Source organism: Pseudomonas glycinis (assembly GCF_054871425.1).
On sequence record NZ_JBTYHF010000002.1, the window covers coordinates 57,672 to 115,342 of the forward strand.

Genomic DNA, 57,671 nt, shown 5'->3' on the forward strand with positions numbered 1-57,671 from the left:
GGCCACGAACCGGTGATGCGCGGGTTGATGATCGATATCAGCGAAATCAAACGCACCGAAGAAGCGCTGCGGCTGTCCGAGCAGAAGTTCGCGTCAGTGTTCGAGCAATGCCCGGACATTCTGGTGATTGCACGCCTGTCCGACGGCTGCCTGCTGGAGGTCAACGAGGCCTTCGAGGAGCAGATCGGCCTCAGGGCCGAGGACGTGATCGGGCAGACCGCCACCAACCTCAATATCTGGGGCATTCCCGGCGTCGGGCCGGGCCTTTTGCAGCGTTTGCAGGCCGGCAGTATCCGTAATCTGGAAATGCCCTTTCGCCGCAACAACGGCCAATTGTTCACCGGGCTGATTTCCGCCGAACCCTTCGACCTCGATACCACGCCGGCGCTGGTAGTCGTGGTGCGCGACATCAGCCAGCTCAAGGAAACCCAACAGCAACTGCAAACCTCTGAAGAGAAGTTCGCCAAGGCTTTCCATGCGTCGCCGGATGGCCTGTTGCTGTCGCGCCAGAGCGACGGCCTGCTGCTGGAGGTCAACGAAGGTTTCAGCCGCATCACCGGTTTCAACAGCGCCATGTCAGTGGATCGTTCGACGCTGGATCTGGGTATATGGGTCAACCTCAACGAACGCAAACAGATGCTCGACCTGCTGCAACGCGACGGTTTCGTCCGCGACTTCACATGCCACATCCGTCGCAGCGACGGGCAGATTCGCCTGTGCGAAGTGTCCAGTCGACCGCTGCCGATTGGCGACGAGGATTGCATGCTGACCATCGCCCGCGACATCACCGAACGCCATCTCATGCAGGAAAAACTGCAGCAGGCCGCGACCGTTTTCGAGAGCACCGCCGAGGGCGTATTGATCACCGATACTCAACAACACATCAGCGCCGTCAATCGTGCTTTCACCGAAATCACCGGTTACAGCGAAAGTGAAGCGCTGGGCCACACCCCACGCTTGCTGGCCTCAGGGCTGCATGACAGCGCTTTCTACGCTGCGATGTGGCATCAATTGACCGACGAGGGACACTGGCAAGGCGAGATTTCCAACCGGCGCAAGAACGGCGAGCTGTACCCGAGCTGGCTGACCATCAGCGCGGTGCGCAATCGCGACAAGTTCATCACTCACTTCGTCGCGGTGTTCGCCGATATTTCCAGCCTCAAGCACGCCCAGGCCAAACTCGATTATCAGGCCCACCACGACCCGCTCACCGGTTTGCCCAACCGCACCTTGTTCGAGAGCCGCCTGCAAATGGCCCTGACCAGCCAGCAGGAAAATGGCGGCCAGGGCGCGGTGCTGTTTCTCGATCTCGACCGTTTCAAACACATCAACGACAGCCTCGGCCACCCGGTCGGCGACCTGTTGCTCAAGGGCATCGCCGTGCGCTTGAAAGAACAACTGCGCGATATCGACACGGTCGCGCGATTGGGCGGTGACGAATTCATCATCCTGTTGCCAGGCTTGCAGCAAGCCAGCGACGCCGACAACATCGCGACGAAACTGCTCAACTGCTTCGGTGCGCCGTTCCAGGCCGGCGAACACGAGTTCTTTATCAGCGCCAGCATCGGCACCAGCCTCTATCCCCGCGACGGTTGCGATGTGGCCACGCTGGTGAAAAACGCCGACGCGGCGATGTACCGCTCCAAAGCCAAAGGACGCAACCGCGTTGAAAGCTACACCCGCGACCTCACTGCCCAAGCCAGCGAGCGCATAGCGCTGGAACACGAACTGCGCCGCGCCATCGAGCGCGATGAGCTGTTTCTCTATTACCAACCGAAAATCAGCCTGGTCGATCACAGTCTGGTCGGCGCAGAGGCGCTGATTCGCTGGCGCCACCCGACCTTCGGCGACGTGCCGCCCGAGCATTTCATTCCGCTCGCGGAAGAAAACGGCATGATCCTGCAGATCGGTGACTGGGTGCTGGAGACCGCTTGCCGGCAGATGTTCGAGTGGAACGAGATCTACCAACCGTTGGGGCCGCTTTCGGTAAACCTCGCCGGTGCGCAATTGCGTCAGCCCAACCTCTTGGTGCGCATCGAACAACTGCTCAAGGACAACCACCTCAGGCCGGATTTACTGCAACTGGAAATTACCGAGAATTTCATCATGAGTCAGGCCGAAGAGGCGCTGGCGGTGCTGCACCAACTCAAACACCTCGGTGTGCAACTGGCGATCGACGACTTCGGCACCGGCTACTCCTCGCTCAGCTACCTCAAACGCCTGCCGCTGGACATCCTCAAGATCGACCAGTCCTTCGTCCGCGGACTGCCTGACGACCCCCACGACGCAGCCATTGTGCGCGCCATCATCGCGCTCGGTCGCAGCATGCAATTCACCGTGATTGCCGAAGGCGTGGAAACCCAGGCGCAACAACAATTCCTCGCTGCTGAAGGGTGCGAACAGATACAGGGCTACATCGTCAGCCTGCCGCTGCCACCGGAGGAATTCGCCGCGACGTTTCTGCATATAACCGTATCGGATTTTTCGGATAGCACAGCCGCGAAACCGTCGCTATAATCCGCGGCCTACTGAGGGCCTATAGCTCAGTTGGTTAGAGCAGAGGACTCATAATCCTTTGGTCCACGGTTCGAGTCCGTGTGGGCCCACCAAATTGAAAAGCCGCGCTGAATGCGCGGCTTTTTTGTGGGCGAGTGGTTGGGTTTCGTCTTGGCGGGCGCAACGTTCTGGAACTGCGCAAGAAAATCCGTTTGAGAGAACGCTGAGAGCCCCAACGCGATTGTCCCTGTAACATCCTTAACCTGATTGTCCCATGCCTCCGGAGTCCCCCTTGCCAGACACCCGCCAACCCATCCTCGACGAAATCGACCGCCAGCTGATCGCCGCGCTGCAGATCAACGCCCGTGAAAGCGTGGCCATGCTCGCCCGTCAGCTAGGCATTGCTCGCACGACGGTGACGTCGCGTCTGGCCCGCCTGGAAAAGGCCAAAGTGATCACCGGTTACGGTGTGCGCCTCGGTCAGCGTGTGGTCGATGGTGGTTTGCAAGCCTACGTCGGAATCAAGGTGCAGCCGCGTTCCGGCAAGGACGTGCTGCGACGTTTGAGTGCGATGGCGCAGGTGCAGCAGCTGTGTGCGGTGAGTGGCGAGTTTGATTACGTGGCGTGGTTGCGCACCGATTCGCCGGAGCAGTTGGATCAGTTGCTGGATCAGATCGGCAGCGTCGATGGGGTGGAGAAAACCACGACTTCGATCATTCTGAGTAGCAAGATTGATCGCGGGCAGCCGGTCTGAGCATTGGCCGGGCATTCTGGCTGAGCCGCTTCGCAAGCAGGCCCGCTCCCACTTCTTTGGTCGGTATGCAGCCCGCAATCGTCATTCTGCACAACAATCAGGCAAAACGACGACAAATTGCGTCTTATTAACGCGCTCCACGCTCCCTAGAATGGCTGGCATCTTTTCCTATACTCAGACGCGAATCCTGCGTCGGGTCGCCAATAAGGTCAGCCATGAACAAGAACAATCGCCATCCTGCAGACGGAAAAAAACCAGTCACCATTTTCGGTCCGGACTTTCCGTTCGCGTTTGACGACTGGATCGAGCATCCCGCCGGCCTGGGGAGCATTCCCGAGCAGCACCATGGCGCTGAGGTGGCGATTGTCGGCGCGGGTATTGCCGGTCTGGTGGCTGCGTATGAACTGATGAAACTCGGTCTGAAGCCGGTGGTGTACGAGGCGTCGAAACTCGGCGGTCGTCTGCGCTCGCAAGCCTTCAACGGCACCGACGCCATCGTCGCCGAGCTTGGCGGCATGCGCTTTCCAGTGTCCTCCACCGCGTTCTATCACTACGTCGACAAGCTCGGCCTCGAAACCAAGCCTTTTCCCAACCCGTTGACCGGCGCTTCTGGTAGCACCGTGATCGATCTGGAAGGCGAAACCTATTACGCCGAAAGCCTCAAGGATCTTCCTGCATTGTTTCAGGAAGTGGCTGACGCCTGGGCAGATGCGCTGGAAGCCGGTTCGCAGTTCTCCGACATCCAGCAAGCCATCCGTGATCGCGATGTGCCGCGCCTGAAAGAGCTGTGGAACAAGCTGGTGCCGCTGTGGGACGACCGGACCTTTTACGACTTCGTCGCCACCTCGAAAGCCTTCGCCAAATTGTCGTTCCAGCACCGCGAAGTGTTCGGTCAGGTCGGTTTCGGCACCGGCGGCTGGGATTCAGACTTTCCCAATTCGATGCTGGAAATCTTCCGCGTGGTAATGACCAATTGCGACGATCACCAGCACCTGGTGGTCGGTGGCGTCGAGCAGGTGCCGCAGGGCATCTGGCGCCATGTGCCGGAGCGCTGCGTGCACTGGCCGGCGGGCACCAGCCTGAAATCACTGCACCGTGGCGCACCGCGTTCCGGTGTGAAGAAAATCGCTCACGCACCGCAAGGCCGTTTCGCCGTAACCGACAACAACGGTGACACCCGCGAATACGCCGCCGTCCTGACAACCTGCCAGAGCTGGCTGCTGACCACTCAGATCGAATGCGACGAAACCCTGTTCTCGCAGAAGATGTGGATGGCCCTCGACCGCACACGCTACATGCAGTCGTCGAAAACCTTCGTGATGGTCGACCGGCCATTCTGGAAGGACAAAGATCCAGAAACCGGCCGCGATGTGATGAGCATGACCCTCACCGATCGCCTGACCCGCGGCACCTATCTGTTCGACAATGGTGACGACAAGCCGGGGGTGATCTGCCTGTCGTACTCGTGGATGAGCGACGCGCTGAAAATGCTCCCGCATCCGGTAGAAAAACGCGTTGAGCTGGCATTGAACGCGCTGAAAAAGATCTACCCGAAAGTCGACATCGCCGCGCGGATCATCGGCGATCCGATCACCGTGTCGTGGGAAGCCGATCCGTACTTCCTCGGCGCCTTCAAGGGCGCCCTGCCCGGCCATTACCGCTACAACCAGCGCATGTACGCGCACTTCATGCAGGACGACATGCCGGCCGAGCAGCGCGGGATCTTCATCGCTGGCGACGATGTGTCATGGACGCCCGCGTGGGTTGAAGGCGCGGTGCAGACCTCGCTCAACGCGGTGTGGGGCATCATGAAACATTTCGGCGGTTCGACACATAAAGAGAACCCGGGCCCGGGTGATGTGTTCAAAGACATCGGCCCTATCGCCCTGCCCGAGTAAGAGGATTCCCCGATGCGCGTAGCCGTTTACCAATGTCCACCGCTGCCACTGGACCCCGCCGCCAACCTGCAGCGCCTGCATCAGGTAGCGATGGAGGCCAAGGGCGCCGACCTGCTGGTGCTGCCGGAGATGTTCATGACCGGCTACAACATCGGCGCCGAAGCGGTGAGCACGCTGGCCGAGGTCTACAACGGTGAATGGGCGCAGCAGATCGGCCGGATTGCCAAGGCTGCGGGTCTGGCGATCGTTTACGGTTATCCGGAGCGCACCGCCGACGGGCAGATCTACAACGCCGTGCAACTGATCGACGCCCACGGCGAGCGCCTGTGCAACTATCGAAAGTCGCATCTGTTTGGCGATCTCGACCGGTCGATGTTCAGCCCCGGTGACTCCGACTTGCCGGTGGTTGAATTGAACGGCTGGAAGCTCGGCTTCCTGATCTGCTACGACCTGGAGTTTCCGGAAAACGCGCGGCGCCTGGCCTTGGCCGGCGCCGAGCTGATCGTGGTGCCGACGGCGAACATGATTCCGTTCGACTTCGTCGCCGATGTCACCGTGCGTGCCCGCGCCTTCGAAAACCAGTGCTACGTGGCTTATGCCAATTACTGCGGGCATGAAGGCGATATTCAGTATTGTGGGCAAAGCAGCGTTGCCGCACCGGACGGCAGCCGCATCGCCCTGGCAGGTCTGGACGAGGCACTGATCGTCGGTGAACTGGACCGCCAATTGATGAACGACTCACGCCAGGCCAATCGCTATCTCAGCGATCGCCGCCCGGAGCTTTACGGCGCGCTCAACCGCCGCTAATCCGCTAGCATGGGCACTTCACTGTTCTGGAAGTGCCCATGCCCGCGCCGACTCATCCCCGCCCCCACTCTGAAACCCTGGCCAACGGCCTGCGCGTGACCCTGCGCCACGTGCCCGGTCTCAAGCGCAGCGCTGCGGCGTTGCGCGTGGCGGCCGGCAGCCATGACGTGCCGGTGGCATGGCCGGGGCTGGCGCATTTTCTCGAGCACTTGCTGTTCCTCGGCACCGAGCGTTTTCCCACAGACGAAGGGCTGATGGCCTACGTGCAACGTCACGGCGGGCAGGTGAATGCCAGCACCCGCGAGCGCACCACGGACTTTTTCTTCGAGTTGCCTGTGTCGTCCTTCAGCGCGGGGCTCGAGCGTTTGTCAGACATGCTCGCCCGGCCACGTATGAATCTGGACGATCAACTGCGTGAACGAGAAGTGCTGCAGGCCGAATTCGTCGCCTGGTCGCAGGATCCGACAGCGCAGCAGCAGTTTGCCTTGTATGAAGGTTTGCCAACGGAGCATCCGTTGCGTGGGTTTCATGCGGGCAATCGGGACAGCTTGCAGGTCGAATCGCCTGGGTTTCAGTCGGCGCTGCAAGACTTCCATCAGCGCTTTTATCGAACCGGGCAAATGAGCCTGAGTCTGGTCGGGCCACAAAGTATCGATGAGCTTCGGGAGCTGGCGCAGCAATTCGCAGCGGTGTTGCCGGTTGGGGATAAAGTTGCCCAGGCCGCACCGCCACCGTTGGCAGTGAAAAGTTATCAACAGGTCGGCGCTCACACGAACCTGTTATTTGCTTTCGACGCGTTGCCCGAGTCATCCGCCGAGGCGATGGCTTTTCTCTGTCATTGGTTGAATAGCGCAAAACCTGGTGGATTGCTCGCATACCTGCATCAACAGAATCTGGCTGACAGCCTGAAAGCCACGCCGCTTTACCAGTTCGCCGGCCAAGCGCTGCTGCATCTTCAATTCCATGCTGGCGGCGACCGCCTGGATACCATTCGCGAACGCCTGCTGGATTGGCTGAGCTTCTTCGCCCGTCAGGACTGGACACCGATGCGCGAGGAATACGCCGCCCTGCTTCAGCGCCAGCAGCAAGTCAGCGGCGCATTGCAACTGGCGCGAACCGACATCGAGCAGCAAGCATTCGGCCTGTCCGAATCCGGCGCTACCGCACTTGAGCACATCCTTCGCGAGATCGGCGTTGTGGATAACTTCAGCGATCATTGGCATCTGCCCGCCGCCAATCCTTTCTTGCGCGCCAGTGAACCGCTGGCCAACGCCGGGCTGATTCGCGGCCAGACCAGCGCCCACCGTGGCCTGCGCACGTTCGCCCAGGATCGCTCGCGCAGCCGTCGTGAACGGTCGCCTATGCAGTTCAGCCAGACGCTGCCGGACAACAGCGATGAAGGCGCGATTTACCTGCGTTGGCAGGTCGAGGCGGCAGCCAGCGTCGATCTGCGTTCAAGATTACAGCGCAGTCTGCAGCAAACCCGGCAAGACGCGTCCGAAGCCGGCGTGGAGTTGTCTATCGGCGCCGCAGGTAACCAATGGCTGCTGAAAATGACCGGACTTCAGGAACCGATGCCCAGTGTCCTCGAGCATGCGCTGAAATGTCTGACGATGATCGACGTCGATTCGCCGCGCGACGAGGTGCAGATACCGTCGATGCCGATCCGCCAACTACTCGAAGCGTTGCCAGAGAAATCCCTGCCCACAATTGGAACCAGCGAGGACGCCAATCAGCTGTGGACAACGTCGCGCTGGGACGGCCTCGCTCTAGGCCTCAACCAACAAACCCAATCAGCCTTGGGCCTGGCGCTGAGCCGCATTCCCGGCACACCGGACAACCAGCTAGCGGTGACACCGATCGCCCAAGCCCAGTACCACTGGTGCCAGATCAACACGGCCTCCAGCGAACACGCCTTGCTGCTGATCTGCCCAACTGCCAGCCGCGACATCGCTGATGAAGCTGCATGGCGCCTTCTGGCTCAGCTGTGCCAGACGCCTTTTTACCAGCGCCTGCGCGTCGAATTGCAATTGGGGTACGCCGTGTTCAGCGCGCTGCGTCAACTGCACGGCAGGACCGCGATTGTCTTTGGCGTGCAATCGCCGACGACTTCGGCCGCCGAGTTGCTCGAATACATTCAAGAGTTCCTAAAAAACATCTCCGCGTTGATCGAAACGCTCGATGACGCAAGCCTCAAGCAGCAGCGCCAAAGCCTCGCCGATCAGTTCGACGATGCCACGCTGTCCACCAAGGATGCCGCCGAGCTGCTGTGGCAGGGCAAACTCGCTGGCCATTCGTCGGATTACCGTGAGCAGTTGGTCGCGGCGATCCAGCAGCTGAATCGTCAGGCTTTGCTCGATGCTGCGCAGCGTCTGATCAATGCCGAGGGCGGCTGGCATTGCCTGGCCAATGAACCAATGCCGGGCACACCGTGGCAAGCGACAAACTGATCATTACCGAGGCTGCAAGGAGCTTTCTCAAAGATTCACGGGTCACGGCGTTGAAATTTTGAGTAACATAGCCGCCTAACTATTTGGAACATCACCGCGCTGCCGTGGACTATAACTATGGATAGCGCTATCCCAACCCTCAGAAGGAGACATCTCATGGCCTGGACCAAACCTGCTTACACCGACCTGCGTATCGGCTTCGAAGTCACCATGTACTTCGCCAGCCGCTGAGTTCTGCTTACGCAGATTCGCAGTGCAACGCCTCGGCTCGCCGAGGCGTTTTATTTTCCGCGTTGAAATGATGGAGCGTTCATGTTCGTCCAGATTCTGGGTTCGGCCGCCGGTGGCGGTTTTCCGCAGTGGAACTGCAACTGCGTCAACTGCGCAGGCTTTCGCGACGGCAGCCTGAAGGCCAAGGCCCGCACCCAATCGTCCATCGCCATTTCCGATGACGGCGTGAACTGGGTGCTGTGCAATGCCTCGCCGGACATCCGCGCGCAACTGCAAAGCTTCGCCCCGATGCAACCGGGCCGCGCCCTGCGCGACACCGGCATCAGCGCGATCATCCTGATGGACAGCCAGATCGACCACACCACCGGCCTGCTCAGCCTGCGCGAAGGCTGCCCGCATCAGGTCTGGTGCACGGACATGGTTCACGAAGACCTGAGCACCGGTTTTCCCCTGTTCAAGATGCTCACCCACTGGAACGGCGGGCTGGACTGGAACCGTATCGAGCTCGACCAGAGCTTCACCGTAGCGGCCTGCCCGAACCTGCGTTTCACCCCGCTGCCATTGCGCAGCGCCGCGCCGCCGTATTCGCCGCACCGTTTCGATCCGCATCCGGGCGACAACATCGGTTTGATCGTTGAAGACCTCAACACCGGCGGCAAGCTGTTCTACGCGCCTGGGCTGGGCAAGGTCGATGCGCCGCTGCTGGAAATCATGGCGGGCAGCGATTGCCTGCTGGTCGACGGCACGCTGTGGGATGACGATGAAATGCAGCGCCGTGGCGTCGGCACGCGCACCGGTCGCGAGATGGGCCACCTGGCACAGAACGGCCCCGGCGGCATGCTCGAAGTGCTGGAGCAGTTGCCCGAGCAGCGCAAGGTACTTATCCACATCAACAACACCAACCCGATCCTCGACGAGGATTCCCCGGAGCGCGCCGAGCTGGTGCGGCGTAATGTTGAAGTGGCGTTTGATGGCATGAGTATCGTGCTTTAAGCAATCGAGACCGCTGCGCGGTCTATCGCGAGCAGGCTCGCTCCCACATTGGAATGCGATCAACTGTGGGAGCGAGCCTGCTCGCGAAGAGGCCAGCACAGACACCAGAGATTTCCAGGGTTGTTCCCGGAGAACAGACATGAACGACACCCCGCTGTCCCCCACCGAATTCGAAGCGGCCCTGCGCGCCAAAGGCGCCTATTACCACATCTACCACCCGTACCACTTGGCGATGTACGAAGGCCGCGCGACCCGCGAGCAGATTCAGGGCTGGGTCGCCAACCGCTTCTACTATCAGGTGAACATTCCCCTGAAAGACGCGGCGATCCTTGCCAATTGCCCGGATCGGGAAATCCGCCGCGAGTGGATTCAGCGCTTGCTCGACCACGACGGCGCACCCGGTGAAGATGGCGGCATCGAAGCCTGGCTGCGTCTGGGCCAGGCTGTTGGCCTCGACCCAGACCAATTGCGTTCTCAGGAGCTGGTGCTGCCCGGCGTGCGTTTCGCTGTCGATGCCTACGTCAACTTCGCCCGTCGCGCCAGTTGGCAGGAGGCGGCAAGCAGCTCGCTGACCGAACTGTTCGCGCCGCAGATCCACCAGTCGCGCCTCGACAGCTGGCCGCAGCATTATCCGTGGATCGACCCGGCCGGTTACGAATACTTCCGCACCCGTCTCGGTCAGGCGCGGCGTGACGTCGAGCATGGGCTGGCGATCACGCTTGAGCATTACAAGACCCGCGAAGGCCAGGAGCGCATGCTGGAAATTCTCCAGTTCAAACTGGACATTCTTTGGAGCATGCTCGATGCCATGAGCATGGCCTATGAACTGAACCGTCCGCCGTATCACAGCGTGACCGAACAACGGGTCTGGCATAAAGGAATCATCTTATGAGTTTCGACCGCAGCAAAGTGCCGAGCTGGCGCCCGGGCTATCGCTTCCAGTACGAACCGGCGCAGAAGGGCCATGTGTTGCTGTACCCGGAAGGCATGATCAAGCTCAACGAAACGGCCGCGCTGATTGGCGGCCTGATTGACGGTGAGCGCGATGTCGCGGCAATCATTGCCGAACTCGACAAGCAGTTCCCCGGCGTGCCCGAGCTCGGTGACGACGTCGAGCAATTCATGGAGGTTGCCCGTGAGCAACACTGGCTCACCCTTGGCTGATCTGCCGGCCAAACCGCAAGTCGGCCTGCCGCTGTGGCTGCTCGCCGAGCTGACCTACCGCTGCCCGCTGCAATGCCCGTACTGCTCCAATCCGCTGGATTTCGCCGAGCAGGGCAAAGAGCTGACCACCGAGCAATGGATCAAGGTGTTCCGCGAAGCGCGGGAGATGGGCGCGGCGCAATTGGGCTTTTCCGGCGGCGAACCGCTGGTGCGTCAGGACTTGGCCGAACTTATCCGTGAAGCGCGGCAGTTGGGTTTCTACACCAACCTGATCACCTCCGGCATTGGCCTGACCGAGCAGAAAATCAGCGACTTCAAAAAGGCCGGGCTTGATCACATCCAGATCAGTTTTCAGGCCAGCGACGAGCAAGTGAACAACCTGCTCGCGGGCTCGAAAAAGGCCTTTGCGCAAAAGCTGGAAATGGCTCGCGCAGTGAAGGCCCACGGCTATCCGATGGTGCTGAACTTCGTCACCCATCGGCACAACATCGACAAGATCGACCGCATTATCGAACTGTGCATTGCGCTGGAGGCTGACTTCGTCGAACTCGCCACTTGCCAGTTCTATGGCTGGGCGCAGCTCAACCGTGTCGGTCTTTTGCCGACCAGGGAGCAACTGGTGCGCGCCGAACGCATCACCAACGAATACCGGGCCAAGCTGGAAGCCGAAGGGCATCCGTGCAAGCTGATTTTCGTCACTCCGGACTATTACGAAGAACGCCCGAAAGCCTGCATGAACGGCTGGGGCAGCATCTTCCTGACCGTCACCCCGGACGGCACCGCCCTGCCCTGCCATGGTGCCCGCCAGATGCCTGTGCAGTTTCCCAACGTGCGCGAGCACAGCATGCAGCACATCTGGTATGACTCGTTCGGCTTCAACCGTTTTCGCGGTTACGACTGGATGCCCGAGCCGTGCCGCTCTTGCGACGAGAAAGAAAAAGACTTCGGCGGCTGCCGCTGCCAGGCGTTCATGCTCACCGGTGATGCCAGTAATGCCGACCCGGTGTGCAGCAAGTCCGAACATCATGGCGTGATCCTCAAGGCCCGCGAAGAAGCCGAGAGCGCCACTCAAACCATCGAACAATTGGCCTTTCGCAATGAACGAAACTCACGCCTCATCGCCAAGGGCTGAGCCTTTCAGCGCCGCCCAGGCCGTCGCCGCCGGAACCGACTTCGCCGAACTGCAGCTCGGCGCCCATGGCGTGTTGTGGAATGAATATCGCCCCGAGGACGCCGCGTGCAGAATCTGGCATTGGCGCGATGGCATGGCGAAACGTCTGACGCCGGACGGTTTCAGCGTGCGTAGCCGCGTGTACGAATATGGCGGTGGTGCGTTTTGTCTGACGCCTGACGGGGTGGTTTTCGTCAATGAAGCGGATCAGCAGATGTATCAGCAGGCGCTGGATGGCGAGCCGGTCGCGCTGACGTCGACTGACTGCCGCTACGGCGATCTGCAATTCGCCGCTGGCCGGGTGTTGGCGGTCGAAGAGCAGCAGGATCGACATCGCCTGGTGGCGATTGATCTGGCGACCGGCACGCGCAAGGTGCTGGCCGAAGGTGCTGATTTCTACGCGTCGCCAACGCTGAGCCCCGACGGCCAGCGGTTGGCATGGATCGAGTGGAGCCGACCGCATCAGCCGTGGACCTCGACGCGGTTGATGATTGCGGAAGGTGATTTTTCTGCGCCTCGTTGTATTGCCGGCGAGCAGATCGAGGAGTCGATCCAGCAGCCGCGTTTCGACGCCGACGGCCGGCTCTACTGCCTGACAGATCGTGGCGGCTACTGGCAGCCATGGGTCGAAACGTCCGATGGCTTGCACGCGCTACCGAGTGCCGAGGCCGATCACGCGCCTGCGCCCTGGCAACTGGGCGGCTGCACGTGGCTGCCTGTCGGTGATCAATTCTTAGCCAGCTGGAGCGAGGATGGTTTCGGTCGCCTGGCCCTTGGCGATGAAGATTTCAGCGGCGACTACAGCCGCTTCCGCCACCTGGCGATGGATCAACAGTTCATCTATTGCATTGCCGCAACGCCGGTGAGCCCGTCAGCAGTGATTGCCATTGATCGTGTCTCGCATGCCGTGAAAATCCTCGCTGGCGGCGTGGCTCCATTGCCCGCCGAACGCATCAGCCGTCCGCAGACCTTGCGTTATCCGAGCGGCTCCGGCGAGGCGCACGGTTTCTTTTACCCGGCCATGAGCGGTGAAGCGAAACCGCCGCTGGTGGTGTTCATCCACGGCGGCCCGACGTCGGCGTGCTATCCGATCCTCGATCCGCGCATCCAGTACTGGACGCAGCGCGGCTTTGCCGTCGCCGACCTCAACTATCGCGGCAGCAGTGGCTATGGTCGCGAATATCGGCAAGCGCTGCATCTGCGCTGGGGCGAGGTGGATGTCGAGGATGCCTGCGCGGTGGTGAGTTATCTCGCTGACCAAGGTCTGATCGATGGTGACCGCGCGTTCATTCGCGGTGGCAGTGCAGGTGGTTACACCACATTGTGCGCACTGGCGTTCAGGCAGGTTTTCCGCGCAGGCGCCAGCCTCTATGGCGTCAGCGATCCGGTGGCTTTGGCACGGGCCACGCACAAGTTCGAGGGCGATTATCTGGACTGGCTGATCGGCGATCCCGAGGGAGATGCCGAACGCTATGCCGCCCGCACGCCATTGCTGCACGCAGACAATATTCGCGTGCCGGTGATTTTCTTCCAGGGTGAACTGGACGCGGTGGTCGTGCCGCAACAGACCCGCGACATGGTCGCGGCGCTGGAGCACAACGGCATCCCGGTCGAAGCGCATTACTACCCTGACGAACGTCACGGCTTTCGTCGCGCGGCCAACCAGGCGCATGCACTGGAGCAGGAGTGGACGTTTTATCGGCGGGTGATGGGACTGGTTGACTGAGCCCTCACTTTGAGACTGCGTCGCTCCAATCGCGGGCAAGCCCGCTCCCACAGGTTATTTGGTGTACACAAAAATTGTGATCACTCATAACACTGTGGGAGCGGGCTTTTTGCCCGCGATAGCTATTGATCAGACGCCGCCGTACTCAACGCTTGGCGATGATATACACCGCATGCACGATCCCCGGAATGTAGCCGCACAACGTCAGCAGAATGTTCAGCCAGAACGCCCCGCCAAACCCGACCTGCAGAAACACGCCCAGTGGCGGCAACAGAATAGCGATGATGATACGAATGAAATCCATGGGGCAGCTCCTCAATGGGGGTTGGCTCACTTGAGCCATACAAGCTAATCGACCTGCGCCGTTCGTCAGGGTTCATTACGCTTGCTATTTGATCGCCAGCATCACAAAAAAACGCCCCACGCCAAAAGAATCAGGCGTGGGGCGTGCGTTATACCGCGAGACGGTTCGGGTAATCGGTTGGGGCACCTCAGCTCAGACGGCAATGCCCTTGCGGCATTGCAATTGGGCGGTGCGCACTCGCGAGAAGGCGCGGCCCAGGCGCAGGAGCATTTCGTCGATGTTCGCTTTGCTGACAGTGAGGGCGGGGGTGAAGCGCAGGCAGTCAGGCTGCGCGGCGTTCAATATCAGGCCTTCGTGAAGTGCAGCGTGAACGACGGCGTCGGCGCATTCGTCGGACAGCGTCAGCCCATGGAACAGGCCTTGGCCGCGCAACTCGCCGTGACCGTAGCGGTGCGCCAGTCGCGCCAGGCCTTCGCGCAGGTGCTGGCCGTTGTCGTTGACCTGCTGAAGGAAGCTTCGGTCATGGATGCTGTCGAGCACCACCAGACCGGCCGCCGTGATCAAGGCGTTGCCGTGATGGGTGCCGCTCAGCTCGCCGGTGGCAAAGCAGCAGGCCTTGCCTCGCGCCAGCAAGGCCGCCAGCGGCAAGCCGCCGCCGAGGCCTTTGCCGAGCACGACGATATCGGCGCGAATCCCGTAGGACTGTTCGGCAAGCAAGCTGCCGCAGCGGCCCAGACCAGTTTGCACTTCGTCGAGAATCAGCAGAATGCCCAGGTCACGACACAGTCGCTCGACCCCTTTGAGGTAGTGCTCGGTCGCGGGAATAACCCCGGCATCGCTCTGGATCGGCTCCAGCATGATTGCCACGGTCTGCGCATCAACCGCCGCATGCAGCGCCGGCAGGTCGTTGAATGGCACTCGATCGACCGTCGCCAGACTGCGGCCATGGCAACCCTGCTGCGCCACGATGATCCGCGAAGCGCCACCGCGATGCAGTTGGCCCCATTTGCGCGCCAGTTTGATCGCCGCCTCACAAGCCTCGCTGCCACTGTTGAGCAGGTATGCCTGATCGCTGGACGTGCTGGCGCACAGACGTTCGGCGAGGCTGAACATGCCGCGACTATGCAGATTGCAGCCTGGATTGATCAGCGCCTGAGCCTGATTGGCGATGGCTTTGACCAGCGCTGTGGGGCTGTGGCCAAGGCTGTTGGCGCCGCCGGCCTGGGAAAAGTCGAGGTAGGCGCGATCATTGCTGTCCCACAGCCAGGAACCCTGGCCGCGAACGAACACTTGATGCGGCCGCTCGACACTGGGCATCAGGCGTTGGGCATTGAGCTGGTCGGTCATAGCGGATGGCCCCGCCTCGAAGCAGAGGTCATCCAGACTCGGCGTCTGGCGCCGCAAACTGAACAGATTCATGCGGAAAAACCTCGCTTGAGGTTTTTTGAACTGCCTATGTAAGCACTAACGTAGCAAATGGAATTCGTCACGCTTTCTGGCCCTGCAAGCCTTGTGAATGCGGTTAGACTAGGCGCGCAAACGGCTTCAGGCCATTTCGATTTTTCAGCCATTTCGATAAGCGCTACTTATGGATTTCAAACAACTGCGTTATTTCGTCGCGGTCTACGAAGAAGGCCATGTCGGCCGTGCGGCTGAGCGCTTGTCGATCTCGCAACCGGCGCTGTCGCAACAGATCCGTCAGTTGGAGCAGAATCTCGACGTCACCCTGTTCGAGCGCAGCAGTAAACGCCTGCTGCCGACCCTCGCTGCGCACACGCTGTACAACCACGCGCTGCCGTTGCTCGATGGCTTGCAGCGGGCGCGCGAGGCGTTGGGTAATTTCAAGGGGCAGGCGTTGCGCACCCTGGCGATCGGTGTGTTGCAAACGGTGCACACCAGCCTCGTGCCGCAAATGCTCGAGCGTGTGCGCAAGGCGCAGCCGCATCTGGTGGTGCAGATCTATGAACTTACGGGCCTGGAAATCGAACGGCGTCTGCTCAATGGTTCGCTAGACATCGGCATCAGCTATCTGCCACCGCGCCAACCCGGTCTGCACGGGGTGTTGCTGTATGAAGATGAACTGACGCTGGTGATCCCGGCAGACCATCCCTTGCGCGAGTTCAAGAAAGTCTCGATGCGCCAAGCTGCTGAGCTGCCAATGCTGCTGCTCGGTGAGGAGTTTCAGATTCGGCAGATCTGGCAGGCACAACTGACCAGCCTCGGTCGACGCCCGCAGGTGCAGGCCGAGCTGAACAATATGTTGGGGATTCTCGATAGCCTGCCGCACACCAGGCTGGCAACGGTGCTACCGGGACGTTCGCAAAAGGAATACGACGATGAAGATCTGCTGTGGAAACCGCTGAGCGAGCCACGGGTGCCGTTGCAAGTTGGCCTGGTGTGCCGTGATGTGCAACGCCAGCAGGCCTCGTTGGCATTGCTGCGGACATTGCTTGAAGAGGTGATCGATCGCGAAATGAAGCCGCCTCTCGATCCGCTTGCCTGAAACTTTCCTTCAGGCAAAAGAAAACCCCGCCGAAGCGGGGCTTTGCAGACTGTTTCCCTGACATCCATTTCACTCCGCCACCCTGGCAGAATCCTACGTGTCCGTGTTGTTTACTTTGCGCTTCCTGCGCGACGTCCATGAAATGTAGATTAGCCGTGGATCCAATATACGGATATGGGAGAACAGCAGCACGTCACGTAAGCAAATGCTTACATGACGTCTACAGGATCAAAACTGTGCCGCATCCAGCAGGAACAGCGATTCGCTACCGGCTTTGACCGACGCGCTCAACGAGTGGATACGCGGCAGCAGGCGGGCGAAATAGAAGCGCGCGGTGCCCAGCTTGCTCGCATAGAAATCATCTTGCGCTTCCTTGCCCAGCGAGGCTTTGGCCATCAACGCCCACATGTAGGCGTAAGCGGTGTATCCGAACGCTTGCAAATATTCGACCGAGGCCGCGCCGATTTCGTTCGGATTGTTTTTCGCCCGGTCCAGCAGCCACGCGGTCAGCTCGTCGAGGGTGTCGACGGCATCGTTCAACGGCTTGGTGAACTCGCCCAGATCAGCACTGGCGGTTGCCGTGAAATGGCGGATCTCGTCAGCGAACAGTTGGTAGAACGCACCGCCACTGCCAACGATCTTGCGCCCGACCAGGTCCAGCGCCTGAATGCCGTTGGTGCCTTCGTAGATCTGGGTGATGCGCACGTCACGCACCAGTTGCTCCTGGCCCCACTCGCGGATGTAGCCGTGGCCGCCGAAAATCTGCTGGCCGTGGACAGTGGTTTCCAGACCCAGGTCGGTCAGAAAGGCTTTCGCTACCGGCGTCAGCAACGCCACCAGATCTTCCGCGCGCTTGCGGGTGGTCGCGTCTTCACTGAACTTGGCGGTGTCCAGTTGCATCGCCACATACGTGGAGAACGCACGGCCGCCTTCGTTCGAGGCTTTCATGGTCAGCAGCATGCGTCGCACGTCCGGGTGGACGATGATCGGGTCAGCGACTTTGTCCTTGTTCTGCGCGCCGGTCGGCGAACGGCTCTGCAGACGATCGCGCGCATATTCAACAGCGTTCTGATAAGAGCGCTCGCCTGTAGCCAGGCCTTGAATGCCAACGCCCAAGCGCTCGTAGTTCATCATGGTGAACATCGCCGCCAGGCCTTTGTTGGGCTCGCCGACCAGATAGCCGACGGCTTCGTCGAAGTTCATCACGCAGGTCGCCGAGGCCTGGATGCCCATCTTGTGCTCGATGGACCCGCAGTTGGCCGGGTTACGCGCACCTAGGCTGCCGTCGGCATTGACCATGAACTTCGGCACCAGGAACAGCGAAATGCCTTTCGGACCGGCCGGGGCATCAGGCAGCTTGGCCAGTACCAGATGAATGATGTTCTCGGTGAGGTCGTGTTCACCGCCGGTGATGAAGATCTTGGTGCCGCTGACCTTGTAGGAACCGTCGGCCTGAGGTTCGGCTTTGGTGCGAATGATCCCCAGATCGGTGCCAGCGTGCGGCTCGGTCAGGCACATGGAACCGGCCCAGATGCCGGCGTACATGTTCGGCAGGTACGCAGCTTTCAGTTCTTCGCTGGCATGCGCATTGATCGACAGGCAGGCGCCGGCGGTCAGCATCGGATACAGACCGAACGCCAGGCTGGCGGAGTTGACCATTTCTTCGACCTGCGCCGACACGGCTTTGGGCATGCCCATGCCGCCGTAGGCCGGGTCACCGCCGACGCCGACCCAGCCGCCTTCGGCATAAGTCTGATAAGCCTGTGGGAAACCGGCCGGCGTGGTGACGGCACCGTCCGCCCAATGGCAACCTTCCTCGTCAGCGGCACGGCTCAGCGGCGCGATGCTTTTGCTGGTGACCTTGCCGGCCTCTTCGAGAATCGCTTCAACGGTTTCGGCGTCGACGGTCTCGGCCAGCGCCGGCAGCTCGGCCCAGAGTTTGGCGACTTCGAACACTTCATTGAGGACGAAGCGCATATCGCGCAGCGGCGCTTTGTAGTCAGCCATGGCAAACCTCGCAAGATCTAAACAGGTGGTTCGTGGAATGATATTTTCTGAGCCCGAGTGTACCTCAACAACTTTTGCGACACATAGGGTCAGCCGGTGACTGATTTGTTATTTTTGGTCACCGGCAAAAGATCGCTGCGATCTTTCGATCTGCCCTACAAAGCAAAAGCCTGCGCCGGCAAATTCATCAAACAATCACTGCCCGCCTCGATCGCTGCCTGATGCGCAGCCGTACGCGGCAACAAGCGCTTGAAGTAGAACTCGCACGTCGCCAGTTTGCCCTTGAGAAAATCAGCCTCACCCTCGCCCGCCTCCAGCTGTGCCTGGGCAACCAACGCCATGCGCAGCCACAGGTAGCCCAGGATGATGTAGCCGCTGTACATCAGGTAATCCACCGATGCGGCGCCGACTTCGTCCGGGTTCTTCATGGCGGCCATGCCGACCTTCATGGTCAGGTCGCCCCACTGTTGATTGAGCCCGTCAAGTTGCGCGACGAAGCCGCCCAATTGCGCGTGGTCGGCGTTCGTTGCGCAGAACTTGTGGACGATTTTGGTAAAGCCGCGCAGCAGCTTGCCCTGACTGCCCAGCACCTTGCGCCCAAGCAGGTCGAGCGCTTGAATGCCATTGGTGCCTTCGTAGATCGGCGCAATCCGGCAATCGCGCACCAGTTGCTCCATGCCCCACTCACGAATGAAGCCGTGGCCGCCGAATACCTGCATGCCGTGATTGGTCACTTCCAGCCCGGTGTCGGTCATGAACGCCTTGCAGATCGGCGTGAGGAACGCCAACAGGTCTTCGGCTTCCTGACACGCCTCGGCGTCGCTGCTCAGGTGCGCGACATCGAGCATCTGCGCGGTGAAATAGGTCAGCGCGCGGTTGCCTTCGTTGAAGGCTTTCATGGTCAGCAACATGCGCCGCACATCGGGGTGGACGATGATCGGGTCAGCAGGTTTTTCCGGGGCCTTGGCGCCGGTCAGCGCGCGCATCTGCAGGCGGTCATTGGCGTACTTGATCGCACCCTGAAAACTCGCCTCGCCCAGACACAGCCCCTGCATGCCGGTGCCGAGCCGCGCGTGGTTCATCATGGTGAACATGCAGTTGAGGCCTTTGTTCGGCTCGCCGATCAGGTAACCGGTGGCGGCATCGAAGTTCAGCACGCAGGTGGCTGAAGCCTTGATGCCCATCTTGTGCTCGATCGAGCCGCAGGAAACGCCATTGCGCTCTCCCGCTTCGCCTGCTGCATCGGGCAGAAACTTGGGCACGATAAACAGGGAAATGCCCTTGGTTCCGGCCGGTGCGTCCGGGAGTTTGGCCAGGACCAGATGGATGATGTTGTCGCTCAGGTCATGCTCGCCGGCGGAAATGAAAATCTTGCTGCCAGTGATCGCGTAGCTGCCGTCGGCCCGTGGCACCGCGCGGGTCTTGATGATGCCCAGATCGGTGCCGCAGTGGGCTTCGGTCAGGCACATGGTGCCGGTCCACTGGCCAGCGGTGAGTTTGCTCAGGTAGGTGTCTTTCTGCTCGGCGGTACCGTGGGCGTGGATCGCCGACATCGCGCCGTGGGTCAGGCCGGGGTACATGCCCCAGGACGTGTTGCTGGAGCCGACCATTTCGCTGATCACCAGTCCCAGCGAACTCGGCAACCCTTGGCCACCGTAAGCGGGATCAGCCGCCAAACCGTGCCAGCCGCCCTCGACATATTGTGCGAAGGCCTGCTTGAAGCCTGTAGGCGTTGTCACCACGCCGTTGTCGAAATGGCAGCCCTCTTCATCGCCGCTGCGATTGAGCGGGGCCAGCACGTTCTCGCAGAACTTCGCGCCTTCTTCGAGGATCGCGCTGATCATGTCCGGGCTGGCGTCATGCGCGCCGAGACTGGCGTAGCTGGAGTGGAAGTCGAAGACGTGATCGATCAGAAAGCGCATGTCGCGCAGGGGAGCTTTGTACTCGGGCATGGTGGCTTCTCCGTCAGCAGATTCCTCCAACCTACTGCTGGCCACCACGCGCGACAATCACTGTGCAGGCGCTGAATGCGCCGTCATCACTCAACCCGCAGCAGCGTCCATGCGCACCGCGCCACGGCGGTTCTGCCCGAACGCCATGACGCAGTTACGCCCGGCGCCCTTGGCGCTGTACAACGCCTGGTCGGCGGACTTGAGCACTTCTTCAGGAGTGCGCTGCTCGACACGTTCGGCGACGCCGATACTTACCGTCACCGACACCGCCGAAGCCCCGGCACCGCTGCGGCGCTGGCGCCCTTGCTGATCATCCTGCGGGCGGTTTTCCTGGTTGCGTAACTGAATGCTGTAAGACGCAATCGACTCACGGATCACTTCCAGGTGCGGCATGCACTCCTCAAGGGTTTTGCCTGCAAACACCAAGGCAAATTCCTCACCGCCGTAGCGATACGCCCTACCGCCACCGCTGATTTTCGACAGTTTGCTGGCGACCAGCCGCAGCACCTGATCACCGACATCGTGGCCGTGGGTGTCGTTGAATTTCTTGAAGTGATCGACGTCGCTCATCGCCAGGACATAGTTGCGCCCCAGTCGCTGCATGCGTTCGTTGAGCGCACGTCGTCCCGGCAGGCCGGTGAGCTCGTCGCGGAAGGCCATTTGATAGGCCTCATGCGCAACGGCGGCGGCGATCATCAGCATCACCTGGCTGCACATGATGTTCAGGGTGAACGGCAGAATGAAGGTCTTCGGCAGCATCCAGAACACCCCGAGCAAGCCGACCAGTTGCGCCGCGTGCAGCGGGCGCGGGTTGCGCCAGTATTGCCAGGCCAGGAGCAGGAAGGCCGAGATGAACACCGGATAGGACAACTGGATCAGGCTCATCCATGCCCCGTGCAGCGCCGGCCAGCGGATCTCCGACAACCACAGCAGCAGCGCCTGTGGGTAACTTTGCTCCAGTCCCAGCGCCACGCTGCCAAATGCCAGCAGCACGGCAAAGCGCGCGACCATGTCCTGAAACAGATGGGTACGTTCCTGCCATGCGGCGAATAATCCGAACAACAACGGCAGCAGCAGGCAGACCAGATGAAACACCACCGCAGCGTCTTCGCGGACCTTGCCGTTGTCGCGGTAGAAATCGGTCTGGGTGTCCAGCAGAAAGTAGGCGATGTACACCGTCAGCATCAGAAACAGTTCGCGCTGACGTCGGTACACCGCGCAATACGCGCCACCGAGGAGCAGAACCAATGTCGGCAGGACGTTGAACAGCGATGTGAAGAATACGCTGAGGTCTTTGACGTACGCAGCCGCCAGCCCCGCAAGCAATAACAGCAGTGATGGCAGGAAATGGCTGAAACGCACAGCGGAAGAACGCGGCAAGGGTAAGCTCCGACCCGTCATAGCAAAGAGATGGCATTGTGCCTGCAAAGTGCGGCCAAGCCCATACAATGTGATCCAGATCACACACGGTCTCTGTAACGGCCGGAAGCTCGACTATCTGAGCGATCCGCAAACAAAAAAACCGCTGCCCCCTAACGGGAGCAGCGGTTTTCGTCAGACTGCGTTAAGGCTTAGTAGCCCAGTGCGAAGTCTTCTTCTTTCATGTCCATCAGGTTGCCAGCACCCGACAGCATAGTGGCCACGTGGGTACGGGTACGCGGCAGGATGCGCTGGAAGTAGAAGCGCGCGGTTTGCAGCTTGGCGGTGTAGAACGCCTCGTCGCTGGTGCCGGCAGCCAGTTTTTCCGCAGCCAGACGCGCCATGTCCGCCCAGAAGTAGGCCAGGCAGGCATAACCGGAGTACATCAGGTAGTCCACGGAGGCCGCGCCGACTTCTTCGCGGTCTTTCATGGCGGCCATACCGACCTTCATGGTCAGCTCGCCCCATTCCTTGTTCAGTGCAGCCAGCGGCGCGACGAATTCCTGAACGGCTTCGTTGCCTTCGTTGGTCTGGCAGAACTTGTGGACGATCTTGGTGAAGCCTTTCAAAGCTTCGCCTTGAGTCATCAACACTTTACGGCCGAGCAGGTCGAGAGCCTGGATGCCGGTGGTGCCTTCGTACAGCATCGAAATGCGGCTGTCGCGAACGTTCTGCTCCATGCCCCACTCGGCGATGAAACCGTGGCCGCCGTAGATCTGCACGCCGTGGTTGGCGGCTTCGAAACCGACTTCGGTCATGAACGCTTTGGCGATCGGGGTCATGAACGCCAGCAGGGCGTCAGCTTTCTTCTTCTCTTCTTCATCGACGCCGTATTTGACGATGTCGACCTGCTTCGCAGTGAAGTAGACCATCGCGCGGTTGCCTTCGGCGAATGCCTTCATGGTCAACAGCATGCGGCGCACGTCCGGGTGGACGATGATCGGGTCAGCGGCTTTGTCCGGCGCTTTCGGGCCAGTCAGCGAGCGCATTTGCAGGCGATCACGAGCGTATTTCAGACCGCCCTGGAAGCCGATTTCGGCGTGAGCCAGTCCTTGCAGTGCGGTACCGAGGCGAGCGGTGTTCATAAAGGTGAACATGCAGTTCAGACCCTTGTTCGCCGGGCCGATCAGGTAACCAGTGGCGCCGTCGAAGTTCATCACGCAGGTAGCGTTGCCGTGGATGCCCATCTTGTGTTCCAACGAACCGCAGCTCACTGCGTTGCGCGCGCCAATGGTGCCATCGGCGTTTGGCAGGAACTTTGGAACGATGAACAGCGAGATGCCTTTGGTGCCAGCCGGAGCATCCGGCAGGCGGGCCAATACGATGTGGACGATGTTGTCCGCCATGTCGTGTTCACCGGCCGAGATGAAGATCTTGGTGCCGGAAACTTTGTAGGAACCGTCGGCCTGAGGCTCGGCCTTGGTACGCAGCATGCCCAGGTCGGTGCCGCAGTGCGGTTCGGTCAGGCACATGGTGCCGGTCCATTCGCCGGAGACCAGTTTGGTCAGATAGGCTTCCTGCTGCTCAGGGGTGCCGTGCTCGGAGATGGTGTTCATCGCACCGTGCGACAGGCCTGGGTACATGCCCCACGACCAGTTGGCTTCGCCGACCATTTCGCTCACCGCCAGGCCCAGCGACTCAGGCAGACCTTGGCCGCCGTGCTCAACGTCGTGGGCCAGGCTTGGCCAGCCGCCTTCGACGAATTGCTTGTACGCCTCTTTGAAGCCAGTCGGGGTTTTCACGCCGGACTCGCTCCAGGTGCAACCTTCGATGTCGCCCACGCGGTTCAGCGGCGCCAGTACCTGCTCACAAAACTTGGCGCCTTCCTCGAGGATGGCGTCAACCATGTCCGGCGTGGCGTCTGCGCACGCTGGCAGGCTCTGATAGTGCGCTTCGTAGCCGAGCAGCTCGTCACGAACGAAGCGAATATCACGCAAGGGGGCCTTGTAGTCAGGCATAGCGATAAACCTCTGCTGATGTAACCGGGAATGAACGACCGTGTTGAGTTGTTGTGACGGTCAAACAGTTGTTTGAAACATACGTTTACGCCGAAATCTTGTCAAGCATCGTTCTTTTGCCGTTCGTCATCACGTTCTCCAAATGCCGGAAACGAGAAATCGCCGCGACTTCACGTAAGCCACGGGCGTTATAAAAAGATTAGTTGAGCAAGAAGGACTTAAACGAAAAACGCCGCGACAGGGCGCGGCGTTTCGGGGTCTACAACAAATCCGATCAGGCGAAGGTATCGATGATCGTCCCGAGCACTTCGTCGGACGCCTTGGCCACCTTCACACCCAGCTCTGCCTGGATCTTGCCCTGCGACAGCTCGACGATATTGCTCGCCAGATCCGATTCTTGTGCGCGATCCACGCCGCGCAGGCGATTGACCTGCACTTCGGACGACTGGCTGGTCACCGAGCGTTCGATAGTGTTGTTGGCGATCTGGCTGGCGGCCTGATCGACGCGGTTCTGCCCGGACTGAATCGAGCTCAGCCCCGCATAAAAAGCCGTGTTGCCGGAGATTTCCATAGTCACTCTCATCCCTGCAAAGGATCAATGCTCGCCATTGAAGCAGACGCGCCAGCAAAACACCCGTCAAAAACACTAATGGCACAGTGCCTGTTCATAGCGAGAAACTTAATCGAGCAAATCCAGTTGCAAATGCTCGGCCACCGCTTCGGCGCTCAACGCCTTGAGTTTAGGCACCCGGCCCAGGCACGGCGCGGGAATGCGCTCGGCCAGGGTCGCAAGGTTTTCCTCCAGCCGCGAAGTTTTCGGATCGATAATATTGGCCACCCACCCCGCCAATTGCAGGCCATCGCGGGCAATCGCCTCGGCGGTCAGCAACGCATGACTGATGCACCCCAGCCTCACGCCCACCACCAGAATCACCGGCAGCTTCAGCGTAATCGCCAGGTCCGAGAGATTGTCCTGATCCGCCAACGGCACCCGCCAGCCGCCCGCGCCTTCGATCAGGGTGAAATCGGCGTTCATCGCCAGAATCCCGCGCATCGGCGCCAGCAGCGATTGCACTGTCAGCGCCACACCTGCTTCGCGCGCCGCCAGATGCGGAGCGATCGCTGGCTCGAACGCCACCGGGTTGACCTGTTGATAAGTCAGCGGCAACGAACATTCGGCCAGCAGCGCCAAGGCGTCGGAGTTACGCAAGCCTTTGGGCGTGACGTCGCACCCGGAAGCCACCGGTTTGCCCGCCGCCGTACTCAAGCCTGCCGACCGCGCCGCATGGAGCAATCCGGCAGCAACCGTGGTCTTGCCGACATCGGTGTCGGTACCGGTGATGAAATAGGCTGCGCTCATAGAGGTTTCTCCAACACGGCGTACACCACCTGATACGTTGCCGGCAGCCCCGACGCCTGACGGAACCGCTCGTACGCTTCGATCAGCCCGAGAATCCGCGCCCGCCCGGTCAAACCGCCCGGCCGGCCGGGATTCAGATTGTGTGCACCCAGCGCCTTCAGCTCGTGAGTCAGGCTGCGCACATCCGGGTAATGCAACACGTGCGGCTGATTCTCCAGCGCCAAAATACGCATGCCACTGCCGGCACATAACTGTTCATAGCGGGCGAACTCGCGGAAGCGATTGACGTGCACCAACCCGTCGACCTGCTGCCAACTCTCACGCAACTCGAACAGCGTTCCTGTACATAGACTAGCAAAGGCAAAAATCCCGCCCGGTTTCAGCACGCGCATGGCTTCGCTGAGCACCGCCTCGAAGTCGGCGCACCACTGCACAGCGAGACTGGAGAAAATCAGATCGACGCTCGCATCCTGCAACGGCAGCCGTTCGGCATCGCCAGCAATGAAATGCTCAGCGCCACCCAACGGCCGTGCGTGACTGAGCATGCCCTCGGCAATGTCCAGCGCGACACCACTGCCTTGGGTGAAACGCGAGGCCAGCGCCCGGGTGAAATAGCCGGTGCCGCAACCGAGATCGAGCCACCGCGACGGCATGAAACTCCCAGGCAAACGCTCAAGCAGCTGCGTGCCGACGTCACGCTGAAACTCGGCGACGCTGTCGTAACTGGCCGCAGCACGAGAAAAAGACGCCGCCACCTGGCGCTTGTCGGGCAAGCCCCCAGGCAGCACAAGGGACAGATCAGTCATCAGCGCACTCATGTAGAAACGCCTGGATCACGCCCGCGACTCCGTGCGGGTCTTCCAGCAGAAAAGCATGGCTGGCCTGTTCGATCAGACCAATTTCGATATCCGGCAACAGCGCGAACAATGCACCGGCCGCTTCCGCCGGAACCAGCGCGTCCTGCCCGCCGAACAGATGAAACTGCGGCCCGCGAAACGCCTGCAACGCCTGGCGCGTATCCAGCTGCGCGAGCAGCTCCAGCCCTGCCATCAGCGCGGTCGGCGCGGTGGCCGGCGCGCCACCGAGCAGCAAGCGCGACAAGCCACGCGGATCTGGCGAACCTTGCGCACATAAAAGAGAGAAGCGCTTGAGCGTAGTACGCGGCTCGGCTTGGCAAGCGGCAAGAAACGCATCGAACGTCTCGCCAAGCATCGCGCTCGGCCACTGTTCATGGGCGACAAACGCAGGGTTGCTCGCTAGCGTCAGCACCCCGCAGCACGCCTCACCGCGTCGTGCCGCCAACTCAGAGGCGAGCATGCCGCCCATCGACCAGCCACCGAGCCAGACTTCCTGTGGAATGCGCGCATCGAGTTCGTCGAGCCAGTCTTCAAGGTCAGCGGAATCCAGCTCCGGCAGCGGTTCGATCTCGACTTGCAGATGTTCGTCGAGGCCACGCAATGCTGCGGCCAGCGGTTCCAGCGGCGACACGCCGAGGCCCCAGCCGGGCAGCAGGATCAGACGATTACGCATGGCCTGGCTCCAATGACAATCGGGCGAAACAATCTGCCAATCCTTCCAGCAACTGTTGCACCTGCGCCTCGCTGTGGGCGGCGGTCAGCGTGACGCGCAGTCGCGCGCTGCCGGCCGGCACGGTCGGAGGGCGAATCGCAGTGACCATCAGCCCGCGCTCGCGCAGCATCTGCGACAACCGCACGGCGCGCCCAGCATCGCCGATCATGATCGGCTGGATCGGCGTGAAGCTGTCCATCAGCTCCAGTCCGATCTGCTCGGCGCCGTGGCGGAACTGGCGAATCAGCGTCTGCAAGTATTCACGGCGCCAGTGTTCGCTGCGCAACAGCTCGAGGCTTTTCAGCGTCGCGCAGGCCAGCGCCGGTGGTTGGCTGGTGGTGTAGATATACGGGCGGGCGAACTGGATCAGGCTTTCGATCAACTCTTCGCTGCCGGCGACAAAGGCCCCGGCGGTGCCGAAGGCTTTACCGAGGGTGCCGACCAGCACCGGCACATCGTCCTGACTCAAGCCGAAATGCTCGACGATGCCGCCACCGTTGGCGCCCAACGGGCCGAAGCCGTGGGCATCGTCGACCATCAGCCACGCGCCTTTGGCCTTGGCCGCGCGGGCCAGCGCCGGCAGGTCGGCGATGTCACCGTCCATGCTGAATACGCCATCGGTCACCACCAGTGTGTTGCCAATGGCTTTCTCCAGGCGTTTGCCCAGGCTTTCGGCGTCGTTGTGCAGATAGCGATTGAAACGCGCGCCGGACAACAGGCCGGCGTCCAGCAACGAAGCGTGATTGAGCCGGTCTTCGAGCACCGTATCGCCCTGCCCGACCAGCGCGGTGACCGCGCCGAGGTTGGCCATGTAGCCGGTGGTGAACAGCAGTGCACGTGGGCGCCCGGTCAGATCGGCGAGCGCTTCTTCCAGCGCGTGATGCGGGCTGCTGTGGCCGATCACCAGATGCGACGCGCCACCGCCGACACCCCAGCGCTCGGCACCGGCGCGCCAGGCTTCGATCACCTGCGGATGATTGGCCAGGCCCAGATAGTCGTTGTTGCAGAAAGCGAGCAGCGGTTGGCCGTCGACGACGACTTGCGGGCCTTGCGGCGATTCGAGCAGCGGGCGCTGCCGATAGAGGTTGTCGGCACGGCGGGCAGCAAGGCGTGCGGCGAGATCGAATGACATGCAGGCCTCGATTTTCAAATGACACAGATCCCCTGCTCGCGAATGGGCGTCACATCCAACAGGGATGTTGGCGGCCAAACCGCTTTCGCGAGCAGGCTCGCTCCCACAGGGGTTTTGCATTCCTTCAGGGCAATCCGCGCGGTTTATTACACCGCAGCGTTGTAGAACTGCTCGCTACTCTTCTGCTCCACCAGTGCCTGCTCAATCGCAGCCTGATGAACCTCATCGGAATGCTCTTCGCGAGCTTCCGGCTGGATACCGAGGCGCGCGAACAGCTGCATGTCCTTGTCCGCCTGCGGGTTGGCGGTGGTGAGCAATTTGTCGCCGTAGAAAATCGAGTTGGCGCCAGCGAAAAATGCCAGGGCCTGCATCTGCTCGTTCATCGCCTCGCGGCCGGCGGACAGGCGCACATGGGACTGCGGCATGAGGATGCGCGCCACGGCGAGCATGCGAATAAAGTCGAACGGGTCGATGTCTTCGGCGTTTTCCAGCGGCGTGCCGGCGACTTTCACCAGCATGTTGATCGGCACCGACTCCGGGTGCTCCGGCAGGTTGGCCAACTGGATCAGCAGATTGGCGCGATCGTCCAGGGATTCGCCCATGCCGAGAATGCCGCCGGAGCAGATTTTCATCCCCGACTCACGCACGTAAGCCAGCGTCTGCAGACGTTCGCTGTAAGTGCGGGTGGTGATGATGCTGCCGTAGAACTCCGGCGAGGTGTCGAGGTTGTGGTTGTAGTAATCGAGACCGGCCTTGGCCAGCGCCTCGGTCTGCTCCTGATCGAGACGTCCGAGGGTCATGCAGGTTTCCAGGCCCAAGGCTTTCACCCCTTCAACCATCTTCAACACATACGGCATGTCTTTGGCCGACGGATGTTTCCACGCCGCGCCCATGCAGAATCGCGTCGAACCAATGGCTTTGGCGCGGGCCGCTTCTTCGAGGACCTTCTGCACTTCCATCAGTTTTTCTTTTTCCAGACCGGTGTTGTAGTGCCCGGACTGCGGGCAGTACTTGCAGTCTTCCGGGCAGGCGCCGGTCTTGATCGACAGCAGTGTCGAGACCTGCACGCGGTTGGCGTTGAAATGTGCGCGGTGCACCGTTTGCGCCTGGAACAGCAAGTCGTTGAATGGCTGTACGAAGAGTGCTTTGACTTCGGCCAGAGACCAATCGTGACGCAGGGTGGCGGTGGTGCTCGCGCTCATGGGCAATTCCTTGGTTATGCTTGGCTGGCGCCGGGGAAAATGGAATATCCACAGGCGCTACACGGATGTTCGGCATATTTAAGGAAGAGCGATGCGCTGTCAACCGCAATACCAAGGGCAGGTTTACATCTGTTTAAAAAACGTACAGACCTGTTTGCTGTGCGATGAGCCCGCAGAAGCACAAATGCCAATGTGCGAGGCCTGCGAAACCGAATTGCCCTGGCTCGGCAGCCATTGTCAGAGCTGCGCTTTGCCGTTGGGGGCGGATGGCCTGACTTGCGGCGAGTGCCTGCTAGAGCCTCCGGCTTTCGAGCAGGTCGCCGTGCCCTGGGTTTATGGCTTCCCCGTGGACAGTCTGATTACACGCTTTAAACACAACGCGAAATGGCCGTTTGGTCACCTGCTCGCCGACGTTCTCGGCCAATACCTGCAGCATCGCTTCGCCGAAGACTTGCCGCGACCCGATGTGTTGCTACCGGTGCCGTTGGCGAATAAACGACTGCGTCGGCGAGGATTCAATCAAGCGGCGATGCTCGCGCGCTGGCTGAGTGTGTCGCTGGATTTGCCGTGTGAAGAACAGCTGCTGCGGCGAGTCATGGACACTGACGCCCAACAGGATCTCGACGCCAAGGCGCGCAAGCGCAATTTGCGCAATGCCTTTGCGCTGACGCCTGATGCAGAGCTAAGCGGCCGCCATTTCGCGCTGGTGGACGACGTACTGACTACTGGAGCAACCGCTGAGGCATTGGCGCGGTTGCTGATGAATGCAGGTGCGGCGCGGGTCGATGTGTATTGCCTGGCCCGTACGCCGAAACCCGGTACCTGAAGCGAATACAGATCTCCTGAGGGAGCGAGCCTGCTCGCGAATCGGTGTCACATTCAACAAACATGTTGTTGGTCAGACCGCTTTCGCGAGCAGGCTCGCTCCCACAGGGGGCTTTGCGTCAGGCTTGACTCATGCGTTGCAAGTGGCCAACGTCCCTCTCATCGCCCGAGCCAGAAGCGTTCTGCCATGTCCCTGCCCACCCTGCTGTCCCAGCACATCGTCCGCCGCCCGCAGCGCATTGCCCTGCTGCAACACATTGCCGAGCAGGGCTCGATCACCCGCGCGGCGAAAAGCGCGGGGCTCAGTTACAAGGCGGCATGGGATGCGATCGATGAGTTGAACAACCTGGCGCAGAAACCCTTGGTCGAGCGCGTGGTGGGTGGCAAGGGTGGTGGCGGCGCCAGACTGTCCAGCGAGGGCGAGCGGGTGCTGCGCCTGTATCAGAAATTGCAGGCATTGCAGGCGCAGGTGCTGGAAGCGGCGGAAGACGCCAGTGATCTCGACCTGCTCGGGCGGTTGATGCTCAGGACCAGCGCGCGCAATCAGCTGCACGGCACGGTCGCGGCCATTCAGGCGCAGGGGCGCAACGATCTGATCCGCCTCGAACTGGCAGAAGGCATTGCTCTGGAGGCACAGATCACCCACGACAGCACCGTGCATCTGGAATTGCAGGTCGGTACCGAAGTCATGGCGCTGATCAAGGCTGGCTGGCTTGAACTGCTCGGCACCGATCAGCCGGCCACGCCCGGACACAATGTCCTGCGCGGCACCATCGAAGCCATCCTCGATGCCGAGGACGGTCCCAGCGAGGTGCGCATTTCCCTGCCCAACGGCCAGACACTTTGCGCCTTGGCCGAACCGCTGCACTTGCGCAACCAGCAACTCGCCGTGGGGTCTGCGGTGCAGGTGCAATGCGCGCCGTCCAACGTGCTGATCGGCACGCCGCTCTGATTTGTCCCTGCCACAAAAGCGTCATCGACCCGCATTAAGGTGTTGCCCATAACCAAGCAGGGAGCCTGATGTGAGCCTATTAGAAGAAAACCAATCCACTGATCTGGAAAAAATGGTCGGCCTCAGCCGTCGCGGTTTCATCAGCGCCGGTGCCTTGTGCGGCGCGGCGATGTTCCTTGGCGGCAACCTGTTGAGCCGCAGCGTCATGGCCGCCAGCGTCAGCGCCGGCAACAGCCGCCTGCTCGGTTTCGAGAGCATTCCGGCGGCGACCACCGACGCCATCAGCCTGCCCAAGGGCTACAAATCTTCGGTGCTGATCAGTTGGGGCCAGCCGTTGCACAAGAACGGCCCGGCCTTCGATCCGAGCGGTAACGGCACCGCTGCCGCACAGGAAGTGCAGTTCGGCGACAACAATGACGGCATGAGCCTGTTCGCCTTCCCGGACGACAAGAACCGCGCGCTGATGGCGATCAACAACGAATACACCAACTATCGCTATCTATATCCGCATGGCGGCATGCCGCAGTCGGCTGAAGACGTGCGCAAGGCATTGGCCTGCGAAGGCGTGTCGGTGATCGAAGTGCAGCGCAAGAACGGCCAGTGGCAATTCGTCCAGGGCTCGCGCTACAACCGTCGGATTCACGGTAACTCGCCGCTGCGCATCAGCGGTCCGGCCCGCGGCCACGACTTGATGAAAACCGCTGCCGACAAGCACGGCAAAAAAGTCCTCGGCACCTTCCAGAACTGCGCCAACGGCAAGACGCCGTGGGGCACTTATCTGACCTGCGAAGAAAACTTCACCGACTGCTTCGGCAGCAGCAACGCCCAGCAGCAGTTCGATGCCGCGCAAAAGCGCTACGGCGTTGTCGCCAGCAGCAAAGACATCAACTGGCACCCGCACGACCCGCGCTTCGACATGGCCAAGAACCCTAACGAGCTCAACCGTCACGGCTGGGTGGTCGAGATCGACCCATTCGATCCGCAATCGACTCCGGTCAAACGCACCGCGCTGGGCCGCTTCAAACATGAAAACGCCGCACTGGCCGAGACCGACGATGGTCGCGCTGTGGTGTACATGGGCGACGACGAGCGTGGCGAGTTCATTTACAAATTCGTCAGCCGTGATCGCATCAACCATCGCAATCAGAAAGCCAACCGCGACATCCTCGATCACGGCACGTTGTATGTGGCCAAATTCGATGCCGGCGACGGCAACCCTGATCACCCGAAAGGCCAGGGCCAGTGGATCGAACTGACCCACGGCAAGAACGGCATCGACGCCAGCAGCGGGTTTGCCGATCAGGCAGAAGTGCTGATCCACGCGCGCCTTGCCGCCAGCGTGGTTGGCGCAACACGCATGGACCGCCCGGAGTGGATCGTCGTCAGCCCCAAGGACGGCCAGGTTTATTGCACCCTGACCAACAACGCCAAGCGCGGTGAAGACGGGCAACCGGTGGGCGGTCCAAACCCGCGCGAGAAGAACGTCTACGGGCAGATTCTGCGCTGGCGTACCGACCGCAACGATCACGCCTCGAAGACGTTTGCCTGGGATCTGTTTGTGGTCGCCGGCAACCCGGGCGTGCATGCCGGGACGCCGAAGGGTGGCTCATCCAACATCACCCCGCAGAACATGTTCAACAGCCCCGACGGTCTGGGGTTCGACAAGGCCGGACGCCTGTGGATTCTCACCGACGGCGACTCGAGCAACGCTGGCGACTTCGCCGGGATGGGCAACAACCAGATGCTCTGCGCCGATCCTGCGACCGGTGAGATTCGCCGTTTCATGGTCGGGCCGGTGGGTTGCGAAGTGACCGGGATCAGCTTCTCGCCGGATCAAAAAACCCTGTTTGTCGGGATTCAGCATCCAGGCGAGAACGGCGGTTCGACCTTCCCCGAGCATCTGCCCAACGGCAAGCCAAGGTCTTCGGTGATGGCGATTACTCGCGAAGACGGCGGGGTTGTCGGCGCCTGATAAACCGCTTTCGCGAGCAGGCTCGCTCCCACAGGGAATCGTATTCCAAGGTGGGAGCGAGCCTGCTCGCGAAGAGGCCCGGGCAGACACCAACACCCTTCGCGCCGCCATCTGCGCTACCATGCCGAGCCGGACGCAGCAGCCTGCTGCGCGCAGGAGTCAGCATGGCCCACCCGTTTGAAACCCTCACCCCCGATCTCGTCCTGGATGCCGTTGAAAGCATCGGTTTCCTCAGCGACGCGCGCATTCTGGCGCTCAACAGCTACGAAAACCGGGTGTATCAGGTCGGTATCGAAGACTCCGAGCCGCTGATCGCCAAGTTCTATCGTCCGCAGCGCTGGACCAACGAGGCCATAATCGAAGAGCACCAGTTCACTTTCGAACTGGCCGACATCGACATTCCGGTGGTAGCGCCGCTGATCCACAACGGCGAAACCCTGCATGAGCACGCCGGCTTCCGCTTCACCCTGTTCCCGCGTCGTGGTGGTCGGGCGCCGGAGCCGGGCAATCTTGATCAACTGTATCGCCTCGGCCAGTTGCTCGGGCGCATGCATGCGGTGGGCGGCACCAAGCCGTTCGAGCACCGCGAAGCCCTCGCCGTGCAGAACTTCGGCCATGCCTCGCTGAACACCCTGCTCGAAGGCAATTTCATTCCAAAGAGCCTGCTGCCGGCTTACGAGTCGGTTGCCCGCGACCTGCTCAAACGCGTCGAAGATGTCTACGCCGCCACGCCGCACCAGAACATCCGCATGCACGGTGACTGCCACCCCGGCAACATGATGTGCCGCGACGAGATGTTCCACATCGTCGACCTCGACGACTGCCGCATGGGCCCGGCGGTGCAGGACATCTGGATGATGCTCGCCGGCGATCGCCAGGAGTGCCTGGGGCAGCTATCGGAATTGATGGACGGCTACAACGAATTCCATGATTTCGACCCGCGCGAGCTGGCGCTGATCGAACCGTTGCGCGCCTTGCGCCTGATGCACTACAGCGCCTGGCTGGCGCGACGCTGGGACGACCCGGCATTCCCGCACAGCTTTCCGTGGTTTGGCACGGAGCGGTATTGGGGCGACCAGGTGCTGGCGTTGCGTGAACAGTTGGCGGCACTGAATGAAGAACCGCTGAAACTCTTCTGATTCAAACCTGAAACCTGTGGGAGCGAGCCTGCTCGCGAAGACGTCATTTCAGGCAACATCGATGTTGAATGTCAGACCGCCTTCGCGAGCAGGCTCGCTCCCACAAGATCGGTGTTCACAATTCCATGAACATTGGTCTACGACATTCGCGGACAAACTTCCTTACAATCCCTCCTTTGTCAGCTGCCTGAGCAAGGATTCTGCATGCAAGCCGCCAACCCGCGTCGCGGGTACATTCTGGGCCTGAGCGCCTACATCATCTGGGGCCTGTTCCCGATCTATTTCAAAGCCATCGCCGAAGTCCCGGCCGTCGAGATCATCATCCACCGGGTGCTGTGGTCGGCGCTGTTCGGTGCGATGCTGCTGATGGTGTGGAAACACCCGGGCTGGCTGCGCGAGTTGCTCGACAATCCCAAGCGCCTGGCGATCCTTGCGTTGAGCGGCACGTTGATCGCGGCCAACTGGCTGACCTACGTGTGGTCGGTGAACAACGGCCGCATGCTCGAGGCGAGTCTGGGTTACTACATCAATCCGCTGGTCAACGTGCTGTTGGGCATGGTGCTTCTCGGCGAGCGGCTGCGGCGCATGCAGTGGGTCGCGGTCGGGCTGGCTGCCATCGGTGTGGCGCAGCAGGTGTGGCAGGTCGGCAGTCTGCCGTGGGTGTCGCTGGCGCTGGCGCTGACCTTCGGTTTCTACGGCCTGATCCGCAAGCAGGCGCCGGTCAAGGCGTTGCCGGGGCTGGTGGTGGAAACCTGGATGCTGGTGCCGATTGCGATCGGGTGGTTGCTGTTCAATCAGAGTGCAACGAGTGTGCAGCCGGCCTTCTGGACCACCTCCGAAGCCTGGTGGCTGGTGGCCGCCGGCCCGGTGACGCTGGTGCCGCTGGTGTGTTTCAACGCCGCCACCCGCCACTTGCCCTACACCACCATCGGCTTCCTGCAATACATCGCGCCGACACTGGTGTTGCTGCAAGCCGTGCTGCTGTTTGGCGAGCATTTGTCGTCCAGCACGCTGGTCGCGTTCATGTTTATCTGGGCCGGTCTGGCGGTCTATAGCGTTGATGCGTGGATAAGTTTGCGCCGGCGCGCCTGATCAAAAAACGCACAAACCTCTACAGGCCACGGTTCTCGCGGCCTGCATCGTTCCTTCCCAAGCTTATCCACAGCGTGATCCCCGCCGTTTGTGCGCAAGTCACTGAATGCTGGCGGTTTTTTGATCAACCTGCGCAAAGCCACGGCCCGCGTGGCGTGGCGCTCTGTCTCTACAGGTTATCCACAGGCAGGTGCACGTTAAACCTGAATAACCCTGTGAACGTTTAAACCTCTGTGCGTAACACCAATTCGACCATCAGATCATCGGCCAGGGTTTCCAGGCGCGCCTGCAGAACGTCGAGCGACAAGGTCAGCGGCACCGCGAGAATTGCCTCGGCGTGAAACAGCGGCTCGCTGCTCATCGGCGCCGGGCGCACCTCAGTTACCAGTCGCTCCAGGTTCACACCCTGCTCGCTCAACAGCCGAGTGATATCGCGGACGATACCCGGTCGGTCGTTGCCGACCAGTTCCATAGCGATCGGTTTCCACGTGCAGGACTGCTCCACTCCGCTTTCGGCAATCAGTACCCGAATGCCATGGGCCGACAGCGCTTGCAGGGCATCGACCAGTTCGTCGTAAGCCTCCGCCGGCACACCCACGCGCAGAATCCCGGCGAACTGCCCGGCCATGCGTGACATGCGGCTTTCCAGCCAGTTGCCGCCGTGCTCGGCAATGCATTGGGCGATGCGCTCGACCTGCCCGGGCTTGTCCGGGGCGAAAACGGTGAGTACGAGATGGTCCATGGCGCAGCCCTCTTGTCATGACTTTTGTTATCGAAGGGCAAGTATAGGCAAGCGGATTGATTCAGCCTGTCATCGCAACTTGTGCTGAGAATCTGTGGCGAGGGGATTTATCCCCGTCCGGCTGCGCAGCAGTCGTGAGTCCTGCCAATTGGGTCTGCCAGCCGGACCGCAGGGGGCGGCTTCGCCACCCAACGGGGATAAATCCCCTCGCCACAAATCGTTACACCCAAATTGCCCCTTAGCAGGCCCACAGTAATTATGTGTACAACTTTCGATATTTAGCTGGAACAATCCAATGCTTTTTTGAGAACATCCCGTTCCGCGACGTGACCGCAATGCGTCATGAGGTCGCAGAACGACGTAATTAGTCTGATTTTCACAAGCGCAACTCATCATGTAGTATGCCGCAGCGCGCACTACATAACGCTGGATCGATGTCTGCCCAAGGCCCTTCGCAACCCTGAAAGCCCCGTCAGCAAGGCCTCCAAGCCGTTGATTGGTCCTAGCCCAGCCGCCAGCAATGGCATGTACTGGTCCGCAGGTTTGTGGTTTAAATGGCCAGAGGCTTCATTGTTAAATTGACGAGCTGAAAAGCGAAATAGCTGAGCAGAGTGAGGCAAGCAATGACTGAACACGTTCAAGTCGGTGGCCTGCAGGTCGCCAAAGTCCTGTTCGACTTCGTGAACAACGAAGCCATTCCCGGTACCGGCCTCACCGCCGAACAATTCTGGGAAGGTGCCGACAAGGTCATTCATGACCTGGCGCCGAAGAACAAAGCCCTACTCGCCAAACGCGATGACTTCCAGGCGCGCATCGATGCCTGGCATCAGCAGCATGCCGGCCAGGCGCACGACGCCGTGGCCTACAAAGCTTTCCTGCAAGAGATCGGCTATCTGCTGCCAGAAGCGGCTGATTTCCAGGCGACGACGCAAAACGTCGACGATGAAATCGCCCGCACCGCCGGCCCGCAACTGGTCGTGCCGGTGATGAATGCGCGCTTCGCGCTCAACGCCTCGAACGCCCGCTGGGGTTCGCTGTACGACGCCCTCTACGGCACCGACGCGATCAGCGAAGACGGTGGTGCGGAAAAAGGCAAAGGCTACAACAAGGTGCGTGGCGACAAAGTCATCGCCTTCGCCCGCGCCTTCCTCGACGAAGCCGCGCCATTGGCCGCAGGCTCCCACGTCGATTCGACCGGCTACAAGATCGCTGACGGCAAACTGGTCGTGACGCTCAAGGGCGGCAGCAACAGCGGCCTGCGCGATGACGCTCAGTTGATCGGCTTCCAGGGCGACGCCAACGCGCCGATCGCGGTGCTGCTCAAGCACAACGGCCTGCACTTCGAAATCCAGATCGACGCCAGCACCCCGGTCGGCCAGACCGACGCCGCCGGCGTCCAAGACATCCTCATGGAAGCGGCGCTGACCACGATCATGGACTGCGAAGACTCCGTGGCCGCCGTTGATGCCGACGACAAAGTGGTGATCTACCGCAACTGGCTCGGCCTGATGAAGGGCGACCTCGCGGAATCCGTGTCCAAGGGCGGCCAGACCTTTACCCGCACCATGAACCCGGATCGCACCTACACCGCGCCCAACGGCGGTGAAGTGACCCTGCACGGTCGTTCGCTGTTGTTCGTGCGCAACGTCGGCCATCTGATGACCATTGATGCGATCCTCGACAGGCAAGGCAACGAAGTGCCGGAAGGCATTCTCGACGGTCTGGTGACTTGCCTGGCAGCAATGCACAACCTCAACGGCAACACCTCGCGGCGCAATACCCGCACCGGTTCGGTGTACATCGTCAAACCGAAAATGCACGGCCCGGAAGAAGCGGCGTTCACCAACGAGCTGTTCGGGCGCATCGAAGACGTCCTGCGCCTGCCGCGCAACACCCTGAAAGTCGGGATCATGGACGAGGAGCGCCGCACCACGGTCAACCTCAAGGCTTGCATCAAGGCGGCCAGCGAGCGTGTGGTGTTCATCAACACCGGTTTCCTCGACCGCACAGGCGACGAAATCCACACCTCCATGGAAGCCGGCCCTGTCGTGCGCAAGGCGGACATGAAGACCGAGAAGTGGATCGGCGCCTACGAGAACTGGAACGTCGATATCGGTCTGAGCACTGGCCTGCAAGGTCGTGCGCAAATCGGTAAAGGCATGTGGGCGATGCCGGACCTCATGGCCGCGATGCTTGAGCAGAAAATCGCTCACCCGCTGGCCGGCGCCAACACTGCCTGGGTGCCATCGCCGACTGCCGCTGCGCTGCACGCGCTGCACTACCACAAGGTTGACGTGTTTGCGCGTCAGGCTGAACTGGCCAAACGTGCGCGCGCCTCGGTGGACGACATCCTGACCATTCCATTGGCAGTGAACCCAAGCTGGACACCAGAGCAGATCAAGAACGAACTGGACAACAACGCCCAGGGCATTCTCGGTTACGTGGTGCGCTGGATCGACCAGGGTGTCGGTTGCTCGAAAGTGCCGGACATCAACGACGTCGGCCTGATGGAAGACCGTGCGACGCTGCGGATCTCCAGCCAGCACATCGCCAACTGGCTGCGCCACGGTATCGTCAGCCAAGAGCAAGTGATGGAAAGCCTCAAGCGCATGGCGCCAGTGGTTGACCGCCAGAACGCTAACGACCCGCTGTATCGCCCGCTGGCACCGGACTTCGACAGCAACATCGCCTTCCAGGCGGCGGTCGAACTGGTGATCGAAGGCACCAAGCAGCCGAATGGCTACACCGAGCCGGTGCTGCACCGTCGTCGTCGCGAGTTCAAGGCCAAGAATGGTCTGTGACTTGAGTTGATGGTTGGAATGAAAAAGGCCCTGATCGAGAGATCAGGGCCTTTTTGTTTTTGAGGTGGATTGATCGTTCCCACGCTCTGCGTGGGAACGATCATCTGCTGGGCGGCGAAATATGTCTTAGGGTTCTATGCCCAATTCGTGTTTCACCAGCTCAAGCAACTTCCCCGTATCAATCGGCTTGAGCAGAAAATCCACCACGCTCAAGTGCATCGCTTCGATCGCATCTTTCACGTCGGCATCGCCGGAGACGATGATGATCGGCATCGCTGCCCGTACCGATTCACGCACCTGGCGAATCAGCTCGAGGCCATCGACATTGCCCATGCGCAGGTCGGTAATGACCAGACCGATCGAAGGCTTTTCATCGAGCATTTTCAGCGCGGTTTCACCGCTGGCTGCGGTCATGCAGCGAATGCCGTCCAGCGCGAGAATCTCCGACAACAGCTCGCGGGCGTCCTTGTCGTCGTCGACGATCAGGACACGCTGCGGCGGCAGATCAGGTTCGAGCATCACTGCGCTGAGCGCTTCCCGCTCGGCGTCGCTCAAAATATCGTGGTCGGACATGGCGCTCTCTAAATGTTCAAACAATCCCTGGCAAGTCGTCAGACATCACCGGACAGCGCTTCAATGTGCACTTCGTCGGAATTTTTTCCAAGTGGCTAGCGCAAGCTTTTCCGACCTTTTGCGTAGGTTATTTCCGAAAATCGGCCAATGGTGGCAAAACCTAGACTTACGTCCAATGGGCACCCTGCCCGCCGGGGCCGACCATGGTCGCAACGATCCGACAACAACAATTCGAAAAAGACTGCGGTAATGGTTATGAGCAAAGCGGACGCCTTCACCCAGGCAGGGAAAACCGCGGTGTTGCAGAACATTCAGGGCACCCTGCAATTCCTCCAGCGCTTCCCGCCCTTCAATCAGATGGAACATGCCCACCTCGCCTATCTGGTGGAGCAATGTCAGCTGCGTTTTTTTGCCCAGGGCGAGAGCATCATCAAACCGGCCGACGGCCCGGTGGAACACTTTCATATCGTCAAACAGGGTCGGGTGGTCGGCGAACGCCAGCACATCACCAAACCCGGCACCGAGACCACCTTCGAAATCACCACCGGCGAATGCTTTCCGCTGGCGGCTCTGCTCGGTGAACGCGCCACGCGCACCGAACATCTGGCGGGCGAAGACACCTTCTGCCTGCAACTGAACAAACTGGCGTTCATCAAACTGTTCGCCCTCTCCAGCGCCTTCCGCGATTTCGCCTTGCGTGGGGTGAGCAGCCTGCTCGATCAGGTCAACCAGCAAGTCCAGCAAAAAGCCGTGGAGACCCTCGGCACCCAATACTCGCTGAACACACGTCTCGGTGAACTTGCGATGCGCCATCCGGTGACTTGCAGCGCCGATACGCCACTGCGTGAAGCGGTGAAGCTGATGCACGAGCAACAGGTCGGCAGCATCGTCGCGGTGGATGAGCACAAGGCGCCGCTGGGGATTTTCACCCTGCGCGATTTGCGCCATGTGGTCGCCGAAGGTGTCGGCGATTTCAGCGACGCCATCGAACAGCACATGACTCGATCACCGTTTTATCTGTCGCCGGATCACAGTGCCTTCGATGCGGCGATCGCCATGACCGAGCGGCACATTGCTCACGTCTGCCTGGTCAAGGATCAGCGCTTGTGCGGCGTGGTGTCCGAGCGTGATCTGTTCTCCCTGCAACGGGTCGATCTGGTGCACCTCGCCCGGACCATCCGCAGCGCGCAGCGGGTCGAACAACTGGTGACCTTGCGCGGCGAGATCGGCCAACTGGTCGAACGCATGCTCGCCCACGGCGCGTCGTCGACGCAGATCACTCACATCATCACCCTGCTCAACGATCACACGGTGTGTCGGGTGATCGAACTGACCCTCGCCGAAAAGGGCGACCCGGGCGTGCCGTTCAGCTGGCTGTGTTTCGGCAGCGAGGGCCGGCGCGAGCAGACGCTGCACACCGATCAGGACAACGGCATTCTCTTCGACGCGCGCGATGCCGCGCACGCAGCGGAGATCCGCGGCAAGCTGCTGCCGATTGCCCAGCAGATCAACCAGAGCCTGGCGCAGTGCGGCTTTACCTTGTGCAAGGGCAACATCATGGCCGGCAATCCCGAGCTGTGTCTGTCGCGGGCCGAATGGGCGCGGCGCTTTGCGGCGTTCATCCGCGAAGCCACGCCGGAGAACCTGCTGGGCTCGAGCATTTATTTCGACCTGCGCGTGGTCTGGGGCGATGAGCAAGGCTGCGAGCAATTGCGCCGGGGCATCCTCGATCAAGTCGCTGACAATCGTCTGTTCCAGCGCATGCTCGCCGAAAATGCGCTGCGCAATCGCCCTCCCGTTGGGCGCTTCCGTGAATTCGTGCTGGCCCGCAAGAACGGTGAGAAGGCCACGCTGGATCTGAAAATCCAGGGCCTGACGCCGTTCGTCGACGGCGCCCGCTTGCTGGCGCTTGCCAACGGCATTGACGCCAACAACACCCTCGAACGCTTTCGCCAACTGGTCGATAAAGAGGTCATCGAGCCGCTCGACGGCGCGGCGTATGAAGAGGCCTATCACTTCATTCAACAAACGCGGATGCAGCAGCATCAGTTGCAGACCCGGGAGAACCAGCCGTACTCCAACCGCGTCGATCCCGACAGCCTCAATCATCTCGACCGGCGCATCCTGCGCGAATCCCTGCGCCAGGCGCAGCGCCTGCAAAGCAGCCTGACCTTGCGGTATCAGCTATGAGCCTGTTCTCCTGGCTACGCCCGGCCAGCCCCGTGGTGTCGGCGGACTTGCAGCAGCGGCTGGCGAAGCTGCCGGCGCTTGCCGAGCTGAGCGAATGCAGCCTGCGCGAGCAGCGCTGGGTGGTGCTGGACCTGGAAACCACCGGCCTGAATATGAGCAAGGATCGGGTTCTGTCGATCGGCGCGGTGGTGATCGAGGACGGCGCGATCGATTTCAGTCAGCAGTTCGAACGCACCTTGCAATGCCGCGAATTGAAGCTCAGCCCCAGCGTGCTGATTCATGGCCTCGGCCCTAGTGCAATTGCCGCAGGCAGCGACCCAGCGGAAGCGTTGCTGGAGTTGCTGGAGTTCATCGGCGACAGCCCGGTGCTGGCGTTTCATGCGCCGTTCGATCAGCACATGCTCGGGCGCGCAGTGAAAGAACATCTGGGGCATAAGCTGCAGCATGTGTTTCTGGATGTGGCGGACATCGCGCCGTTGTTATGTCCGCAGGCGCAGATTCGCGAGGCCGGGCTGGATGAGTGGATCGAATGGTTCCGGCTTGAAGTGTTCGAGCGGCATAACGCGAGTGCCGATGCGCTGGCCACGGCGGAGTTGGCATTGATTCTGTTCAGCCGGGCGCGGGCGCAGCAGATTTACAGTCCGTTGCAGTTGCAGCAGCGGTTGAATCAGTGGAAGCGGCGGCAGCAGGCGCCGTCCTTTTAGAATCATTCAGATCAAAAGCCCCTCACCCCAGCCCTCTCCCGGAGGGAGAGGGAGCCGATCGTGGTGTCTTGCGTCATACATCGACCTGAAACAATGGGTCGATTATGGATTCACAGCGATTTATTCAGGTCGATGTATTTCTGCAGCATCCCCCATTCGGTCCCCTCTCCCTCCGGGAGAGGGCTAGGGTGAGGGGCTGCCCTTTATTCATCACCTGACCAGTGGCCAATTGCTAACCATTCCCACCTCTGCCAGAATCGCGAACTATTCTCGTTAGTTAACATTTCCCAATCGGTGATGTCCGGTGTCGTCAGTGCCCAACCCCCACAGTGAGCTCGTCGGTGCGATGTATCGCGACCATCGCGGTTGGCTGCTGGCGTGGTTGCGGCGCAATGTGGCGTGTCCGCAGCGTGCCGAAGACCTGAGCCAGGACACGTTCGTGCGCCTGCTCAACCGCGACGAACTGCTGACGCCGCGCGAACCTCGGGCGTTTCTGGTGGCGATCGCCAAAGGCCTGTTGTTCGACTACTTCCGCCGCGCCGCGCTGGAACAGGCCTACCTCACCGAACTGATGCTGATCCCCGAAGACGAACAACCGTCGGTGGAAGAACAGCAAATGATCCTCGACGACCTCAAAGCCATTGATCGCCTGGTCGGCAAGTTGTCGACCAAGGCCCGCGCGGCCTTCCTGTATAACCGCCTCGACGGCCTCAGCCACGCCGAAATCGCAGACAAACTCGGTGTCTCGGTACCGCGCGTGCGGCAGTATCTGGCCCAAGGCCTGCGCCAGTGCTACATCGCCCTGTACGGTGAGCCGACATGACGGCGGCCAGTTCGCGCCCGGTGCCGGCGCATGTGCTGGACGCGGCGATTGCCTGGCAATTGACCCTCGACTCGAGCACCGCGCTGGAGCGTGAAGAATTCGCTAAATGGCATGCCGCCCATGAAGAACACGCCCGCGCGTGGCGTCAGTTGGGCATGCTCGATCAGCGTTTCAGCGTCGCCAAAGGCCCGGCCCGAAGCGCGTTGCTGCAATCGCGCGAAGGCATTCGCCGGCGCGTGCGCAAACTCGGCAGCGGGCTGGCCAGTGTCGTGGTGATCATCGGTCTGGGGCTGTTTGTCAGTGAACGTTATCTGCCGCTGGATTACTGGCTCGCCGATCAGCGCACCGCCACCGGTGAACAGCGTACCGTGCGCCTGTCCGACGGCACCCTGCTCAATCTAAATACCCACAGCGCGGTCGACGTGCGCTTCGATGACAAGCGCCGCTTGATCGTGTTGCAGGAAGGCGAAATTCTCGTCGAGACCGGGCATGGCGACGCGCGGCCGTTTATCGTCGAAACCCGCGAAGGCAGCATGCGCGCGCTGGGCACGCGGTTTCTGGTCAAGCGCGAGGACGATGGCACACGCCTGAGCGTGTTGCAGTCTGCGGTGGCGGCCCATGCCCAGGCCAACCCGCAAGAACAGATTCTGCGCGAAGGCCAGCAGGTGTTGCTGCGCAGTGACGGGCTGGGCTCGATTGCCGCCCTCGCCCCCGGCGCCGATGCCTGGACGCGCGGCATGCTGGTGGTGGATAACGCGCGGCTGGGCGATCTGGTGCATGAGCTAGGGCGCTATCGTCGTGGCCATCTGGGCGTGGCGCCGGAAGTGGCCGATCTGCGCATTACCGGCAGCTTTCCATTGCATGACACCGACAAGGCCCTGAGCGCTTTGCTGCCGACCTTGCCGGTGCAGATCGAGCGGCATACGCCGTATTGGGTCACCGTGGCGAAGGCGCAGCCCTCCGCCCCTTGACATGATCGTTCTCACGCTCTGCGTGGGAATGCAGCCCGGGACGCTCTGCGTCCCTGCCGAAGCGGACGCAGAGCGTCCATTGAGGCATTCCCACGCGGAGCGTGGGAACGATCAATGTGGGAGCGAGCCTGCTCGCGAAGGCGCCATCAGCCGCACAACCATTTCCTGCCAAAAAGAATTTCCACCCAGCCCTATCACTTTTCCAATCTCGTCCGGCACACAGGCAATTGAGAAATATTTCCATTCAGGAGCCGCCGTATGTCCCGTTCGCCAGACACCTTGTTGCGCCCCAGTCTGCTGGCTTTTGCCATCGCTTTCGGCACGCCGCTGATCAGCTGCCCGTTGCTCGCCGCTGAGCAAGCGTCCAGCGTGCGCGCCTACAACCTGCCGGCGGCGCCGCTGTCGACCACCCTGAACCAGATCGCCAGCCAGGGCGGCCTCGCCCTGTCGCTCAATCCTGCGCTGGCCGCCGGCAAAACCTCGGCGCCGGTCAACGGCCAGTACGACGCCGCCGGTGCCCTGCGCGCGGCTTTGCGCGGCACCGGTCTGCAGCTGGAACAGAGCAGCGCCGGCACTTACACCCTGGTGGCCGTGCCGGAAGGCACGCTGGCCCTGCCGGAAACTTCGGTCATCGGCGTGGAAAACTTCGAAAGCGCCTGGGGCCCGGTCGAAGGCTACACCGCGACTCGCACCGCCGCCGGCACCAAGACCGACACCGCGCTGGTCGAAGCACCGCGTTCGATTTCGGTGGCAACCCGTCAGCAAATGGACGACCGCAGCGTGCACAGCCTCGATGACGCGGTGCGCTACATGCCGGGCATCACCGCCAGCAGCTACGGCAGCGACACCCGCGCCGACTGGCTGCGCGTGCGCGGTTTCGAACCGACCCAGTTCCTCGATGGCCTGCCGCTGCCAAAAGGCGTGTACGCCAACCCGAAACAGGAAACCTGGAACCTCGACCGCCTCGCCCTGCTGCGTGGCCCGGCCTCGTCGGTGTACGGCCAGACCCCGCCGGGCGGTTTGCTCGACATGGTCAGCCGCCGCCCGAGCGCTGAAGCCAGCAGCGAAATCCAGTTGCAATACGGCAGCGACAACCACCGACAGATCAACTTCGCCAGCACCGGCAAGATCGATGACGCCGGGCAGTTTCTCTATGGCCTCAGCGGCGTGGTGCGCGACAGCGGCACCCAGGTCGACCACGTCGACAACAAGCGCTACAACATCGCGCCGAGCCTGACCTGGAACATCGATGACGACACCAAACTCACTCTGCTGAGCCAGTTCACCCGCGACGACACCGGCATCACCAGCCAGTTTCTGCCCATTCAGGGCACCAAAATCAAATCGCCGCTCGGTGATATTTCCCATCACAAGAATCTCGGCGATCCGGATTGGGAATACTACGACCGCACCTACTACGCGTTGGGTTATGCCTTCGAACATCGGTTGAACGATGTCTGGCAGTTCAAGCAGAACCTGCGCTACACCAAGTCGGACCTGTCGTTCCAGTCGCTGACACCCGGTTCCTACCCGTTCACCACCGTGGATGCAGAGGGCAACGTCGGCCGCACCAGCACCAGCGTCGACGAAGACATCAGCCAATTTGCCGTGGACAACAACTTCCAGGCCGACTTCGCCACGGGTGAGGTTCGCCACACCTTGCTGCTGGGTCTGGATCACCAGCGCAGCAACACCAACTACACCTCGATCTTTGGCGATGGTCTGCAAACCAATGTCATCAACCCGATCTACGGCCAGCCGATCGTACGTCCGGCGCGCTCAACCGCGTTTTACGACTACAACCAGAAGACCTACCAGACCGGTCTCTACGTGCAGGACCAAATGGCTCTCGACCAGTGGCGCCTGACCCTCGGCGGCCGTGAAGACTGGGTGCACACCAGCACCCAATTCATCAACCAGAGCGACGCCACCAACACTCAGCGTGACAAGAAATTCAGCGGCAACGCGGCGCTCAGCTACGTCTTCGATAACGGTTTCGTGCCGTACCTGTCCTACGCCGAGTCGTTCCAGCCGACCACGGGCGCCGATGCCACCTCGACCGGCTCGCTCAAGCCGACCGAAGGCAAGCAGTGGGAACTGGGCATCAAATACCAGCCTCCGGGCAGCAAGACCCTGCTGACCGCCGCCGTGTATGACCTGACCCAGAAGAACGTCGCGGTGAACACCTTCGTCAACAACGTTTCGGTGACCAGCCAGACTGGCGAAGTGAAGGTCAAAGGCCTGGAGCTCGAAGCGGTGTCGGATGTGACCGACAACCTCAAAGTCATCGCCGCCTACACCCTGGCCAAATCCGAAGTGCAGAAAGGCGTCGACAAGGGCAACCGCCTGCAACTGATGCCCAACCAACAAGCCTCGCTGTGGACCGACTACACCTGGCACGCCGGCGTGCTCGACGGTTTCGGTATCGGTGCCGGCGTGCGCTACACCGGCAACACCTACGGCGACAAGGCCAACACCTGGCTGGGCAAGGCCGATGCCTATACCGTGTTCGACGCCAGCGTGCATTATGATCTCGGCCGTCTGGACAACAGTCTCAAAGGTGCATCGCTGGCGGTGAACGCGACCAACCTGTTCGACAAGGACTACATTTCCACCTGCGACAGCTTCTACTGCTACTACGGCGACCAGCGCAGTGTCGTCGCCAGCGCCACTTACAAGTGGTAAGCCAGTGAGCTGAAACAGGCCCTGTTCCCAGGCCGTCCGCACCGGGCGGCTTTGGTGTTTTTGAAGGTCATGCAATGAAAAGTAAAACCATCCGCCGCTGGTCGTTCATCCACACCTGGACCAGCCTGATCTGCACCGTGTTTCTGCTGATGCTGGCGCTGACCGGTCTGCCGCTGATTTTCAGCCACGAGATTGATCACGCGCTGGGCAACGCCCCGGAACTGCGCGAGATGCCGGCCGACACGCCGCAACTCGATCTGCAGCAACTGGTCGATGCCGCCCAGAAACATCGCCCGGGCGAAGTCATGCAGTACTTCGGTTATGACGACGAAGAGCCGAACGCGGCGTTCGCGATCATGGCCAAGACTGCCGACACCGAGCCGAACTCTTCGCACACCTTCATGCTCGATGCGCGCACTGGCGAAGCGCTGGAAACCCCTTCGGCCAACGGTGGCTTGATGCTGTTCATCCTGCGCCTGCACGTCGACATGTTCGCCGGGCTGCCGGGCAAGCTGCTGCTGGCGTTCATGGGTCTGTTGTTTGTCGTGGCGATCATCTCCGGCACGGTGCTGTACCTGCCGTTCATGCGCCGCTTGAAATTCGGCACGGTGCGTCAGGACAAATCAACGCGGCTGCGCTGGCTCGATCTGCACAATTTGATTGGCGTCGTGACCCTGACCTGGTGCCTGGTGGTGGGCGTGACCGGGGTGATCAGCGCCTGCGCCGACCTGCTCATCGCCGCCTGGCGCAACGACGCGTTGACCACGCTGATCGCGCCGTATCGCGATGCGCCGCCGCTGACCCAACTGGCGCCGGCTACGCGGCTGCTCGACATCGCCGAGGAAGTCGCACCGGGGATGAAGCCGGATTTCATCGCCTTCCCCGGCACCCGTTTTTCCAGCGAGCACCATTACGCGGTGTTCATGAAGGGCGGCACGCACCTGACCTCGCATCTGCTGACGCCGGTGCTGATCGATGCCACGACGCTGCAAGTCACCGCCGTGGCCGAACGGCCGTGGTACATGGACGCCATGGGCATGTCGCAGCCGCTGCACTTTGGTGACTACGGCGGCATGCCGATGAAGATTCTCTGGGCAACCCTGGATGTGCTGACAATCATTGTGTTGGCCAGTGGCGTTTACCTTTGGGTAGTGCGGCGCAAGGCGGCCAAGCCTGTTCTGGAAACGGCGGAGGCCTCGGCATGAAGCCGCGTCAGTCGAGTTTCTGGAAGGTTTTCAGTACACCGATCGTGATCGCCCTGCTCAGTGCGGCGGGGCTGTTTGCGGCGTTGCTGGGGGATGGAATCTGGGATGCCTTGAGCTGGGTCGGGCTTGGTGTGCCGGCATTTCTGGCGATAAGAGGTTTTCTGCCGCGAAGCTGAGAATCCCTTGTGGGAGCGAGCCTGCTCGCGAAAGCGCCCAGACATTCAACATCACAGTCGACTGTCACGACGCCTTCGCGAGCAGGCTCGCTCCCACATGGGTTCTGCGCCGGACGCGAGCAGGCTATGCTGCCCGATCATTGTCCTGATCGAGACCTTGCCATGTCCGCCCCCAGCATGACCCTGTACCACAACACCCTGTCGCCCTTTGTCCGCAAGGTCATGGTGCTGCTGCACGAAACCGGTCAGCAGGATCGTGTCGCGCTGCAGGACTGTGTGCTCAGCCCGGTCAGCCCGAACCCGGAGCTGATCGCCGACAACCCGTTGAGCAAAATCCCCGCCCTGCGCCTGGCCGATGGCAATGTCATCCATGACAGCCGCGTCATCCTCGAGTACCTCGACCAGCAGCACGTCGGCAATCCGCTGATCCCCCGTGAAGGTGCGGCGCGCTGGCGGCGCCTGACCCTGGCGTCGATGGCCGACGGGATCATGGATGCCTCGGTGATGGTGCGTTATGAAACCGTGCTGCGCCCGGTGGAAAAACACTGGGACGAATGGCTCGACGCCCAGCGCGACAAGATCCGCCGCGCCCTCGCCGTGCTGGAGAGCGAAGCGATTGCCGAGCTGACCAGCCACTTCGATGTCGCGGCGATCAGCGTGGCCTGCGCGCTGGGCTATCTGGATCTGCGCTTCCCGGACATGGACTGGCGTGCAGCCAATCCGCAACTGGCCAACTGGTATTTCGAGGTGAGTCAGCGACCGTCCATGGTGGCGACGATGCCCAAGCCCTAGATCTGGGCTGCCTGTTCCGGCCTCTTCGCGAGCAGGCTCGCTCCCACAGTTGACCACATTCCAATGTGGGAGCGAGCTTGCTCGCGAATGCACCAACTCGGTTTCGGAGGTAGTGACGCAATAAGCAGCGTCACCAAAACCTCCGCTTCCCGCTGTTCCTCGCGTAACCCAAGCCACCCGCTCATTGCATCGCCTCCACGTCAAACTCCAGCGGCTTGGCGGACTTCAAACCAATCCCGTACCAGTCCAGTTTGCGCGTCAGCACCATGAACACGCCGAGCAGACCGAACAGCATCAGCGAGCCCATCAACAGCGCGTAATCCTCGGCGCTGAGCAAGCCGCACAGCAGGCCATACAGCGCCGCCAGCCCGGCCGAGAAACTCAAGCCGTGCCGCGCGCTGCGCAGGACGTGGCTGACATAGAAGCCGATCAGCAACACGCAGCCACTCGCCGACAACAGATACGCCAGCGCAAAACCGATGTGTTCCGACAGCGACAACAGCAGCAGGTAAAAGAATGCCAGCGCAACACCGACCAGGGCATATTGCACCGGGTGCACCGCCAGGCTCTTGAGCACTTCGAAGAGGAAGAAACCGGCGAAGGTGAGGACGATGAACAGCAGCGCGTATTTGATCGCCCGATCGCTCTTCAGGTACTGATCCACCGGATCGATGAAGCTGACGCCGAAGCTGCGGCCGTTGAGTGCATCACAGTCGCCAGCGACGCAGCGCTCCATTGCCTCTTGCAGGTTGGTGGAGAAAAACGAGGTCTGCCAGTCGGCGCTGAAACCCTGATCGTTGATCTCGCGCTTGGCCGGCAGGAAGTTGCCGACGAAGCTGGGGTGCGGCCAGTTGGCGGCGAGGCTGACACTGCTGGTCTTGCCCACCGGCACCACCCGCAGCGAGCCGGTGCCTTGCAGGCGCAGGTCGAAACCGAAGGTCAATTGCGTGGCTTTGCTGGCGTCGAGCGCCGGCAGGGTCACGTGTACGCCCTCGCCGATCCAGGCCACTTCGCTGCCGGGCACGAAGTCAAGTTGCTGGCCGCCGAGCTCGAGTTTCAGCGCGTTTTCGATGCCGCGAATATCGCTGATACCGACGGCAAGGAACGGCGCGTCGAATTGGTAATCGGCAAAATTCTCCTTGATGCCCAACTGCGCCGGCAGGGAAAAATGCCCATCGATGCGGTTGTCGGCGTGGAACAGCCGTGCCTCGTAAATGCCGCGTTTGCGCAGTTCGGTCTGCACCTGGCCGTCGAGTTCGAAACGCTCCGGCAGAAAGTACAGACGCCCGCGCGCTTCGCTGACTTCTTCGTAGCGCTTGTTGGTTTTCTCGTTGGTCTTCCAGGTGCGCACCACCTTGCGATACGGCACCACCATCACCGGCCCGGTCAGTTGCTGGCTGTAACTGGAGCTGCGCGCGATGTCTTCGAGCACACCGTCGCGCAGTTGCTGACGCTCATCGATGATGCCGTCGATCATCAGCAAGGGGATCAGCAACAGCAGGATCAGCAAGGCGATCGCGCCGAGTTTGATGGTCAGATTCTTGTTCATGGGACTCTCCCTGTTTGGATGGGAGAAGTCTGCTGATGCGGTGTGGAGGGAATGTGCGGGCAATATGGAGATTGTGTGGAGAATGCATTCCCCTGTGGGAGCGAGCCTGCTCGCGAAGGCCGCGACTGGGTTTCAAGGCAAGCGCAATACCACCTCAACCCCGCCCTCGACATTGCCAATGCGCATCACCCCGTCATGCAACTTGACCACCTCTTCAACGAAGTTCAGCCCCAGCCCGGTGCTCTTACGTCCGCTGTCCGGGCGCGGCAACGAGTAGAAGCGTTCGGTCAGGCGTGGCAAGGCGTAATCGGGAATCGGCGTGGTCTGGTTGAACAGGCGGAACTCGATCTGCTCGCCAACCCGCTCGGCGCTCAAGCGCAACAGCCCCGACGTCGGGGTGAAATCGAGTGCGTTTTCCAGCAGATTGCCCAACGCCTGGCGCAGCAGAAACGGCTCGCCAATCAACAGCAGATCCTCGCCGATCGCTTGCTCGACGCGCAGTTGTTTGCCCTCGATCCGCGCGGCCTGCGCCTTGAGCAGTTCTGCGACCAACAGCGCCAGCGGCACTGCCACCCGTTCTTCCAGCCCTTGGCGTTGTTCGACTTGCGCCAGGTTGAGCAGGCGCTCGATCAACTGCTGCATTCGCGCGCTTTCGCTGTCGATGTTGCTGACAAAGCGCAAACGCTGGACGGCCGGCATATCACTTTGCAGCAACTCCGCCGCGCCCCGGATCGCCGCCAGCGGACTTTTCAATTCATGGGTCAGGGTGTGCACGTAGCGCTCGACGTAGGCCTTGCCTTCGAGCTGCGTGCGCATCTGCTCGACCGCTGTGGCCAGTTGCTCCAGTTCGCCGCCGCGATAGTGCGGCACTTCCACGCGCCGGCCTTCGCTGACCGCCTGGGCATAACCGGTCAAACGGTGCAGCGCGCGGCTGAGCCACCATGAGAGCAAGGCGCCGAAGAGCAGGCCGAGGCCGATCAGTCCGGCGCCGTAAAACAGCAAGCGCCGCTCGGTGCGATCGACGTAGGGTTGCAGCGAACTGTTGGGCTTGGCCACGGTGACCACGCCGATAATCTTGCCGTTGTCGCGGATCGGCGCGCCGACGTGCATCACTGAAGAGCTCGGATCGTCAGGATCGCTACGGCTGGAGCGCGCGCCGTACTCGCCGCGCAGGGTCAGGTAAACATCGTTCCAGCGTGAATAATCCTGGCCGACTGCGACGCCGCTGGAGTCGAGCACGACGATGCCCTTGGCGTCGGTGACGTAGATGCGGTGGTTGACCTGGTTCTTCGGCAAGCCCCAGATGGTCGCTTGCGGCTGGCGCTCGCCATAGGCGCGGAGCAATTGCGGCCAGCGGTTCTCGCTGAGGGTGCCGGCCTTGAAATCGTCGCGCAGGATTTCTGCCATCAGGTTGGCGGTGTCCACCAGCGTCTCCTCGGTGGACTGGCGCACGCCGGGGCGGATTTCCTCCATCACCGTGTTGAGGACGAAATAGCCGGTCAGGCCGACAAACAGCACGTACACCAGAAAGATCCGCAGCCCCAGCGACATCAGCTGTGCCCCGGGCTATAGCTGTAACCGAGGCCGCGATGGGTCTGGATCGGCTCGGCCTCGGCGCGCACCAGGCGCAACTTGGCGCGCAGGCTTTTGATGTGGCTGTCGATGCTGCGTTCGTAACCGGCATCGGCCGCTACGCCCAGCGCATCGAGCAATTGCTCGCGGCTGAACACCCGCTCAGGTTGTTCGAGCAGGCATTGCAACAAGCGGAATTCATGGCGGGTCAGGCTCAGCGGCTGGCCGCGATAGCTGATCTGCACGCGTTCGGCATCGATGCGAAACAGCGTTGAGCCTGCTTCCAGGGTCGGGCGCGGCGCCATGCGTTTGAGGATGGCTTTGACCCGCGCCGCCACTTCACGCGGGCTGAACGGCTTGACCACGTAATCGTCGGCACCGATCTCCAGACCCACCACGCGATCGATCTCGGCGTCGCGGGCGCTGAGAAACAGCACCGGCACTTCCGTGAAGCGTCGCAACTGCTTGCAGGTTTCGAAGCCACTGATGTCCGGCAGGCCGATATCGAGAATGATCAGGTCGGCCGGGGTTTGTCGCTGATGCTCCAGCGCCGCCGCGCCGAGGTTCAGCCACGTGGTGCTGAACCCCTCGCCCTGCAAGGCAAAAATCAATGTGTCGGCAATCGCCGCTTCGTCTTCGACAATCAGGATGTGCGGCATGGCGTCCGAGCCCGTGGCAGTTAGTGCGCGAACGGTGCCCCAAGCCCGGGGTTACGTCAATCAGACCGCTTAGCAGCCAGGCTTGTCGGCGGTGTAACGCCGCGCCGGGTTGACCGCCGCGCCGAACTCGCGCAAGGCCTTGGCGCCGATCAGCAGCGGATAGTTGAAGTGGCTGCGGTCGGTCAGGTTGACCTCGACGGTGCGCTTGACGTTGCCCAGGCACAGTTCCAGATCGACCACCGGGCGCTTGGCGACATCGCTGCTGTCGCGCTCTTCATCGTCCTCGTCGGAACGGCTTTTGATCTTGCTGATCCGCGCGACCTTGTGCTCGAAAACCTTGTTGCTGGCGTCCTTGGTGGCGAGGCGGAAACGCACCCAGTCTTCGCCATCGCGGGTGAAGGTCTCGATGTCCTTGGCCGACAGCGAGGCGGTCAGCGCGCCGGTGTCCATCTTGGCCTTGAGCACTTCGCCACCGATTTCCGGCAGCGCGATGTATTCGTAGCGACCGTACAGCGTCGGCTCGGCGGCCATGACCGGCAGCGCAACGAGGGCAAACAGAGCAAGGAGGGATTTCACGTAAGGGTTTTCCTTGGGAGGTTGGGCAACGGCATTTTAGACCGTCGCACGGTTGATCGTTCCCACGCTCTGCGTGGGAATGGATCCAGTGACGCTCTGCGTCACAGGGGACGCGGAGCGTCCCGGGCGGCGTTACCACGCAGAGCGGGGGAACGATCAGGTTAACGGGACTGAAGTGAAACATTCGTCAGCGCCGATTTGGCCTGCTGCGCGAAGCTGCTTATCATGGCTCGCCCCTGCCACTTCATAGAGTTGCTTATGCGCCGCCTGCTCACCGGCTGTTTCGTCACCCTGTTGCTGTTGCTCAACACCCTGATCCTGATCGGGCCGTTGATGGTGTTCGCCCTGCTCAAGCTGGTTGCACCCGGGCGCTGGCGGGATTACGCGTCGGGGGCGGTGATGTGGATTGCCGAGACCTGGGCCGAGATCGACAAGCTGATCTTCCAGCTGTGCATCCCGACGCAGTGGGACATTCGCGGCGGCGACGATCTGCGCCGCGACACCTCCTATCTGGTGGTCAGCAACCATCAATCGTGGGTCGATATTCCGGCACTGATCCAGACCCTCAACCGGCGCACGCCGTTCTTCAAATTCTTTCTGAAAAAAGAGCTGATCTGGGTGCCGTTCCTCGGCTTGGCGTGGTGGGCGCTGGATTACCCGTTCATGAAGCGCTACACCAAAGCCTTTCTGGCAAAGAACCCCGAGCTGGCGGGCAAGGATCTGGAAATCACCAAAGCGGCGTGCGAGCTGTTCAAGCGCCAGCCGGTGACGGTGGTGAATTATCTGGAAGGCACTCGCTACACCCTGGCGAAAAGCACCCAGCAGGAATCACCGTTCAACCACTTGCTCAAACCCAAGGCCGGCGGCGTGGCGTTCGTGCTGGCGGCGATGGGTGAACAACTCGACGCGATGCTCGATGTGACGGTGGTGTACCCGCAGGAAAAAATCCCGGGCTTCTGGGACTTGATCAGCGGCAGCGTGCCGCGAGTGATCATCGACATCAGGACCCGCGAACTCGACCCGGCGCTGTGGCAAGGCGATTACGAGAAAGATCCGGCCTTTCGCCAACACGTCCAGAACTGGGTCAACCAGCTCTGGACCGAGAAGGATCAGCGCATCGTCGAACTGCGCAATGAGCGCGGCTGACTCAGGTGCCCGTGCCGACACCCCAGATGCTGCCCAGGCTGCTCAACAGCGAACCGCCGACGCCCTGCTGACCGAGGTATTGCAGGAGCACCGGGGCAAACTGGCCGATCATGCCGCTGTCCATGCCCAGCGCGCTGAACGCGTTGTTGAGGTCGTTGCTGTCTTTGACATTACCCAGCGCATTCTCAAGGCCAGCGGACTTGCCGGACGAACCGAGCAACGCGCCCAGCGCCGCCAGATTGCCGCTGCCACCGGACAACTTGTCGATGCCCGGCACTTCCTTGGCCAGTTGCGAATAGTCGGTGCTGCTCAACTGATTCTTCGCCAACCCGAGCATCGCACTGGTACCGCCAACGGCCTGCTCCGGCGTGACGTCCAGTGCACTCAGAGCACTCAACAAACCAGCGGTCTCCGAGGTCGGCGCCGCAGCAGCCGCCTTGTCACCACCCTGCATTCCCGCTACCGCACCGGCCACGTCGTTCAAACTGAAACCGGCAAACACCGGCCCGGCGGCCAGAGTCAGGAGCGATGCCAGGGCAAAACCGCGTGAAATCTTCATTCAGACATCCTCTTATTTCTTGGGCTCCATCAACAGGCGGAGCTGCGCCTTTTGACCGGAGACTCAATGAGCTGTTCCAGAACCGGGAAATGATATTAGTCCGGCCGACCACTGCTCGCGATAAAACCCACCTGATTCATTCCTAATGGTTCTCATAAACTGTCATATATGACAGTAGTCGTCGCAATGCTTCCGGGGCATGGTTGACCTTCAACTCGCCAAGGAAATGGAATCATGCGTATCGCAAGACTATTCACGCCGCTCTGTTTAGCAGTTACTGCAGGCCTCGCACAGGCAGACACCTGCCCCGTGCTTTCAGGCATGCAAGAGGCCAGGGATGGTTCTGAGCTCAAGGACAACTTCGGTAGAATCTGGAAGGTGGCGAATCCGAACGAGCTGAAAATCAACAGGGGCACTGAGTTTGAAAGCGTTACGCACATTACCGAAGACGAAGACGAAACCGGTCCAATCCTGGTCAATCAGATAAGTTGCCGTTATGGAAACATTGCCTTGGTAGCAGATGTCGCTCACTTCGAATCGACATCCAGCGATTGGACGAAAACCGGTCAATGCACTGCGTCGTTAACTCAGTGCTCCTTTAGCACGAATGAATAACGATTAGCGGAAATGAAAAAGGCGGCATTTCGGCCGCCCTTTTTGTCACCTTGATCCGTTACGCCGCACTGAACAACTTATGCGGATCAATCACAAACTTCTTCGGCACACCCGCATCGAACTCGCCGTAACCTTCCGGCGCCTGATCGAGGCTGATCACTTGCACGCCGACCACTTCGGCGATGTTGATGCGGTCCCACATGATTGCCTGCATCAACTGGCGGTTGTACTTCATCACTGGAGTCTGCCCAGTGTGGAAGCTGTGGGATTTGGCCCAGCCCAGGCCGAAGCGGATGCTCAGGCTGCCCATTTTCGCCGCGGCGTCGACGGCGCCCGGATCTTCGGTGACGTACAGGCCCGGGATACCGATCTTGCCGGCAACGCGCACCACGCCCATCAGTGAGTTGAGCACCGTGGCCGGGGCTTCGGCCTTGACGCCGTCGTGGCCGTGGCCGCGTGCTTCGAAACCGACGCAGTCCACCGCGCAATCGACTTCCGGCTCGCCCAGCAGCGCGGCGATCTGTTCGTGCAGCGGGGTGTCCTTGGACAGGTCGACGACCTCAAAGCCCTGTGCCTTGGCGTGGGCCAGGCGGATGGTGTTGACGTCGCCGACGATCACCACCGCCGCACCGAGCAAGCGTGCGGAAGCGGCAGCGGCGAGGCCGACCGGACCGGCGCCAGCGATGTATACGGAGCTGCCCGGGCCAACGCCGGCAGTGACCGCGCCGTGGTAACCGGTCGGGAGGATGTCGGAGAGGCAGGTCAGGTCGCGGATTTTCTCCATGGCCTTGTCGCGATCCGGCAGTTTCAGCAGGTTGAAGTCGGCGTACGGCACCAGCACGTATTCGGCCTGGCCACCGGTCCAGTCGCCCATGTCGACGTAACCGTATGCGCCGCCGGCACGGGCCGGGTTGACGGTCAGGCAGACGCCGGTGTGTTGCTCCTTGCAGGAACGGCAGCGCCCGCAAGCCACGTTGAACGGAACAGAGACCAGATCGCCGATCTTCAGGTTTTCGACGTCGGAGCCCTTTTCGATCACCTCGCCGGTGATTTCGTGACCCAGCACCAGACCGGTCTGCGCCGTGGTCCGACCGCGCACCATGTGTTGGTCGGAGCCGCAGATGTTGGTGGAAACCACTTTGAGGATGACCCCGTGTTCGATCTTGCGACCGCGCGGGTCCTGCATTTTCGGATAGTCGATTTTCTGTACTTCGACCTTGCCAGCGCCGAGATACACCACACCACGATTGCCAGACATGCTTTCACCTCGCTGTTGTTTTTATGGAACTGCGTTGCCCCGGTTGGGCAGCGCGTTGAGTGCTCGGGTATTGCTTGTTGGTCTTGCGTTGTTTGTTATGGCCCCTTCGCGAGCAGGCTCGCTCCCACATTGGAATGCATACCCCTGTGGGAGCGAGCCTGCTCGCGAAAGCGATCTAGAGAACGACGGTTCTGTTGGCGTTCAGGAACACCCTTCTTTCGATGTGATACCCGACCGCCCGCGCCAAGGTCAGGCCTTCGATATCCCGGCCCTTGGCAATCAGGTCCTCGGGATAATGACTGTGATCCACCGCCTCGACGCCCTGGGCGATGATCGGCCCTTCATCGAGATCGTTGTTGATGTAATGCGCCGTCGCGCCCACCAGTTTCACGCCCTTGTTGTAGGCCTGGTGATACGGCTTGGCGCCCTTGAAGCCCGGCAGCAGGGAGTGATGAATGTTGATCGCCTTGCCGTCGAGCTTGCGGCACAGCTCCGGCGACAGCACCTGCATGTAGCGGGCGAGGATCACCAGTTCGGCACCGGCCTCTTCGATCACCTGCCAGACCTGACGCTCCTGCGCCGGTTTGTCATTGGGGTCGAGAGGGAAATGGTAGTAGGGAATCTGGTGCCAGTCGGCCAACGGCTTGAGATCCGGATGGTTGGACACCACCGCCGCCACGTCCATCGACAACTGGCCGATGCGCTGGCGATAGAGCAAGTCGTTGAGGCAGTGATCGGCCTTGGACACCATGATCACCACTTTCGGCCGGTAGTTCGGCGCGGTCAGCTCGAAGAGCATGCCGAACGCCTGTCCGCGCTCGGCCAGACCTGCGCGGAAGGATTGCTCGTCGAAGCCGTCGGGCTGACGGAATTCCACGCGAATGAAGAAGCGCCCCGAGAGGCGGTCATCGAACGAGTGGTGCTCGGTGACATAACAGCCCTGCTCGAACAGAAAACGCGTGACCGCGTCCACCGTGCCGAGGACGCTGGGGCAGTCGG

Annotated in this window: 49 protein-coding genes and 1 tRNA gene (2 of these 50 cut by a window edge); 29 read left to right on the forward strand and 21 right to left on the reverse strand. The window is 61.1% G+C overall.

Annotated elements, in window-relative coordinates; all coding sequences use genetic code 11:
* From ACYSTU_RS04345 to ACYSTU_RS04400, 12 genes are all read left to right on the forward strand, one after another.
* Positions 1–2,517 carry the 3' portion of a bifunctional diguanylate cyclase/phosphodiesterase gene (locus ACYSTU_RS04345; RefSeq protein WP_498996292.1) on the forward strand. 1,230 nt of this gene lie to the left of the window's left edge, so only the last 2,517 of its 3,747 coding nucleotides appear in the window; the start codon falls outside the window, past its left edge; the stop codon is at positions 2,515–2,517.
* Positions 2,518–2,532: 15 nt separating this feature from the next.
* Positions 2,533–2,609 (forward strand) — tRNA-Ile (locus ACYSTU_RS04350).
* A gap of 179 nt (positions 2,610–2,788) precedes the next feature.
* A complete protein-coding gene (locus ACYSTU_RS04355) occupies positions 2,789–3,250 on the forward strand; it encodes an Lrp/AsnC family transcriptional regulator (protein ID WP_016772879.1) in 462 nt (153 codons plus the stop codon).
* 215 nt (positions 3,251–3,465) lie between these two features.
* The gene (locus ACYSTU_RS04360; RefSeq protein WP_016772878.1) at positions 3,466–5,148 is read left to right on the forward strand and encodes a flavin monoamine oxidase family protein; all 1,683 of its coding nucleotides are present in this window, start codon (positions 3,466–3,468) and stop codon (positions 5,146–5,148) included.
* Positions 5,149–5,160: 12 nt separating this feature from the next.
* Positions 5,161–5,955: a carbon-nitrogen hydrolase family protein gene (locus ACYSTU_RS04365; RefSeq protein ID WP_498996296.1), complete on the forward strand. Its 795-nt coding sequence runs from the start codon at positions 5,161–5,163 to the stop codon at positions 5,953–5,955.
* 38 nt (positions 5,956–5,993) lie between these two features.
* Positions 5,994–8,405 (forward strand): pyrroloquinoline quinone biosynthesis protein PqqF, encoded by a 2,412-nt coding sequence (gene pqqF, locus ACYSTU_RS04370; RefSeq protein ID WP_498996298.1) that lies wholly within the window; start codon positions 5,994–5,996, stop codon positions 8,403–8,405.
* A 156-nt stretch (positions 8,406–8,561) separates the two neighbouring features.
* Entirely contained in the window at positions 8,562–8,636 is a 75-nt protein-coding gene (pqqA, locus tag ACYSTU_RS04375; RefSeq protein ID WP_003444522.1) for a pyrroloquinoline quinone precursor peptide PqqA, read from the forward strand.
* Between the two features lie 81 nt (positions 8,637–8,717).
* Positions 8,718–9,629 carry a pyrroloquinoline quinone biosynthesis protein PqqB gene (pqqB, locus tag ACYSTU_RS04380; RefSeq protein ID WP_498996301.1) on the forward strand — a complete coding sequence of 304 codons (912 nt, stop codon included), beginning with the start codon at positions 8,718–8,720 and terminating at the stop codon, positions 9,627–9,629.
* 139 nt (positions 9,630–9,768) lie between these two features.
* A complete protein-coding gene (gene pqqC / locus ACYSTU_RS04385; RefSeq protein ID WP_110603572.1) occupies positions 9,769–10,521 on the forward strand; it encodes a pyrroloquinoline-quinone synthase PqqC in 753 nt (250 codons plus the stop codon).
* Positions 10,518–10,793: a pyrroloquinoline quinone biosynthesis peptide chaperone PqqD gene (gene pqqD, locus ACYSTU_RS04390; RefSeq protein WP_016772874.1), complete on the forward strand. Its 276-nt coding sequence runs from the start codon at positions 10,518–10,520 to the stop codon at positions 10,791–10,793. Before pqqC ends, pqqD begins: the two co-directional genes overlap by 4 nt.
* The gene (gene pqqE, locus ACYSTU_RS04395) at positions 10,765–11,925 is read left to right on the forward strand and encodes a pyrroloquinoline quinone biosynthesis protein PqqE (protein ID WP_498996305.1); all 1,161 of its coding nucleotides are present in this window, start codon (positions 10,765–10,767) and stop codon (positions 11,923–11,925) included. Before pqqD ends, pqqE begins: the two co-directional genes overlap by 29 nt.
* Positions 11,891–13,690, forward strand: coding sequence for an alpha/beta hydrolase family protein (locus ACYSTU_RS04400; RefSeq protein ID WP_498996308.1), 1,800 nt, complete (start codon positions 11,891–11,893; stop codon positions 13,688–13,690). Before pqqE ends, ACYSTU_RS04400 begins: the two co-directional genes overlap by 35 nt.
* A gap of 145 nt (positions 13,691–13,835) precedes the next feature.
* Here ACYSTU_RS04400 and ACYSTU_RS04405 read toward each other — a convergent pair whose 3' ends face one another.
* Both ACYSTU_RS04405 and ACYSTU_RS04410 read right to left on the reverse strand, forming a co-directional pair.
* Entirely contained in the window at positions 13,836–13,994 is a 159-nt protein-coding gene (locus tag ACYSTU_RS04405; protein ID WP_003228885.1) for a YqaE/Pmp3 family membrane protein, read from the reverse strand.
* 192 nt (positions 13,995–14,186) lie between these two features.
* Complete coding sequence (locus ACYSTU_RS04410) at positions 14,187–15,413, reverse strand: aspartate aminotransferase family protein (RefSeq protein ID WP_498996312.1); 1,227 nt, start codon at positions 15,411–15,413, stop codon at positions 14,187–14,189.
* Between the two features lie 169 nt (positions 15,414–15,582).
* On the opposite strand from ACYSTU_RS04410, the gene ACYSTU_RS04415 reads away from it, so the two are divergent.
* Entirely contained in the window at positions 15,583–16,497 is a 915-nt protein-coding gene (locus tag ACYSTU_RS04415; protein WP_122705714.1) for a LysR family transcriptional regulator, read from the forward strand.
* Positions 16,498–16,725: 228 nt separating this feature from the next.
* On the opposite strand, the gene ACYSTU_RS04420 is transcribed toward ACYSTU_RS04415, so the two are convergent.
* The 10 genes from ACYSTU_RS04420 to bioB all read right to left on the reverse strand — a co-directional run bounded on the left by ACYSTU_RS04420 (position 16,726) and on the right by bioB (position 29,096).
* A complete protein-coding gene (locus ACYSTU_RS04420) occupies positions 16,726–18,504 on the reverse strand; it encodes an acyl-CoA dehydrogenase C-terminal domain-containing protein (protein ID WP_016772869.1) in 1,779 nt (592 codons plus the stop codon).
* Between the two features lie 155 nt (positions 18,505–18,659).
* The gene (locus ACYSTU_RS04425; RefSeq protein ID WP_136493067.1) at positions 18,660–20,456 is read right to left on the reverse strand and encodes an acyl-CoA dehydrogenase C-terminal domain-containing protein; all 1,797 of its coding nucleotides are present in this window, start codon (positions 20,454–20,456) and stop codon (positions 18,660–18,662) included.
* A 90-nt stretch (positions 20,457–20,546) separates the two neighbouring features.
* Complete coding sequence (locus ACYSTU_RS04430) at positions 20,547–21,836, reverse strand: GGDEF domain-containing protein (RefSeq protein ID WP_024014563.1); 1,290 nt, start codon at positions 21,834–21,836, stop codon at positions 20,547–20,549.
* Positions 21,837–22,027: 191 nt separating this feature from the next.
* Positions 22,028–23,833, reverse strand: a complete 1,806-nt coding sequence (locus tag ACYSTU_RS04435) for a phenylacyl-CoA dehydrogenase (protein WP_024014564.1) — start codon at positions 23,831–23,833, stop codon at positions 22,028–22,030.
* Positions 23,834–24,107: 274 nt separating this feature from the next.
* The gene (locus ACYSTU_RS04440) at positions 24,108–24,404 is read right to left on the reverse strand and encodes a hypothetical protein (RefSeq protein ID WP_016772865.1); all 297 of its coding nucleotides are present in this window, start codon (positions 24,402–24,404) and stop codon (positions 24,108–24,110) included.
* Positions 24,405–24,512: 108 nt separating this feature from the next.
* A complete protein-coding gene (bioD, locus tag ACYSTU_RS04445; protein ID WP_498996330.1) occupies positions 24,513–25,193 on the reverse strand; it encodes a dethiobiotin synthase in 681 nt (226 codons plus the stop codon).
* Positions 25,190–25,999: a malonyl-ACP O-methyltransferase BioC gene (bioC, locus tag ACYSTU_RS04450; RefSeq protein WP_498996336.1), complete on the reverse strand. Its 810-nt coding sequence runs from the start codon at positions 25,997–25,999 to the stop codon at positions 25,190–25,192. Before bioC ends, bioD begins: the two co-directional genes overlap by 4 nt.
* Positions 25,992–26,723 (reverse strand): alpha/beta fold hydrolase, encoded by a 732-nt coding sequence (locus ACYSTU_RS04455; protein ID WP_498996339.1) that lies wholly within the window; start codon positions 26,721–26,723, stop codon positions 25,992–25,994. Before ACYSTU_RS04455 ends, bioC begins: the two co-directional genes overlap by 8 nt.
* Positions 26,716–27,894 (reverse strand): 8-amino-7-oxononanoate synthase, encoded by a 1,179-nt coding sequence (gene bioF / locus ACYSTU_RS04460; RefSeq protein WP_498996341.1) that lies wholly within the window; start codon positions 27,892–27,894, stop codon positions 26,716–26,718. The genes ACYSTU_RS04455 and bioF overlap by 8 nt, the downstream gene beginning before the upstream one ends.
* A 146-nt stretch (positions 27,895–28,040) precedes the next feature.
* The gene (gene bioB / locus ACYSTU_RS04465) at positions 28,041–29,096 is read right to left on the reverse strand and encodes a biotin synthase BioB (protein WP_016772860.1); all 1,056 of its coding nucleotides are present in this window, start codon (positions 29,094–29,096) and stop codon (positions 28,041–28,043) included.
* 91 nt (positions 29,097–29,187) lie between these two features.
* On the opposite strand from bioB, the gene ACYSTU_RS04470 reads away from it, so the two are divergent.
* The 5 genes from ACYSTU_RS04470 (at position 29,188) to rarD (ending at position 35,076) form a co-directional block, all read left to right on the forward strand.
* Positions 29,188–29,922 (forward strand): ComFC family protein, encoded by a 735-nt coding sequence (locus ACYSTU_RS04470; RefSeq protein ID WP_498996345.1) that lies wholly within the window; start codon positions 29,188–29,190, stop codon positions 29,920–29,922.
* 186 nt (positions 29,923–30,108) lie between these two features.
* On the forward strand, positions 30,109–30,873 hold the full coding sequence (locus ACYSTU_RS04475; protein ID WP_336464635.1) for a TOBE domain-containing protein: 765 nt from the start codon (positions 30,109–30,111) through the stop codon (positions 30,871–30,873).
* Positions 30,874–30,943: 70 nt separating this feature from the next.
* Positions 30,944–32,845 carry a PhoX family protein gene (locus ACYSTU_RS04480; protein ID WP_122612419.1) on the forward strand — a complete coding sequence of 634 codons (1,902 nt, stop codon included), beginning with the start codon at positions 30,944–30,946 and terminating at the stop codon, positions 32,843–32,845.
* A 164-nt stretch (positions 32,846–33,009) separates the two neighbouring features.
* Positions 33,010–33,984, forward strand: a complete 975-nt coding sequence (locus ACYSTU_RS04485; protein WP_073476508.1) for a serine/threonine protein kinase — start codon at positions 33,010–33,012, stop codon at positions 33,982–33,984.
* Positions 33,985–34,188: 204 nt separating this feature from the next.
* Positions 34,189–35,076, forward strand: coding sequence for an EamA family transporter RarD (rarD, locus tag ACYSTU_RS04490; RefSeq protein WP_264365863.1), 888 nt, complete (start codon positions 34,189–34,191; stop codon positions 35,074–35,076).
* 223 nt (positions 35,077–35,299) lie between these two features.
* Here the strand turns inward: rarD and ACYSTU_RS04495 are convergent, their stop codons facing one another.
* On the reverse strand, positions 35,300–35,818 hold the full coding sequence (locus ACYSTU_RS04495) for a glycine cleavage system transcriptional repressor (RefSeq protein ID WP_016772854.1): 519 nt from the start codon (positions 35,816–35,818) through the stop codon (positions 35,300–35,302).
* A 623-nt stretch (positions 35,819–36,441) separates the two neighbouring features.
* Here ACYSTU_RS04495 and ACYSTU_RS04500 point away from each other — a divergent pair.
* Complete coding sequence (locus tag ACYSTU_RS04500) at positions 36,442–38,619, forward strand: malate synthase G (protein ID WP_498996352.1); 2,178 nt, start codon at positions 36,442–36,444, stop codon at positions 38,617–38,619.
* A 126-nt stretch (positions 38,620–38,745) separates the two neighbouring features.
* Here ACYSTU_RS04500 and ACYSTU_RS04505 read toward each other — a convergent pair whose 3' ends face one another.
* On the reverse strand, positions 38,746–39,192 hold the full coding sequence (locus ACYSTU_RS04505) for a response regulator (RefSeq protein WP_016772851.1): 447 nt from the start codon (positions 39,190–39,192) through the stop codon (positions 38,746–38,748).
* A gap of 255 nt (positions 39,193–39,447) precedes the next feature.
* Between ACYSTU_RS04505 and ACYSTU_RS04510 the strand changes: the two genes are divergently transcribed.
* From ACYSTU_RS04510 to ACYSTU_RS04545, 8 genes are all read left to right on the forward strand, one after another.
* On the forward strand, positions 39,448–41,382 hold the full coding sequence (locus ACYSTU_RS04510; protein WP_336342533.1) for a putative nucleotidyltransferase substrate binding domain-containing protein: 1,935 nt from the start codon (positions 39,448–39,450) through the stop codon (positions 41,380–41,382).
* On the forward strand, positions 41,379–42,086 hold the full coding sequence (locus ACYSTU_RS04515; protein ID WP_498996355.1) for a 3'-5' exonuclease: 708 nt from the start codon (positions 41,379–41,381) through the stop codon (positions 42,084–42,086). Before ACYSTU_RS04510 ends, ACYSTU_RS04515 begins: the two co-directional genes overlap by 4 nt.
* Before the next feature lie 346 nt (positions 42,087–42,432).
* Positions 42,433–42,909: an RNA polymerase sigma factor gene (locus ACYSTU_RS04520; protein ID WP_498997206.1), complete on the forward strand. Its 477-nt coding sequence runs from the start codon at positions 42,433–42,435 to the stop codon at positions 42,907–42,909.
* Positions 42,906–43,880 (forward strand): FecR domain-containing protein, encoded by a 975-nt coding sequence (locus ACYSTU_RS04525; protein ID WP_136493075.1) that lies wholly within the window; start codon positions 42,906–42,908, stop codon positions 43,878–43,880. Before ACYSTU_RS04520 ends, ACYSTU_RS04525 begins: the two co-directional genes overlap by 4 nt.
* 258 nt (positions 43,881–44,138) lie before the next feature.
* A complete protein-coding gene (locus tag ACYSTU_RS04530; protein ID WP_498996359.1) occupies positions 44,139–46,565 on the forward strand; it encodes a TonB-dependent siderophore receptor in 2,427 nt (808 codons plus the stop codon).
* Positions 46,566–46,639: 74 nt separating this feature from the next.
* Entirely contained in the window at positions 46,640–47,770 is a 1,131-nt protein-coding gene (locus tag ACYSTU_RS04535) for a PepSY-associated TM helix domain-containing protein (protein WP_136493077.1), read from the forward strand.
* Positions 47,767–47,946, forward strand: coding sequence for a hypothetical protein (locus tag ACYSTU_RS04540; protein WP_016772844.1), 180 nt, complete (start codon positions 47,767–47,769; stop codon positions 47,944–47,946). Before ACYSTU_RS04535 ends, ACYSTU_RS04540 begins: the two co-directional genes overlap by 4 nt.
* Positions 47,947–48,108: 162 nt before the next feature.
* Entirely contained in the window at positions 48,109–48,738 is a 630-nt protein-coding gene (locus tag ACYSTU_RS04545; RefSeq protein ID WP_051600799.1) for a glutathione S-transferase, read from the forward strand.
* Between the two features lie 181 nt (positions 48,739–48,919).
* Here ACYSTU_RS04545 and creD read toward each other — a convergent pair whose 3' ends face one another.
* The 4 genes from creD to rloA2 all read right to left on the reverse strand — a co-directional run bounded on the left by creD (position 48,920) and on the right by rloA2 (position 53,094).
* Entirely contained in the window at positions 48,920–50,287 is a 1,368-nt protein-coding gene (gene creD / locus ACYSTU_RS04550) for a cell envelope integrity protein CreD (RefSeq protein ID WP_498996364.1), read from the reverse strand.
* A gap of 132 nt (positions 50,288–50,419) precedes the next feature.
* Entirely contained in the window at positions 50,420–51,838 is a 1,419-nt protein-coding gene (gene creC, locus ACYSTU_RS04555) for a two-component system sensor histidine kinase CreC (RefSeq protein ID WP_476307473.1), read from the reverse strand.
* On the reverse strand, positions 51,838–52,518 hold the full coding sequence (gene creB, locus ACYSTU_RS04560) for a two-component system response regulator CreB (RefSeq protein ID WP_016772840.1): 681 nt from the start codon (positions 52,516–52,518) through the stop codon (positions 51,838–51,840). Before creB ends, creC begins: the two co-directional genes overlap by 1 nt.
* A gap of 69 nt (positions 52,519–52,587) precedes the next feature.
* Positions 52,588–53,094, reverse strand: a complete 507-nt coding sequence (gene rloA2, locus ACYSTU_RS04565) for a retropepsin-like aspartic peptidase RloA2 (RefSeq protein ID WP_336464639.1) — start codon at positions 53,092–53,094, stop codon at positions 52,588–52,590.
* A 258-nt stretch (positions 53,095–53,352) separates the two neighbouring features.
* Here rloA2 and yihG point away from each other — a divergent pair, with 258 nt between their 5' ends.
* Positions 53,353–54,240 carry a 1-acylglycerol-3-phosphate O-acyltransferase, YihG family gene (gene yihG / locus ACYSTU_RS04570; protein ID WP_498996368.1) on the forward strand — a complete coding sequence of 296 codons (888 nt, stop codon included), beginning with the start codon at positions 53,353–53,355 and terminating at the stop codon, positions 54,238–54,240.
* A gap of 1 nt (position 54,241) precedes the next feature.
* Here the strand turns inward: yihG and ACYSTU_RS04575 are convergent, their stop codons facing one another.
* Positions 54,242–54,799 (reverse strand): DUF2780 domain-containing protein, encoded by a 558-nt coding sequence (locus tag ACYSTU_RS04575; RefSeq protein ID WP_041476745.1) that lies wholly within the window; start codon positions 54,797–54,799, stop codon positions 54,242–54,244.
* A 234-nt stretch (positions 54,800–55,033) separates the two neighbouring features.
* Here ACYSTU_RS04575 and ACYSTU_RS04580 point away from each other — a divergent pair, with 234 nt between their 5' ends.
* Complete coding sequence (locus tag ACYSTU_RS04580; RefSeq protein WP_071173848.1) at positions 55,034–55,414, forward strand: hypothetical protein; 381 nt, start codon at positions 55,034–55,036, stop codon at positions 55,412–55,414.
* A gap of 58 nt (positions 55,415–55,472) precedes the next feature.
* On the opposite strand, the gene fdhA is transcribed toward ACYSTU_RS04580, so the two are convergent.
* The gene (gene fdhA, locus ACYSTU_RS04585; protein WP_016772834.1) at positions 55,473–56,672 is read right to left on the reverse strand and encodes a formaldehyde dehydrogenase, glutathione-independent; all 1,200 of its coding nucleotides are present in this window, start codon (positions 56,670–56,672) and stop codon (positions 55,473–55,475) included.
* Positions 56,673–56,847: 175 nt separating this feature from the next.
* A protein-coding gene (purU, locus tag ACYSTU_RS04590) for a formyltetrahydrofolate deformylase (protein ID WP_039757644.1) crosses the window boundary here: on the reverse strand, positions 56,848–57,671 show its 3' portion. 34 nt of this gene lie beyond the right edge of the window; only the last 824 of its 858 coding nucleotides appear in the window; its start codon lies beyond the right edge, outside the window; it ends in the stop codon at positions 56,848–56,850.

Bases quoted from the DNA above. Each gene is read 5' to 3' on its own strand.
- ACYSTU_RS04540 (WP_016772844.1), top strand. From the start codon at position 47,767: ATGAAGCCGCGTCAGTCGAGTTTCTGGAAGGTTTTCAGTACACCGATC.
- fdhA (WP_016772834.1), bottom strand. From the start codon at position 56,672: ATGTCTGGCAATCGTGGTGTGGTGTATCTCGGCGCTGGCAAGGTCGAA.
- ACYSTU_RS04475 (WP_336464635.1), top strand. From the start codon at position 30,109: ATGTCCCTGCCCACCCTGCTGTCCCAGCACATCGTCCGCCGCCCGCAG.
- ACYSTU_RS04485 (WP_073476508.1), top strand. From the start codon at position 33,010: ATGGCCCACCCGTTTGAAACCCTCACCCCCGATCTCGTCCTGGATGCC.
- creD (WP_498996364.1), bottom strand. From the start codon at position 50,287: ATGAACAAGAATCTGACCATCAAACTCGGCGCGATCGCCTTGCTGATC.
- pqqC (WP_110603572.1), top strand. From the start codon at position 9,769: ATGAACGACACCCCGCTGTCCCCCACCGAATTCGAAGCGGCCCTGCGC.
- pqqB (WP_498996301.1), top strand. From the start codon at position 8,718: ATGTTCGTCCAGATTCTGGGTTCGGCCGCCGGTGGCGGTTTTCCGCAG.
- ACYSTU_RS04440 (WP_016772865.1), bottom strand. From the start codon at position 24,404: ATGGAAATCTCCGGCAACACGGCTTTTTATGCGGGGCTGAGCTCGATT.
- pqqF (WP_498996298.1), top strand. From the start codon at position 5,994: ATGCCCGCGCCGACTCATCCCCGCCCCCACTCTGAAACCCTGGCCAAC.
- ACYSTU_RS04525 (WP_136493075.1), top strand. From the start codon at position 42,906: ATGACGGCGGCCAGTTCGCGCCCGGTGCCGGCGCATGTGCTGGACGCG.
- bioC (WP_498996336.1), bottom strand. From the start codon at position 25,999: ATGACTGATCTGTCCCTTGTGCTGCCTGGGGGCTTGCCCGACAAGCGC.
- ACYSTU_RS04580 (WP_071173848.1), top strand. From the start codon at position 55,034: ATGCGTATCGCAAGACTATTCACGCCGCTCTGTTTAGCAGTTACTGCA.
- ACYSTU_RS04425 (WP_136493067.1), bottom strand. From the start codon at position 20,456: ATGCCCGAGTACAAAGCTCCCCTGCGCGACATGCGCTTTCTGATCGAT.
- ACYSTU_RS04505 (WP_016772851.1), bottom strand. From the start codon at position 39,192: ATGTCCGACCACGATATTTTGAGCGACGCCGAGCGGGAAGCGCTCAGC.
- ACYSTU_RS04360 (WP_016772878.1), top strand. From the start codon at position 3,466: ATGAACAAGAACAATCGCCATCCTGCAGACGGAAAAAAACCAGTCACC.
- ACYSTU_RS04405 (WP_003228885.1), bottom strand. From the start codon at position 13,994: ATGGATTTCATTCGTATCATCATCGCTATTCTGTTGCCGCCACTGGGC.
- bioD (WP_498996330.1), bottom strand. From the start codon at position 25,193: ATGAGCGCAGCCTATTTCATCACCGGTACCGACACCGATGTCGGCAAG.
- ACYSTU_RS04455 (WP_498996339.1), bottom strand. From the start codon at position 26,723: ATGCGTAATCGTCTGATCCTGCTGCCCGGCTGGGGCCTCGGCGTGTCG.
- ACYSTU_RS04470 (WP_498996345.1), top strand. From the start codon at position 29,188: ATGCGCTGTCAACCGCAATACCAAGGGCAGGTTTACATCTGTTTAAAA.
- pqqD (WP_016772874.1), top strand. From the start codon at position 10,518: ATGAGTTTCGACCGCAGCAAAGTGCCGAGCTGGCGCCCGGGCTATCGC.
- ACYSTU_RS04435 (WP_024014564.1), bottom strand. From the start codon at position 23,833: ATGCCTGACTACAAGGCCCCCTTGCGTGATATTCGCTTCGTTCGTGAC.
- creC (WP_476307473.1), bottom strand. From the start codon at position 51,838: ATGTCGCTGGGGCTGCGGATCTTTCTGGTGTACGTGCTGTTTGTCGGC.
- ACYSTU_RS04520 (WP_498997206.1), top strand. From the start codon at position 42,433: ATGTATCGCGACCATCGCGGTTGGCTGCTGGCGTGGTTGCGGCGCAAT.
- ACYSTU_RS04400 (WP_498996308.1), top strand. From the start codon at position 11,891: ATGAACGAAACTCACGCCTCATCGCCAAGGGCTGAGCCTTTCAGCGCC.
- ACYSTU_RS04515 (WP_498996355.1), top strand. From the start codon at position 41,379: ATGAGCCTGTTCTCCTGGCTACGCCCGGCCAGCCCCGTGGTGTCGGCG.
- ACYSTU_RS04495 (WP_016772854.1), bottom strand. From the start codon at position 35,818: ATGGACCATCTCGTACTCACCGTTTTCGCCCCGGACAAGCCCGGGCAG.
- ACYSTU_RS04530 (WP_498996359.1), top strand. From the start codon at position 44,139: ATGTCCCGTTCGCCAGACACCTTGTTGCGCCCCAGTCTGCTGGCTTTT.
- bioF (WP_498996341.1), bottom strand. From the start codon at position 27,894: ATGTCATTCGATCTCGCCGCACGCCTTGCTGCCCGCCGTGCCGACAAC.
- ACYSTU_RS04535 (WP_136493077.1), top strand. From the start codon at position 46,640: ATGAAAAGTAAAACCATCCGCCGCTGGTCGTTCATCCACACCTGGACC.
- ACYSTU_RS04420 (WP_016772869.1), bottom strand. From the start codon at position 18,504: ATGGCTGACTACAAAGCGCCGCTGCGCGATATGCGCTTCGTCCTCAAT.
- ACYSTU_RS04410 (WP_498996312.1), bottom strand. From the start codon at position 15,413: ATGAATCTGTTCAGTTTGCGGCGCCAGACGCCGAGTCTGGATGACCTC.
- ACYSTU_RS04510 (WP_336342533.1), top strand. From the start codon at position 39,448: ATGAGCAAAGCGGACGCCTTCACCCAGGCAGGGAAAACCGCGGTGTTG.
- ACYSTU_RS04545 (WP_051600799.1), top strand. From the start codon at position 48,109: ATGTCCGCCCCCAGCATGACCCTGTACCACAACACCCTGTCGCCCTTT.
- rarD (WP_264365863.1), top strand. From the start codon at position 34,189: ATGCAAGCCGCCAACCCGCGTCGCGGGTACATTCTGGGCCTGAGCGCC.
- bioB (WP_016772860.1), bottom strand. From the start codon at position 29,096: ATGAGCGCGAGCACCACCGCCACCCTGCGTCACGATTGGTCTCTGGCC.
- ACYSTU_RS04365 (WP_498996296.1), top strand. From the start codon at position 5,161: ATGCGCGTAGCCGTTTACCAATGTCCACCGCTGCCACTGGACCCCGCC.
- yihG (WP_498996368.1), top strand. From the start codon at position 53,353: ATGCGCCGCCTGCTCACCGGCTGTTTCGTCACCCTGTTGCTGTTGCTC.
- ACYSTU_RS04500 (WP_498996352.1), top strand. From the start codon at position 36,442: ATGACTGAACACGTTCAAGTCGGTGGCCTGCAGGTCGCCAAAGTCCTG.
- ACYSTU_RS04415 (WP_122705714.1), top strand. From the start codon at position 15,583: ATGGATTTCAAACAACTGCGTTATTTCGTCGCGGTCTACGAAGAAGGC.
- creB (WP_016772840.1), bottom strand. From the start codon at position 52,518: ATGCCGCACATCCTGATTGTCGAAGACGAAGCGGCGATTGCCGACACA.
- ACYSTU_RS04575 (WP_041476745.1), bottom strand. From the start codon at position 54,799: ATGAAGATTTCACGCGGTTTTGCCCTGGCATCGCTCCTGACTCTGGCC.